The sequence below is a fragment of the Motilimonas sp. E26 genome, assembly GCF_021278025.1.
Taxonomy (GTDB): Bacteria; Pseudomonadota; Gammaproteobacteria; order Enterobacterales; family CBDFNC01; genus Motilimonas.
Map to the genome: position 1 here is coordinate 251,075 of NZ_JAIBHJ010000003.1, position 52,253 is coordinate 303,327.

Consider the following 52,253-nt stretch of genomic DNA (forward strand, 5'->3'; position numbering starts at 1 on the left):
CGGGTTGTTAGCTCAGTTGGTAGAGCAGTTGACTTTTAATCAATTGGTCGAAGGTTCAAATCCTTCACAACCCACCAAATCAAAAACCTCGCTATGGCGAGGTTTTTTCGTTTCTGCCTTCGTGGTTTTTCCCCTTGCTGCGTGTATAATGCTGTCCATTAGATCTCGTTAAAACGTGGACAGCAAATGAGCCAAATCGAACAAGCCATTATTGAATCAGATTATCCTTTTCCGCCTAAGCCGGCTGTATTATCAGAAGCAGAGCGCCAGGCTTACAAAGCGCGCATTAAGGCATTACTCATTGAAAAAAATGCAGTGCTGATTGCTCACTATTATACCGATCCTGAAATTCAAGCTTTAGCAGAAGAGACGGGTGGCTATGTTGCAGACTCGTTAGAAATGGCACGCTTTGGTCGAGATCATCAAGCAGAGACCCTGATTATTGCTGGTGTTAAGTTTATGGGTGAGACAGCTAAGATTTTAACGCCGAATAAAAAAGTGTTGATGCCAACTTTAGAAGCAACCTGCTCTTTAGATTTAGGTTGCCCGGTTGATAAGTTTTCTGAGTTTTGCGATCAGCACCCAGATCATACGGTTGTTGTTTACGCGAATACCTCCGCAGCGGTTAAAGCTCGTGCTGATTGGGTGGTTACTTCTGCTATTGCCTTGGATATTGTTGAGCACTTAGACAGTGAAGGTAAGAAGATTATTTGGGGCCCAGATCGTCATCTAGGTGCTTACATAGAAAAGCAAACCGGCGCTGAAATGTTAATGTGGCAAGGTGCGTGTATTGTTCACGATGAATTTAAAGCGAAAGCCCTAAAAGACATGAAAGCAGTATATCCAGATGCTGCTGTGTTGGTTCACCCTGAGTCACCAGCCAATATTGTTGAATTAGCCGATGCTGTCGGTTCAACGAGTCAGTTGATCAAAGCTGCGAATACGCTGCCTAACAAAAAACTAATAGTGGCAACAGACCGAGGCATTTTTTATAAAATGCAGCAAGCTTGCCCAGATAAAGAATTAATAGAAGCGCCTACTGCAGGCAGTGGCGCAACTTGTCGCACGTGTGCCCATTGTCCTTGGATGGCGATGAATGGCTTACAAGCCATTGAGAAGTCATTAATTGATGCTACTGGGCATGAAGTATTTGTTGACCCAGAGCTTGCTAAGCAGGCAATGATCCCACTTGATCGGATGTTGTCATTTGCTGCGAGTAATAAGTAGCAATGATTTAAAGAAAAAGGGGCCAAATTAAATTTGGCCCCTTTTTCTTTGTGCTTTACTTCATCTATGTTGTTGTAACCAAACACGTTTTTTATGTTGTTTGGTTAGCATAATTAATCGATGAGTTTAACTAATAGATGTGCTTAGTATATGGTTTTGCCCTGGAGCAACTTCTATGGCTGTTCCAGTGATCGCTGCTTCCAAGCACAGCATTGTTTGGTAGCCGTCATCAGGCATATCAGCCATACCTTTTGCGCCTTCAATCCAAGGCGTCCAAGCAACGATGGTATCGTGTCCACTGCTTTGTATTGCAAGCTCGCGATCATAACCGCTATCCGTTAATGTCACTTTATCTGTTGGCTCAATATAAAGAGAGTCAATTGGTCCCGCGATGGATAATTTTTCTGCGCCATTTTTCATGCATTTATTGTCCAAGCTATCGACATAGGTAGGACCTAAACCTGCCACACTGGTTTTTTCAGGCGCTGATATATTCAGGTAGCTGTGAAGGGCGGCAAGGTAGCTTAATGATTCATTACCGGTATTTTTCGTGGTGAGACTAAGTTGCACAGAGTCTCCGATAGTGGCCGTTAAAGTTAATTCAAACGAGTGTGGCCAAAGAGCTTGTGTCGCAGGCGTATCGACCAGCTTAAAATTAATCGTAACAGCAGAATCGTCTTCCGATATATCTCCTAGTTGCCATTGGCTATTACGGGCAAAGCCATGAGACGGTAAGCCACTTCCTAGCTCAGCCGCAGGCGCGCCAAACCAAGGCCAACAGATGGGAACGCCGCCGCGAATGGCCTTGTTATTATCAAAAATGGCGGTTTTACTTAACCAAATAACTGGGGCTTTACCGGTTGGCTGAAAATGGATCAAATGAGCGCCGTGTAATGTAAAGCAGGCTTGCGCTTTAGGGTGAGCGATACTGACAAATTCTATTTGGTTTTCGTCTGTCATTAGTTGGACAGATGGCGATAAAGGTTGTTTTGTCGTTAATTTTAAATGGTCTATCATAAAACCTCATATAGCATTGAAAATTATGCTTTAATTGTTAGTTGATAAAAAAGACAATGATGGATTAAGCTAATTGGGATCTATTCTACCAGCGAGAGTCGTTATGAACAGCAGCTGCGCAATGGCTTTGTTTGTTTTAAATCAAACTCTAACTCGGTTATGTGACAAGGATAGCGGCGAGAAATAAGATAATTTTGAAACTGCGCCATAATACTCAATGTTTTTTCTTTAGGTACGTAATATAAGCTCCATCTTTTAAGTTTATTATTAATTTTATTAATGGCTCAGCGTCAAAATGGGAGTGGTATGTCTGAAAGTCTACTTGAAAATCTTGCCAGTATTAAAGGAATTGACCCTCATTATACGGACGCGTGGGGTTGTGAAACACAAGCTAGCCCTGAAATAGTTGCTCGTATTTTAGCTGCGATGGGCTGTGATGTAGCCCCAGAACGGTTAGAGTCCGAGGTGAATGATGCGATAAAAGAGCATTGGCTATCGAGCCTTGACCCTGTCATTTTGGCCTATGTTGATGAGTCTCTGCAGTTTGAGCTCAAACTTCCAATGGAGTTTGTTGCTGAAACCCTCAACTATGAGATTGAAACGGAATCAGGTGCAATATTAAAGGGAGAGTTTTGCCCTGTTGATGGGCAGTTACTGGCCATTGAGCATTTTGATGATGTTGAGTTTCAAGCCTATTCTATTGCATTGCCAGTGAAGCTAGAAATGGGCTATCACGATTTACGCATTTTTGATTCTCAAGTAGAAGATGCCCTTGGTATTAGCCGAGTGATTATTGCGCCGCGAGCCTGTTTTACACCTGAAGCAATGGCTGCTGGAAAACGAATTTGGGGTGTAAGTGTTCAGCTATACGGGGTTCGCAGTAAAGCTAACTGGGGCGTTGGTGACTTTAGTGATTTAAAGCATCTACTAAAACAGATTAAACAACAGGGTGGTGATTTTGTCGGGTTAAATCCTATTCATGCCTTGTATCCCATGATGCCAAATAATGCCAGCCCGTATAGCCCATCTTCACGGCAATGGCTGAATATCATATATATTGATGTGGCAGCTGTGCCTGAGTTTATGGCCAGTGAAGCGGCACAAACGTTGTTTAACAGTCGCCTATTTCAAGACAAGCTGGCTTATGCGCGTTGTGTTGATGATGTCGATTATGCCTTGGTGCATGAATTAAAGTTGAGCACGCTTAAGCTAGCTTATCAAACCTTCAAGCACGATATCGAAAATAACAGTCAGCGAGGCCAAGCTTTTCAGCGGTTTGTTGCTGATAAAGGCGACGCGTTGATGCAGCAAGCAGTATTTGATGCACTGCATGAATCACTATTGAAACAGGATGCTAACGCTTGGGGGTGGCCTGCCTGGCCAGAAGCGTTACAGGATTATCATAGTCGCGAAGTGTTCGAGTGGCATGAGCAGCATCCAGATGAGGTTCAGTTCTGGGCTTATTTACAATGGCTAGCCGATGAGCAATTAACTCAAGCAGATGAGCTTGCTCAATCTCTAGCAATGGAGATAGGTATATACCGTGATTTAGCGGTGGGCGTTGCCTCGGGTGGCAGTGAAATATGGGCCAACAAACAAGATTATTGCACTCAAGCAACTGTGGGGGCTCCGCCTGATGTGCTAGGGCCCCGTGGGCAAAATTGGGGGCTGCCGCCACTTGATCCTGCGCGTTTAGTTGAGAATGGCTTTCATGCCTTTATCAAGTTATTACAATCTAATATGAAAGCCTGCGGTGCTTTGCGTATTGATCACGTCATGGCTTTGTTGAGGCTGTGGTGGGTACCAGCAGGCGAAGACGCTGCTAATGGGGTGTATGTATATTATCCTGTTGAGTTAATGCTGGCTATCCTAGCTCTCGAAAGTCAACGTAATCAATGTCTTGTTATAGGTGAAGATCTAGGTACTGTGCCAGATGGTATGGATGAATTGTTGAAAAATTCAGGCGTTTACTCATATCGGGTATTTTGCTTTGAAACAGCGGCTGATGGCGGTTATATCTCACCTTCTCACTACCCCGAACAAGCAATGGCTACGGTGGTGACGCATGACATGCCAACGTTAAAGGGATATTGGCACTGCGACGATTTAACCTTAGGTAAAACCTTAGGTTTATATCCATCTCAGGAGCTTGTAGATCAGCTAATATCTGATCGCCATCAGTCTAAACAAATGATGTTAAATAGCTTATTTGGCCATCAAGCTTTACCTTCACACATTTCTGAATGTGTTGACTTTGTTGGTATGGATCGTGATTTAAGCTTTGGTATCCAGCAACATTTGGCGCACGCTAAATCTTTACTGCTTAGTTTACAGTTAGAAGATTTTCTGGAAATGGATAAGCCTGTCAATGTGCCAGGAACCAGTGATGAGTATCCGAATTGGCGCCGCAAATTAAGTTGCGATCTGGATGATATTTTTAGTCAGCCGCAGATCCAACAACTCAGTAAAAATATCAGTGATGCACGCAGTAACGCAGCTGAATAACCTCTCATGGTAATGTTAATTAACATTACCAATTGATTTTTAACGATTAGAGTACGATATGACGACAACCTCGAGAACCGCTAAAAAAACAACGCGTGCAACCCGTAAAGCAAAAAATACTGAAACGACAACCCCAGCTAACGCTAAGCAGTCTGATATAGCTGAGCGCCCAGTGAAGAAAAAAGAAAGTGCCCACCCATTACTGACAACATTAGAAAGTGCATGCTTGAGCCATCCATTTGAACATTTAGGCCTATTGCCCCAGAAACAGGGGTTTTTATTACGTACTTGGTTACCCGATGCCACCTCTGTTGAGGTTTATGGTTTAGAAGATGACGCTAAGCCTATTGCGACTTTAAACAAGATTGGTAACGAAGGTATATTTGAATACGCATTTCCTAAAGCGCAAGAAAAATTTAATTATCGGTTAGTGGCTAGCTATGCCAAGGGTGATAGCCATCGCTTTATTGACCCGTACCAATTTCATGAACAAGCGTATGCTGGGTTGAGCACCATGACCCATCGACCACAAAACTTGTACCAAGTGCTCGGCGCGCAAATCATGTCGTTAGAGCTTAATGGCGAAGCAATTATTGGTACTCGTTTTGCGGTATTTGCACCAAGTGCTAGTAGTGTCAGTTTAATTGGTGATTTCAACCATTGGGATGGTCGCAAGCACCCTATGCAACGTAGCTTATGTGGTCACTGGGTGTTATTTGTGCCCGGTTTAGGCGCGGGAGAAAAGTACAAATACGAATTGAAAGACCCAATGGGGAATCGTTTGCCGCACAAAGCCGATCCTGTCGGCTTTTTTGCTGACCAATACCCTTCGCATGCTTCGGTTGTCTATGACCATTCGCAATACCAATGGCAAGACCAAGCATGGATAGCGTCGCAAAAAAATGACAAACGCTACAGTGCGATGAATATTTATGAAGTGCACTTAGGCTCTTGGCGTCGTAAGCCGGATGACAAGAAAGGTTCTCGCTTTTTAACTTACGATGAACTTTCGGTTGAACTAATTCAATACATTAAAGAAATGGGTTATACCCATATTGAAGTGATGCCGGTCTCTGAGTTTCCATTTGATGGTTCTTGGGGTTATCAGCCTGTTGGTATGTTTGCTCCAACTAGCCGCTTTGGTGATCCTGATGCATTTAAACGCTTTGTTGATTTATGTCACCAGAACGATATAGGTGTGATCATTGACTGGGTTCCTGCACATTTCCCATCTGATCCACATGGCTTAGCACGTTTTGATGGGACGCCATTGTACGAATATGAAGACCCACGCCGTGGCTGGCATCCAGATTGGAACTCCTACATCTACGATTTTGGTAATGACAATGTTCGCCAATTTTTGGTTGCTAGTGCATTATTTTGGATCGATAAGTTTCATGTTGATGGCCTACGTGTTGATGCGGTTGCCTCAATGTTATATTGGGATTATTCACGCAATGAAGGTGAATGGGTGCCCAACGTTGATGGTGGTAATCATAATTACGAGGCGATCAGCTTGTTACGCTGGACTAATGAGGAAGTATATTCACAGTTCCCTCATGCTATGACCATTGCTGAAGAGTCAACGGCTTTTGCTGGCGTATCTAAACCGACATTTGAAGGAGGCCTAGGCTTTGGCTTTAAATGGAATATGGGCTGGATGCATGACTCATTAGAATACATGTCAACGGATCCTATGTATCGTAAATATCATCATAATGAAATGACCTTCTCAATGGTCTACCACTACAATGAACACTTTATTTTGCCATTATCCCATGACGAAGTGGTTCATGGTAAGCAGTCGTTACTAGGCAAAATGCCTGGAGATGAATGGCAGGCTGCAGCTAATTTACGTGCATATGCTGGTTTTATGTTTGCGCACCCAGGTAAAAAATTAAACTTTATGGGTAATGAGTTGGCGCAATCATTTGAGTGGAACCATAACGAGCAACTTGGTTGGTGGTTACTTGAGTTTGACAAACATCAAGGTCATCAATTGCTTTGTAAAGATCTCAACCACTTTTATAAAAATGAAAGTGCAATGTATGAGGCCGATTACCAGCCGCAAGGTTTTGTCTGGCTTGACCACCAAGATGGCGACCATTCAATGTACGCCTTTATGCGTCAAAATTTAGATAAAACTCACCAAGTGATTGTTGTATCTAACTTTACTCCTATACCGCGAGAGCAATATCGAGTTGGTGTGCCCACTGCTGGCGAATACGAGTTAGTAATTAATACCGACAGTAAATATTACTGGGGCAGTAACTACGATGCTGGAATGATCTTTAATAGCAGCGAATTAGCTCACCAAGGTCAGCCTCACTCTTTGTTAATTGATGTGCCGCCACTGGCAACCATTTACTTGCGTAAAAAGGCATAATTATGAATCTAGTATCAAGTCAGTACGCGCCTCAGGCATGCAAGCCTAGAGCGCATCACTTTCTGCAATCAGAAGGGCGGATCCTGCCTTTAGGGGCTGAGCTGACAGATACGGGTTGTAATTTTTCTATCTACAGTAACAGTAGTCGCATTTGGCTGCTGTTATTTGATCAAAATAATCAAGAGATAACACGATTCAAGTTGATAGAAAAGCGCGGAAAGTTCTGGTCTACTTTTATTGAAGGAGTCAAAGCTGGGCAAAACTATGGCTACGTGGTTGAATCTGATGATCCCAATGTTCATAACAAATTATTAATTGACCCTTATGCTAAAGCTTTAAATCAAGCACTGGAATGGCGCCCAGAGATAGAGCAGCCTAACAATCATTGTTGGGTTGCTAAGTCTGTGGTAGTGGACGATAGCTTTGATTGGCAAGGTGTGAAAAAGCCAAGGCTTAAAGACAGTGATGTGATCCTTTATGAGCTTCATGTTAAAGGCTTCACTTGGCTTAACCCTAAGGTTCCTGCTGAGTTACGTGGTACTTATCTTGGATTAAGTCATCCCTGTGTGATTGCACACTTGACGTCGCTGGGAATTAAATCGGTCCAGATCATGCCGGTGGCAAGTTTTATGGCTGAGCCGCGACTGATGGAGTTAAATTTAACTAATTATTGGGGTTATAACCCCATCAATTTTTTTGCTCCGGATCCGCGTTATGCCATAAATGATGCTGTTGTCGAATTTAAAACCATGGTGCGCCAGTTTCACGCCGCTGGCATCGAGGTTATTCTTGATGTGGTGTTTAACCATACGGCGGAGGGAGGCGATGGAGGTCCAGTATTAAGTTATAAGGGGCTAGCTGAAAATAGTTATTACTATTTTGATAACATGGATAACCCTGATTTACCGAAGCGGCATGCTAATTTTACCGGTTGTGGTAATACTGTTAACCTTGATTTACCTTGGGCTCTGAAGCTGACCCTAGATGCTCTGCGTTACTGGAGCACCGAGATGCAAGTAGACGGTTTTCGCTTTGACTTAGCGGTTACATTAGCACGTGAAAGAGGCTGTTTTGAACCTTATAGCGCATTCTTTAAAGCGTTATTCCAAGATCCTATTTTGAGCCAGGTGCGGTTAATTGCTGAGCCATGGGATATTGGCCATGGTGGTTACCGATTGGGGCAGTTCCCAAGTAATTGGTATGAGTGTAACGATCGTTATCGAGACAATATTCGTGCTTTTTGGCGCGGAGATTCAGGTCAAATTGCTGAATTTGCCACTCGGATCTTGGGCTCTCGTGATATCTTCCCAAAAAACAAACGCAGTATTCATAGTAGTGTTAACTACTTATGTTATCACGACGGTTTTACCCTTGAAGATTTAGTCAGCTATGAGAATCGTCACAATCAAGCAAACGGCGAAAACAGTCGTGACGGCCATGGTCATAATCTATCAAGTAATGGCGGGGTGGAAGGACCTAGTTTTGACTCGCGGGTTAAGCAGTCCCGAGCGCAATTAAAGCGTAATTTAATTGCTACTTTGTTTTTGTCTCAAGGAACCCCCCATTTTTTAGCTGGTGATGAAATGGGACGTACTCAGCAAGGTAATAACAATGCCTATTGTCAAGATAATGAAATAAGTTGGGTTGATTGGAGTTTAGACAGTACCAAACAAGCCGAGCTTGCATTTACTCAGCAAATGATTCAATTTCGCTTACAGTCGAGTGTATTCTCGCAGCTTAGTTTAGTTGACGATGGCTTTGAGCTGCATCGAGATGCAGTTGAGGCGCGCTGGTATCATCCTGATGGCCATTTTATGCAAAAAAGCCAATGGCATAGTGCCACTGCGCAAGTGTTACAGCTTGAACTTGAATCATCAGAAGAGCATTGGCTATTAGTTTTTAATGCTTCTGAGTATGATGTGTCTGTTGAATTTCCAGCCATTAAAGAGAGCTTAGTTAATTGGCAATTGGTTATGGACACCTCAGTTAACGATGGCATGTTGATGCAATCTAACCAAGTTATGCCAAAGAACGGCACTAGCTTTGCCAATTCAATCATGCTGTTAACCGCCAAAGAGTTTATTCCAGAATAGTATGAAGTGTCATTTTACATGTCCAAGTTGCCAAATTAATATGAGACTAGGCTTTGCTGCACAAACTAGAATGTATTTCACTGGACAAATATTACGCTGCTCTTGTGGGCTTGCCTATAAAATGAATCCTACTAAAGAAGCCTTGTCTTTAATTAGTTATTTGTTAATTTGCGGTGCTTTTTACAGTATGACCTTGCTTGACTCTGACCACCAATATCAGATATCCCTTATTTTTGTATTGCTTATTTTATTTAGTGGCTTATTTTTGTTTTATTCCAGTAAGCTGCAATCTTTTCTTGAAGTCCATAATTAGGGTTTATCCAAATATTCAAAAACTGTCGCTTATTGTTTTGGTGCATCACAGAGAGTTGACTGATTAGGTCTAGCACTTTGTTTGCCGTGTTACATGAGTCCGATTTCGATGTGCAACGAACGGTAGGTACAAAAAAGCCCGCTATAAAGCGGGCTTATTCAATTCTTAAGAACTAATGCTTACTTAGAGATGTGAGCGATTAGGTCTAGCACTTTGTTTGCAGTGTTACATGAGTCCGATTTCGTTAGTCTAAATTGAGGTACAAAAAAACCCGCACTTGGCGGGTTTTATCTATTCTTAAGAACTAATGCTTACTTAGAGATGTGAGCGATTAGGTCTAGAACTTTATTTGAGTAACCGATTTCGTTATCGTACCAAGATACAACTTTAACGAATTTGTCAGTTAGCGCAACACCCGCTTTAGCATCGAATACTGAAGTTTGAACTTCACCGATGAAGTCTTGAGAAACAACTTGGTCTTCAGTGTAACCTAGAACACCTTTAAGCTCGCCTTCAGAAGCTTCTTTCATCGCTGCACAGATTTGCTCGTATGTAGCAGACTCTTTAAGGTTAACAGTTAGGTCAACTACAGAAACGTTAGCAGTTGGTACACGGAAAGCCATACCAGTTAGTTTGCCGTTTAGCTCTGGAAGAACAACGCCTACCGCTTTAGCTGCACCAGTTGAAGATGGAATGATGTTTTGAGAAGCACCACGACCACCGCGCCAGTCTTTAGCAGAAGGACCATCAACAGTTTTTTGAGTTGCTGTTGTAGCGTGAACTGTAGTCATTAGACCAGATTCGATACCGAACTTGTCGTTTAGTACTTTAGCAATAGGTGCTAGACAGTTAGTAGTACAAGAAGCGTTAGAAACGATGTCTTGACCAGCGTAAGTTGAATCGTTTACGCCCATAACGAACATTGGAGTTGCGTCTTTAGAAGGACCAGTTAGAACAACTTTCTTAGCACCAGCAGTGATGTGCTTACGTGCAGTCTCGTCTGTTAGGAAAAGACCCGTTGCTTCAGCAACTACGTCAACATTGATTGCATCCCATTTTAGGTCTTCAGGGTTACGCTCAGCTGTTACACGTACAGTTTTACCGTTAACGATTAGGTTACCGCCTTCAACTTCAACAGTACCGTTGAAACGGCCGTGAGTTGAGTCGTACTTAAGCATGTATGCCATGTAATCAACGTCGATTAGATCGTTAATACCTACAACTTCGATGTCGTTACGCTCTTGTGCAGCGCGGAATACAAAACGTCCGATACGACCGAAGCCGTTGATACCTACTTTAATAGTCATCTTTTAAGATCCTTACAGGTTTGTTTTAACTGGAAACTGTGGTGATACTACCTAAATCAAAGGCTGTTAAACTTGATTCGTATCAAACTTACGCCTTTGATGTTAAATCCTTTCATTTGCAATGCTTAAAATGGAAAAAAACCGTGTTTTTGTCGTTTTTAAGCATTGCCTTTCGTTATTTTCCTACATTAATTCATCTCAGAATGAACAACAAGTGTTAATTTTTGCTCGTAAGCTACTTGTTGATTCACGACAAGCAGGTGACAATATGTGAAATGTAGGAAAATGAAAGTAACTAACAATAAGTTAGTAATGTTACAGAATTTAGATAAAATTTAAGCCAAATGAGGCTGTTTTGCAAGTTTTTTTACTACATGAATTAAGTTTTCAGTGGAACCAAGGTGCATATTGGTAACGTATTACCTTATGAAAAATAATATGATTAGCTTAGTTGTACTATTTTTTCTTGAAGGTTGTCATAGTCGAATATACTTTCAAAGATGAACAAAAACCTACTTTACTTTTATTATTAACAGCGAGGCGTTTTTTATGTCTAAACCTGCGGCGTTCTGGCGTGATAAACTCACCCCCGAGCAATATAAAATCTGCTTCGAAAAAGGCACAGAGGCCCCTTTTAGTGGGCAGTTGTTACACAATAGAGATACCGGAACTTACCACTGCGTATGTTGTGGACAAGCATTGTTTGCGTCGGAAAATAAGTTTGACTCTGGCTGTGGTTGGCCTTCATTTGATTTAGCGTTAGATAATGCAATTCATTATCTAGAAGATCATAGTCATGGCATGACTCGTGTAGAAGTGCAATGCAGTGAATGCCACGCCCACTTAGGCCATGTGTTTGATGATGGCCCGACACTGACGCACAAGCGCTATTGTATTAATTCAGTAAGCATGAATTTTAGTTCGGCTACCGCTAAGGACAAAGCCTGAAGATACAGGCTTTGGTGATTAACCTCGGATGCTAAAATTTGAATTTAGCATCCGCCGGCATAAATTTACCTTCCGCTATTTTTTCAGCCAATAGCAGTGCATGTTGATCTAGTTTGGCTTTTTCTTGGTCATTAAAGGTGCGGTAGCGTTCAAGGGTTCGCAGGTTAACTTCTTTATTACCTAGCTCTTTCGCAACATGCATCCATATATAAGTTTCTTCATAATGCTTTTCTTTTAGGTGCAATGTGGTCAGCGAATTGAAAATGCTCCCCGGCGGCAGTTCATTCTTATAATTGCTGATAGCACGGTATAGCAATTTAAAGGTCTTATCCGAATCGCGTTCAAAATAGTAACTGGCCATAGCCAACGCGATTTCAGGCTCATCGAGAGCGGGCGAGTCTTCCACCGCCATAAAGCGTGCTTTTGCCGCTTGATCGCCACGGACGCGCCAGTGGTAATAAGCAAGGTGTGGCTCACTGGAATTAGCTGTTGCTTGTTCAAGACGCTCAATTTCCGTTTCAGCGGTGACTAAGGCATTGACTCTGCCCACTTTCTTTTCTTTGTAAACAATGGGCTCAACTAGCGCTGCTTTTTCAATGCATTTTTTATAGGTTTGAAAGTCTCTTAAAAGATGATATTGCGCTAAATCCGTTGCAATATTAGGGTCCTTAACTTCATTACGACTGCGTATCACATCGGCGCGCTCATTGCGACACCAGCCATCATCGGTGTTTAAATCGTTACACAGCTCTGGGGTGTCACTGCAAATGCTCTTTATGCTTTGTTGTTTTTCACAACCAGCTAACAGCATTAGGCATGGTAATAGGATAAATCCAATGTGTTTGATCATGTATAAAGCCAATTCACTATTTATCAATAGATGGGGATGAGTCTAGTTCAAGCTGGAGGCCTAATATAGAGACATTTAACCTTTAAATCATACCTCATAATCAATAAATATAGTTTGTTTCAATTGAAAATTGCTGAACACTTAGCATAACTAAATACAAGGGTGACTGGTTCCCTTGTTTGGTGCATCATAGCGTGGTAATCGCAATAGAATGGAAACTTACTTATGTCATTTGACAACCTGATAAAAAATATGAGCCCTGAAGTGTATGAGCGCCTTAAAACTGCAGTGGAAACAGGTAAATGGTTTGATGGTAACCCATTGACTAAAGAACAAAAAGAATACGCTCTGCAAGGCGTTTTTGCTTGGCAAGCACAGTTTAATGAGGCGCCAGAACATTTTACTGTTGCTAAAGGCGGCGAAATGCACATGAAGAGCAAGTCTGAACTTAAACAACAGTACAAAGAAAAAATCAGTATCAAACAGCAGGACTAGCCTGCTGTTAACTCACCTTTTAAGCTTAACTGCATTTGCTGACGCACTTGATCAAAGCTTAATTCTTGACTTAATAGGGCGTGAAGTTTGGCGAGCGCTGCTTCTTTGGTCATGTCAGAGCCACTGATTACGCCAGCTTGAGCCAATGCGTTCCCCGTTGCATATCCCCCCATATTCACTTTGCCCTTTAAACATTGGGTTAAGTTTATCACGATGATTTCTCGCGCTTGGGCTTGCTTAAGTTGATTAAGTAAGGCTTCATCTTGCGGTGCATTTCCAACGCCATAACTCAATAAAATCAATGCTTTTACAGGTTGTTGCAGCATGTTTCCGATCACCTCAGATGCGATCCCTGGGTACAAGGTAACGATCCCGATCGGTTGAGGTGTAATGGTGCGCACGGTTAATGGCGAATTTTGTGGCGCTAACAACGAACCAGCGACCACACGAATATTGATACCGACATCAAGTAAAGGATCAAAGTTGGGCGAGCCAAAGGCTTCAAAGCCGTCTGCATGAACTTTGGTGGTACGATTACCACGAAATAGTTTGTTGTTAAAAAACAAACTGACTTCTGGGATCGGATAATTAGCAGCAATGTAAAGTGAATTCAATAAGTTACTTTGGCCGTCAGAGCGAAGCTCTGTAAGTGGAATTTGTGATCCGGTTACTATGACTGGCTTGCTCAAATTTTCAAACATGAATGAAAGTGCAGAAGCGGTAAAAGCCATGGTGTCTGTACCATGTAAAATGACAAAGCCATCGTATTGTTGATAGTTTGCAGCGATATCATCAGCGATGCGCTGCCAGTCTGCGGGGCACATGTTGGATGAATCAATCAGTGGACTGTATTCATGGATGGTAAAATCTGGCATTTCTGCGCGAAAAAACTCCGGCATGGCGGCAATATTTTGAGCCAGCGCACCCGCAATAGGAATGTAACCCTGACTAGAGCGCTGCATGCCGATGGTTCCACCAGTGTATGCGATGTATATAGACTTTTTATCCAAAAAATACCCCTTGAGTTAATTATTAAACTAATTAGGTTGAAGTATAGAGCTTGGTATAAAAACTAAAAAGCCCAGCAGGGCTGGGCTTTATAAAATAGATGAATTGTTGATTATTTCTCTATTACAGCTTGATCTGCTCACAAGCAGGGCACAAGGCATAAATCCCTTTTGGATCATTAAAGTTTGCAAGCGGCGCGGCTTGCTCATCAACGGCGTTAAGAATTTGTCTTAGCATTGGCGAGCTCACTAAGCTCTGCTGGGCAAGTTGCGCGCTTTTGGCCATTAAATCCGCCATGAACTGCTCCCTTACACTGAGCTCTGGGCGAATCACTTTTACTTCAAATGCATCCAGCTCTGCTAAGTTTGCCGCGCGGCTCATCGCGACATCAAAGCCACCTAAGTGATCAACTAAGCCTTTCTCTAGTGCATCTTTTCCGGTCCAAACGCGGCCTTGGGCTAAGCTATCAACTTGTGCTGGTGTCATCTTACGCCCTTGGGCCACTACATTGATAAACTGCTGGTAACCATTTTCAATGCTCAGCTGAACAATTTGTTTCATGTATGATGGCAATGGCCTCGTGATATCAACGCTGCTTAGCGCATGGGTGCCAACGCCATCATTGGTGATGCCCATTTTTGCGAGTGCATTCTCTACGGTGGCAAACATGCCAAAAATGCCGATAGAGCCAGTTAAGGTAACGGGCGAAGCGACAATTTCATTGGCTGCAGATGCTATCCAATAGCCACCTGAAGCACTGGTACTACTCATCGAAACCACCACGGGCTTATTGGCCGCTTTAAGTGCAAGAACTTGTTGCCTTACTTGCTCAGAAGCAAATGCGCTGCCGCCCGGTGAATCTAAACGCAGTACCACCGCTTTAACTTGTGAGTCCATCAGTGCTTCGTTGAGTAAGTGGGATAAAGTATCGCCACCAATCACACCAACAGGTTGTTCGCCATTCATAATTTGGCCGCTGGCAAATATCGCCGCAATTTTATCTTGGCCTTGTTCCTGATAATTAAATAAAGGAGGGATCGCGCCAAGGTAACTATCTAAACTAATTTGTAAGTAATCACTTCCCGCGGCATTCTCTCCAACATTAGCCATTAAGAATTGACGAGCTTCTTGGCTGCTTTTTAGCTCATCCACTAAGCCTGATGCTTTAGCATAAGCCGCTTGATCGCCTTGCACCGCTTTTAAACGCTCTAAGTAGCTGTCTATATTGGGTGAAATGGCATCATGTGACACTTTTCTGCGCTCAGCAACTTGGCTGACATAGGCATTCCACAATTGGTTAAGCCAGTGTAAGTTAGCCTCTTTGCTTAGCGCCGACATGCTATCGCGCGTATAAGGTTCAACATACGATTTGTAAGTGCCTACTTTGAATACATGAGGCGTAATATCAAGCTTCTCAATTGCTGATTTGAAGTACAGGCGATACACGCCTAAGCCCTGCAGCGCAATCGCGCCTTGCGGGTTAAGCATTAAATTATCGGCATAGCTGGCTAAGTAATATTGGCTTTGGCTATAAAAATCACCGTAGGCATAGATTTTCTTACCACTGGTTTTAAACTTCTCGAGTGCGTCACCAATTTCAAACAACTTATTCATGCCGGTGCCTTGTAGGTTTTCAAGGCTAAGCACTAGTGCGGTAATGCGATTATCAGATTGTGCAAAGCGAATAGCGTGGATCACATCACTGAGTGCAATCTCACGAAATTCGTTGGGATCTTTACCAAATACTTCATTAGATATCTCTTGAAAAGGATCAGCAGGCCGACGCTCTTCGACTATTTGGCCACTGAGATCTAAATTAAGCGCAGCACCTTGCGGCACATTAATCGTCTCCTCGCTGTTAAATGACAACACCACAACGGCGATAACTCCGAGGAAAATTAAATTTAATACCAATAATCGCGTAAAATTAATTGTTTTGGCAATTGCCCTAAATATCCATTTGATAACACGCACAATAAGTTTTCCATTAGTGGTTTGAAGGGGTCACTTTACTAAATAACGGGTTGAGAAAAAACTCTTTGTGGTAAAGGTTTCATCTTAACCTGCCAGCTATTATGATATTGATTCCTATTTAGTAAAGAAGAGTCGCAATATGTTAGCCATGGATTTGTTACTAAAACGTCGTTCTTGTCCGCGTTTAGCCGCCCCTGCACCCGATAGCTGTGAACTTGAAACTATTTTGCAAGCGGGATTACGTGCCCCTGATCATGGTAGCCTGCAGCCGTGGCGTTTTATTGTGGCCCAAGGTGATGGCCTATTACGTTTAGGGGATATTTACTACCAAGCCATGCAAGCGCAAGGGGCAGATGAGGCGGCGCTACAAAAAGCGCAAAACATGCCACAGCGGGCGCCCGTTGTGATTAGTATTATTGCCAAGGTGACCAAAGAGCATAAAGTGCCAGAGATAGAGCAAATTATTTCCGCTGGGTGTTGCGTGCATGCTATGCAAATGGCGGCGCAAGCCATGGGCTATGGCGGCGTTTGGCGCACCGGCGATTTATGCTATAACGCAATGGTAGAGCAGGGCTTAGGCTTGGCCGAAAATGAAAGTTTAGTGGGTTTTTTATATATTGGCACGCCAGTGACCGAGCCTTCAGCGCCGAAAACGCTACTTGTCGATGATTTTGTCTCTCACTTATAGAGGGGGGAATATAGTGACATACAAAAAAGCCGGCTAAGCCGGCTTTAGTCAGTTAAATAACTTGTTTAGTTTTAGAATTCCGCTGTTTTAGGATCTTTAGGTGCGCGCGGGAAGGGACACTTGGGTTTCAGATATCAAAAGGTTCAAAGGGTATTAAAATAAGGTTTTCATTATGATAAAAGATTTCACTTCCGAGCAAGCTAGGACGTTGGCCTCCCACATCACAACAAATGTTTTTAATGTAAATGAAAACCCAAGGCGCTGACGGATCCCCTCATAATTTAAGCATCGCAGTTTGATGGATCACCCGTATGTATTCGCAGATTGCCCACTCTATATCTGCGCTACTTCTTCGGTGGTCCCGCCGCCTTAGCACCTCTTTTGCGAGCCGTGTTATTGATAAAACATGGCGGGTTTTGATGGTGTTAGCTTGAAACTGATATTGCCACTTTTGCTGCCTAGCAATCAGTCCAATACACCAAAGCACAACCTCAGCCAACAGGCTGATGAGTAGCAAAATATCCAATCGTTTCGTGCTGCGACTCCGGCAATGGCGTAAGCCAAAGCCATAAGCAGGGCTTTTTAAGTCCCGAAATGATTCTTCGATTTGCATCCGTTTGGCGTAGAGTTTAACGAGTTGTTTTGCAGTAAACATGGCATGGGGCAAGTTGGTGGCAAGCAAGAGGACTCTTCTTTGCGATGACAGCAGGTCCGAGGTGCTGAGGCTGTGTATTCGCTTTGGTGAAAAAGCTTTTATTCGATAGCCAGCCTTGCTTCACACCTACCTCACCGCGTAAACGGCCAAGCCAATACCAACCAAGAGCTTCAACTTGGCGAAACCAGGTGTTTCGGTAACCGGCATCGGTGATCAGAATGGGCGTGCAGCTGGGTGGCATCACTTGTTTTAATTCATCCAAGAAACGTTGATGGCTGCGAGGAGAGTTGTAATGCTTGAATTCAAAGGTGCGTTCATACAAAACAACACTGCGACCATTGACGGTAATGGATGCGCGTAATGTCATTATTCGCAGCTGTTCACGCACGTCAGCCCAGTCGATAAGGACAAATGGAAAGGGGTTGAGGCTGTAAGTTAGCTGCGCATGCCAACGATAAATATCGATGCGCTCGCGATGCAACTGCGCATTGCCAAGCAACCTATCAACACGCTTAATGGCATGCTTAGCGGGTGTCTTACCCGTCATGGAGCGGCCAAGTTGAGTAAGGGTGAGGCGGTCAGGACTTTGTCAGTTCCAAATGGTGTATATAATTATGGACATCAAGTCGCACGACACATTGATAATCCCAATGGTGAAGCGGAGCAAGAGAGACAAGCCGTGGATAAAGCTTTGGGTATGCTTCTTGATGATGAGGAAGTACAAGAGCAAGTTTTAACAGAGCTAACAAAGCAAGCTAAAGATTTAGATAATTACTCAGGAGATAATTGTACTAGCTCAGACTTGATCTGACAGTTACCCATTTTTAATGGTGCCGTTGTCAGCTTAGATTTGAGCTAAATTCTTTTCTGCCCAAACCTTTTTACCATCAAGTAATGTTTCTAGTGGCGTTCTGCCACAGCATATTTTGCCCTGATGTGTGCGTTCATTATTGTAATAATTCATCCACTCGTCCAGATCCTTTTGCAGTTCTTGTCTGAACTAATACACTTTAGTGTTTCATATGTGGTCACTAGCGAATTTCATCGGAAATTCGCTAGTGACGGCATTCTTTTGTTCAGATATCTAATGTATGTTTTCTGAGTATTAATATTTAAAAAACTATCGTGTTCATCAAGTATTTTGTGCTGGATAAGTTGTTATCAATTTGCTCTCTTGTCACTCATCTTCATTAACAGTAATGTCTACCAATGACATTAACAGGGTTCAGGTTACTCGTTGAAAATTATTCTAAAAGTTTTTGGTTTGGTTTCTTTGGTGTTGCTGATTATGACTATTTTTGTCGGCATTGCAGCCTATTACATCGGTGACAAAGGTGCTGTTTACAAGCGTATTGATTTTAAGAATTACGATGGCACCTACTCAACGACATTAATGGAGGGGAAATGTCGTCGTCTAGGTAATGAATTTAAGCTACTACATCAGAGGACTAGCGGCATCGATACCAATGACTTCAATACGAGTTATTGCAAGTGGGGCTTTGACAACAATTTGTCTGGTTACATATACCCCAAAAACAACCCAAGATTACGGTTATTCTGGTTAGAGCAAAACGGTCTGGCGGCTTACGATTAGCAATTTCGCTAAAAATACAGTAGAAAAATACAGGACAGGCACTTTTTTATTACCAATAAATAGAGTGCCTTAGCACCAGCTTCCTGCACCAGATGGCGAAAGTATGTACTACGCCCGGCCACTTTAGCCTTTTGTTCAAGAAGGTGAAAGACAAGTAGGAGCAGCAGTCATGCTGTGATAACCCAGTTCCAGAGGTATGTATTTAGGAAAAAATAAGACAGGAAAGGCTCTTTTTATTGAAAGGACGGCAGGCGAAGCTAGGCAGCTCAAAGGGGAAGGTGCAGAGGATGCTTACAATGGCTTAGACGGGAAGCAGCTTTACGATAAGGGAGAAAGAAAAGCTAAACAATTGCCAGATGGTACTAAAGTTGAGCTTCATCCATCAGCAGGTGAAATAGGAAACTACCTGCCTGGCACGCCAAGATTGGGTTTTCAAAGACCAAAATCTTCAAAAGATATATAAAGTAAGGTTTCCATTATGATAAAAGACTTAACTACGGAGAAAGCTAGTGCTTTGGCAGCTCACATAACAAAAAATATATTTAATGTAAATGGTAAGGTAAGAGGGGGATTGAAAGAAAACTGGATAGGCGGTGTTGCTAATTGCCATTTCAATGAGTACGACATTTTTTATTGGCTAAATGAAGCAGAGTTTTCTGCTGTTATATTGCCTCTGGCGGAATTAGTTGGAGATAAAAAGCTGATAATAGTGGAGGATTTTGAGCGTGGCTTAAATGGTAAATTTTGGTGGCTGGGATGTGAAATTGAAAATAGCTGGGAGGCTTTTAATTTCTTTACAGAAGAAACTGACATTATGTCCTTTTATATGATTGGGGAAAGCGAGCAGTGGTGTTTATGGGCGGATGATGACTCATGGATATTTTGTGCAGAGAAAGATCTATTTAAAACACTAAATATTAAAATGCTTACTTTAGAAAGTATGACGAAAAGGTACTCAAACAAGATTGAAAGTTTTTGGCACTTTTTTCATGATATTGCCACACTGCCTAGCACAATAAAGTGATAAATTTAGAGAGGAATATAAGGGGGGCTTTTTCCCTTAAAAAGATAAAAAGATAAAAAGATGGTACTGGCTGTTTTTATTGAAAGGACGGCAGACGAAGCTAGGCAGCTCAAAGGGGAAGGTGCAGAGGATGCTTACAATGGCTTAGACGGGAAGCAGCTTTACGATAAGGGAGAAAGAAAAGCTAAACAATTGCCAGATGGTACTAAAGTTGAGCTTCATCCATCAGCAGGTGAAATAGGAGACTACCTGCCTGGCACGCCGAGATTGGGTTTTCAAAGACCAAAATTTTCAAAAGATATAAAAGTAAGGTTTCCATTATGATAAAAGAGTTAACTACGGAGAAAGCTAGTGCTTTGGCTGCTCACATAACAAAAAATATATATAATATTAATGGAAAGGTAAGAGGGGGGGTAAAAGAAAATTGGTTAGGCGGTGTAGCTAATTGCCATTTCAATGAGTACGACATTTTTTATTGGCTTAATGAAGCGGAGTTTTCTGCTGTTATATTGCCTCTGACGGAATTAGTTGGAGATAAAAAGCTGATAATAGTGGAGGATTTTGAGCGTGGCTTAAATGGTAAAGTTTGGTGGCTGGGTTGTGAAATTGAAAACAGCTGGGAGGCGTTTAATTTTTTTACAGAAGAAACAGACATTATATCGTTTTATATGATCGGAGAAAGCGAACAGTGGTGTTTATGGGCTGGTGATGACTCATGGATATTTTGTGCAGAGAGTTACTTATTCAAACAGTTAAATGCTGAAATTCTTAGTCTGAAAGCAATGCTAGATAAATGTACAGAAAAAACAAGGAAAGAATATGTCGACCTTATTCATGCCATATCTAGATTACCTAAATCTGATTACTACGATTAAAATAAAAAAATACAGGATGGCCACTTATTAGTGCAGGTTTAGAAGCGGGGTTTAATTAGCTGGATTTTTATAGTGTGCTCACAAATATCATTGCTGGTGAAAGGCAGTTAATGCGAACTGGCGAGCGGGCTTTAAATAAAAATAAACGTAGCTGGGGTAAATAGAGATGGTATATATTTGGAGAAACCCGAATGTGCCGGAGGTTATGGTTGGTGAACTAACTAACAATTTTTATTTTGGGATCTTCCAAAATACGAAAGAAGTAGATGATGATGTAATGCCAATTTTCAGGTTTAATTGTAAGTTGAAAAAATTAAGAAAATTTTGTGAGTTGGCAAATAACAAGCGAGTACCTCTAGTTAATGAAAAAATATGTAATCTACTAGCAGAGTGTAGCAATAATATACAGTTTGTTAAAGCAAAGGTTCAATGCGAAGATGACAGTACTGAAGATTACTTTGTTGTAAATGTATTAAGCTTTGTTGATGCTCTAGATAAAAGTAAGTCAATCTTTGATTTTGTTCCTGGTACAAAAAAAATAATGAGATTTAAAAAAATAAAATATAATGAAGGTGATTATATAATAGCTAGAGAAATAAATTATGGCGTCCATTTGTTAGTTAATGATTCTTTAACTGAGATACTAAAGATGCATGGTTGTGAAGGTTTGTGTTTGCCAGAAGAGTGTATATAAAAATAAAGGGGTAGAAAAGCCTAGGTATGCACTGTTAATTATCAATAAATAGAGAGTCTAGCGCCTACGGTAATATAAAACCACACTATTTAATACACAAAAAGATAATTAAAACCAAAGATGGGACAGGCGCTTTTTATTGCTTATAAATAGAGTGCCTTAGCACCAGCTCCTCGCACTACATGGCGAAATCATGTGCTATGCCTAGCTACTTTAGCCTGTTATTCAAGAAGGTGAAAGACAAGTAGTTTCAGTTTGAGTCCGGCACAGGCTCTGGGAGCGGCGACCTTGGCACGCCGATTGATCATGGCATCACAACCTTTCATCGTTACAGCTACGATAACCTCGGCAATATTACCCCTACCACGGTGGATCAAGATAATTCAAGCTATGACTACGACCCGAATGATCCCTACAAATTACGCAGTCATAACGGTGAAACCTTAAATTACGACGCCAGTGGTAACATTAAAAACTACAACGGCTACCAGTTTAGTTACACCAGTTTTGACAAAGTTAAGCGCATTAGCAGCTCGAGTAACAGTAATGACTGGACCGAATACAGCTATGGCACCGACGGCGAGCGCTTTAAAAAGGTTGAAAATCGTATTTAACAAGGCAAGGTAGAGCGCTTAACCACGGAATTTATTCATGCCTTTTACGAGCGCCATAGTCGCCATGGCGGAGCAGGTGATCTGGTAGAAGAGAAGTACTTTATCGGTGATATGGTGCTCACCCAGCGCTCGAACAACACCAAAGACAGCTTCTACACCATTAAAGACCATCAAGGCTCGGTATTAATGACCTTAAATGGCAGTGGCCAAGAAGTGAATCGCTACTACTACCGCCCCTTTGGTGAGCAGCTAGACGTCAGCCTAAACCCCTTAGGCTTACAAACCCTGCGCCCAACCCAATACGGTTATACCGGCCACGAGCATGTGAAAGATCTCGACATCATCAACATGGGCGGGCGCATCTACGCCGCCGGATTAAGGCGCTTCTTGCAAGCCGATCCCGTGGTTGGCCACCCCATGTACAGCCAAAGCTATAACCCGTATCAATATGTGTATGGTAATCCAATGGTGAACGTGGATCCGAGTGGGTATAACACGCAGATTGGTGGACGCCCTGGTAGTATTACAAATATAAATGGTGATGCGGGCCAAGGAATGGATAGTGACCATACTCAGAGTGTGTCAGGCTATAGAGGCGTTGATAATACATTGGGGGTTAACCTTGAAGAGCAATGTCAGGAGCAGTGGAGAGAGCAAATACATATTGAGGAGGGCTCACCAAAGTTCAGAAAAGATTTTACAACAGCTGTAGATGACCTTTGTCAGTATACAGAGTTTCAGAAAATTATTAATGAAATGTATAATAAGCAACTAAAAGTACAGATTATTGAAGCTGATATGGGGGCAACTTATGAGGGTGTAGATAATAAAGTTTCTCGAATTTATTTATCAATGAATTATTTTTCTGAGACATTTAAGGCAGATATGGAAAAACAATTTGAAAATTTTTATGAAAACTCTGAAACCTATACAGACGAACAGTACTTTAAGAAAGAAGGGGAACTTATTACTTTATCAGAAAAATCTAAATTTAGTGTTCAGAGAGTTATCGTGCATGAGTTTTCGCATGTTGTTGATGAAGGCTCACCATTAGATAGTCGACCGAACTTTGAACAAAGGGCTGTGGATTTCACAAATGCGTTTATGTCAAAATACTACGGCGAACCCCATCGGCGGGGGTATCAAGCAAGAGCGTCTACTCCTTATGGAATGAGAAACTATGCTAATGACTAAAATTATTTTGCTATTGTACTTTATACCTTTTTTTGTACTGGCAAGCTCTTGCCCTGATGAAGTAGAGACGAAGGCAAAATATATATTGAATGCTGATGTTGTTTCTTTAGTTAAAGTTGTTGGTCGAAAGAAAGGAAATGACATAATTGAATACAAATTTAGAACACTTGAAAAAATAAGAGGCGGCGATTGGCATGGTTCTTTTGAGTTCCCTCTAAATTCCCGCGACATAACCTTTTATAAAGGAAAAGATAATACATATAGTAATCATAAAAATCCGGTGTTCTGGGATTCAAGTGTAGGCGTTATTCGTTACAGTAGCGGCTTTGGTATAGTTAAAGAATTTGAATTAGAAAAAGATTACTTGATTGTTTTCAATTCTAAGAAAGTAGAGAGTTATGCATTTGAAGAAATTGGCAATAAGAATGATGACTTATGGTATCAATTTGTAGTGGATGTTGTTAAGGGGGAACCTACATATTGTAATGTTTCAATATCAGTTGATGACTTTAATTCTTTGTATATCGATGAGGAAAGATATGTTTTTTCACCTCCTAAACCACCAGAAAAAGTGATCCTACCTGGCGATAATGGAAAGCGAGGTCCTGGTATGCTTGATATTTATGATGATGGCTATAGTGATTATCGTAAATATGCTGGTTTCTCTGTGTATAACCTGTCAGGCCATACTTCCTTTAAAGTGCGAGTACCCTATGATCATGAAGGTATTCATGATTTTTCAGAGTTAAATATTTTCCCCAAAGTTAATTAAATAAAAATACAGGATATATGGGAAAAAGACTTGATAGGAAAAAAACAGAAATACAGGACAGGCACTTTTTATTGCTAATAAATAGAGTGCCTTAGCGTCAGCTGCCTGCCCTATATGGCGAAAATAGATGCTGCAAGCTAAGTGTTAGCCTGTGGTGAGGGGGCCAGTAGGAGCAGCAGTGATGCTGCGATAATCCCATAGAAAAATGGGACAGGCACTTGGCGGAGCAGGTGATCTGGTAGAAGAGAAGTACTTTATCGGTGATATGGTGCTCACCCAGCGCTCGAACAACACCAAAGACAGCTTCTACACCATTAAAGACCATCAAGGCTCGGTATTAATGACCTTAAATGGCAGTGGCCAAGAAGTGAATCGCTACTACTACCGCCCCTTTGGTGAGCAGCTAGACGTCAGCCTAAACCCCTTAGGCTTACAAACCCTGCGCCCAACCCAATACGGTTATACCGGCCACGAGCATGTGAAAGATCTCGACATCATCAACATGGGCGGGCGCATCTACGCCGCCGGATTAAGGCGCTTCTTGCAAGCCGATCCCGTGGTTGACCACCCCATGTACAGCCAAAGCTATAACCCGTATCAATATGTGTATGGCAACCCGCTGGTGAATGTGGATCCGAGTGGGTATTCGGTGGTAGTAGGTCAATCGCTATTTCAGGGCATGTTTGCGTACCAGAACGGCGACCCTTCAGGGCAGGCAAAACGCAATGCTCATATGACGGGAGAGCTTCAAGCAGCTATTAATGCTTATCAGAAAAGTGACACGCATTTGGCGGTGATGCTTTCGGGAGCAAATCCTCTGACTGCTGCATTTATAGCTATCGCTGATAGCCTTGGCATTATTAGTTTGCCCGGTGCGCCCCTTGATGGTGAACAGCAGGAATCTAAGTTCACAACACCCATCTCAGATGCACTGGGTATTACTGCCACAGAAACACCGATAGCAGATCAACAAGGCCCGAACGATACAGCACACGATGCTGAAGTCGTGGAAATGCCAAGCGCTCTTGTCAATGATGGTGGTGGCGTTGAAGTGGGGCTGAATGTTGTATTGAGTACCTCTGAGAGGAGTAAAGGTGAAAAAGTCCGCGACTTTATTAATCATCCAGAGAACTGGGAAATGGTACGCTCAAAGAGTTGGACTTCAGTAAATGGAAGAACAGGCAAGAAAAAATATAATACTGAATCTGAGTTTTATAATAAAGAAACACGAGAGACGATGTGGAACCATACTGCATACGACGATGATGGTAATGAAGTCCATAATAATCCAGGTAGCGCAAATGAACACCAGCCTGATGGTGGAAGTGTACGTGATCATACAAAAGTCTCAGAATGGAAAAATGGAGAGAATAATGAATAAAATAATGCTCACAACAGCCGCATTTCACATATTGGAATACACAGATAATGGCCCAAATAGTATACAGTGCACAATTCAAGGGTTTAATAATTTGTTTAAGTCAGAAAGTGACTGTTGTAAAAGATTATTAGATGTAATTATTGAACTAAAAACTAGGGGGTTTATAAGGATAAAAACGTCTTCAGTTGATGAAGTGAGCCTGAGTGAGTTTGTCACTAAATGGCAAATGATATTTGATGTTTCATCACCCGTATATGTTGCGGATTCACAGTATGATTATTATTTAGAAATAACTGAAGATGGTTGGGAAGAGCTCCGTTGTGAAGAATATTCACTATATGATCCAATACTAGCTAATTGGTACAACTGGAAATTCTAAAAACACCGAATAAAAATACAGAAAAATACAGGACAGGCACTTTTTATTACTAATAAATAGAGTGCCTTAGCCTCAGCTGTCTGCCCTATATGACGAAAAAAGATGCTTCAAGCTAAGCGTTAGCCAGTGGTGAGGGGGCCAGTAGGAGCAGCAGTGATGCTGCGATAACCCCATCGCCCAAGCCTGTGGCACCCACAGCTATTGGCACTGGTGCTCAATAACAAAAAAGTAAGGTTAAAGGAATAACACTCATGCCCCCTAAAAGAATAACAGCCCTAGCGCCTTGGCTTATCGGCCTAATGGCTGGGCTGGTGCGCGCCAATGCACATGCGGAAAAGACAGGACGAAAAGACAGGACAGGCACTTTTGATTACCAATAAATAGAGTGCCTTAGCACCAGCTCCTTGCACTAGATGGCGAATGTATGTACTAGGTCCGGCCACTTTAGCCTGTTAAAAAAAACAGGACAGGCACTTTTTATTACCAATAAATAGAGTGTCTTAGCACCTGCTCCTTGCACTACATGGCAAAAGTATGCGTTACGCCCGGCCACCTTAGCCTGTTATTCAAGAAGGTGAAAGGCAAGTAGGAGCAGCAGTCATGCTGCGATAAAACCTATCGCCCCATGACAGGGGGCCTACGGGCGTGAAGCAGTCTGAAAATAGCAAGTAAGTAGAGAGTTTACAGGAGTAAAACCATTGAAAACCAAAGAAATGAAAGGCCTTGGGCCTTGGCTTGTGGGCCTTATGGCTTGGTTGCTGTGCGCCAGCGCCCATGCCGCATGGATAGATACAAAAGGAACGGTGAAGCATATTATCACCTATGCCCACACCAATACCGTATTGGTCGAGCTGTCCCATGCTGGCGCGGATGTGACAGCTTGTAGCAATAAATTCACCTTTGCCATCAGCAACGCCATACAAGCCGAAGCGCGCAGCAGAATGTATGCCTTGTTATTAGCAGCGCAAGCTTCAGGGCGCGAAGTGGTGGTGTCGTACAACAACACCGGTGGCTGTGAGCAATAAGGGGGAAAAATACAGGACAGGTACTTTTTATTGCTAATAAATAGAGTGCCTTAGCGTCAGCTGCCTGCCCTATATGGCGAAAATAGATGCTGCAAGCTAAGTGTTAGCCTGTGGTGAGGGGGCCAGTAGGAGCAGCAGGCAAGGCCTGACCCCTTTGTTTCTGGCTTAAAAGGTCTTGCTACTTCATCCGTGTATACCAAATCTGGAACTGGTAGCTTAAAATCACTTTAATTTTTATGATAAATAATTAATTTAGAAGGATTGTTAAATTGTCAGAAAAAGTAAAGTTTAACATTGCGTTGGTAGTGATTATTTTTATATTTTTTAAGGTTTTTTATTCATTCTGGACTGCTGCTGACTTCTTGGTTGAACTCGAACGGTTTAACGTAGAAACGCCATATAAATTAAGTTTAAGTGAGGACTGGAAGGGCGAGTTAGAGGATGGAAAGCTTGGTGATTTTTACGCGTGTCTATTGAACTATAGAGGGCCTAGCGCTAAAAGGAGGAACTCTGGGGAGAGTAGAATTTATTATATGTATTTACCGTCAGGCTTTCGTTTGACTCTGTATACGTATGGGGGAGAGGTTAACCTATTTTTCTTGTACAAATTTAACTCTGATGGGAGTAAAGAAGAACAATCGGGAGGTGTTACTGTTAATTGCCCTCTGTCATTGCTCACTAAGGATGTAAATTAAAATGTTGTATTTTGTTTTGATGGTTTCTTTTTTATCTGGAGTGTTTTCCTTTGTAAATTACTTTGCTGGGGATCTTTCATACAGCACTCCTGAATTCTTGTCGCTATTTTCATCTTTCTTAGGTGTATTTGGCGCGGTCGCGGTTTTATTTAATAAAAAAATTGGTCGTTGGGGGATGGCCGTTTTTTGGCTAGTGCAAATGGTCTATATTTTGGGTTTTGATTACAGTTACATATTTTTTTCAAGCCACCCATTCTTCTTTAGCATCTCCCCTAACTTAACATCAGGTGAAACAAGTACGACAGTTGTTGTTAACCTTTTAGCTGTCGTATTTTTTTATTTGAGTTTGAAGTTAAAAATTAGTGAAAAATAAAAGAAATACAGGACCGGCACTTTTATTGCTAATAAATAGAGTGCGTTAGCGTCAGCTAGCTTGTGCCAAGAAAAAAACAGGACAGGCACTTTTTTATTACCAATAAATAGAGTGTGTTAGGGAAATACAGGACAGGCACTTTATTGCTTTATTTCTGGCTTAAAAGGTCTTGCTACTTCATCCGTGTATACCAAATCTGGAACTGGTAGCTTAAAATCACTTTAATTTTTATGATAAACAATTGTTTTATAAGGGGGGGGAGTGTCAGAAAAAGTAAAGTTTAATATTGCATTGGTGGTGATTATATTTATATTTGTTAAGGTTTTTTATTCATTCTGGACTGCTGATGACTTCTTGGTTGAACTCGAACGGTTTAACGTAGAAACGCCATATAAATTAAGTCTAAGTGAGGACTGGAAGGGCGAGTTAGAGGATGGAAAGCTTGGTGATTTTTACGCCTGTCTATTGAACTATAGGGGAGTTAGTTCGATAAGGAGGAAGCCTGGAGACAGTAGATTTTTTTATGTGTATTTACCATCAGGTTTCCGTTTAAATTTGAATACATCAGGGGGTGAGGTTAATTCATTTAAAATGCTTAAACTGAACCCTGATGGCAGTAAAGAAGAGCAATCAGGGCATGTTGCTGTTAATTGCCCGCTGTCATTGCTTACTAAGGACGTAAATTAAAATGTTGTATTTTTTTTGATTGTTTCTTTTTTATCTGGAGCATTTTCCTTTATTAACTACTTTTCTGGTGGTGCCTTATCCAGCTACAACTGGAGTACAATTAAATTTTGAACAACGTGAGAAGACTAAGCTTGGGAAAGTAACGCTCACCTGTATATAGTGGATTAATGTAATGAAAGCTATTTTGAAAAGTATACATTCACCGGATGTTGATTTTGATAAGTTTTGGCCTGATGAAGCTGATGATTTTGGCTTTCTATTGCAGGCAATGATAGGGCCTGAAGAGGACGATAGTTTTCAATCCTTCGATATGCAAATTTGTACCCCTAAATGGCTCATATCCAACTATAGCAGTGAGGGGCTAGTCTTTGGGCGTCATATGATTATTGTCTTTGATTATGATGTTGATTTAATTATTTCAAAGATTGAGGAATATTGTGGTAAGTGTGTGGGTAGAGAGTGGGCCGAGTTAGAGGAAAAAATTGGGCGAATAGGAAAATCTGAGTTTGAAGACTACATCAGCTACCAAGGACAGGGTAGTTAAATAGAGAAACGAGGAGAAAGACGGGACATGCACTTTATTATCGCTAATTAATAGAGTGCTTTAGCGTCTGCTAACTTGTGCGATGAGGCTAAACTATGTGCTTTAGCTCTTTTTCGCACAGAGCCTGCTTGTCCTGAATAGGTTTTAAAAACAATCGATAGGGTTAACAGATTGAATACATGAGAAAAACTGATGGCTTGGTATGCATCTAATTGCGATGAAGATTGGGAACACAGCTTTGGTGTTAAAATATATACCCTTGATAATCCAGGATGGTCCATTGAAGTAGATATTGCTGAAACAAAACTATCGAGTAAGCGTTTTGATGAAACTGCAATTGATAGGAGTGAGTCTGATTGGATTTACTGCATTGTTCCCGATGGCGTTTTCAAAGGGGCTGGTGGAGTGAGTAATTTGGAGGAGTTAATTCAGGTTTTTTTAAATTGGGCCGAAATTTCTTAGATAAGGTTCTATTTATAATAAAGTCAATATGTTAAACCCTGTTGTGCCAAGCGACCCAAGTTGGCATCGTTATCAGCTGTTTCTACCCCAACAAAAAAAGCCGGCTAAGCCGGCTTTAGTCAGTTAAATAACTTGTTTAGTTTTAGAATTCAGCTGTTTTAGGTGCGCGCGGGAAGGGGATCACGTCACGTACGTTACCCATACCAGTTACGTAAGCCACTAAACGCTCAAAGCCTAAACCAAAGCCTGCGTGAGGCACAGTGCCGTAACGACGTAGGTCACGGTAGAAACCGTAATCTTCTTTGTCTAAGCCCATTTCTTCCATACGCGCATCCAATACAGCAAGGTTTTCTTCACGTTGACTACCGCCAATGATTTCACCTATGCCTGGCGCTAGGACGTCCATGGCGGCAACGGTTTTACCGTCTGCATTTAGCTTCATGTAGAAGGCTTTAATGTCTTTCGGGTAGTTTTGCATGATCACTGGGCCGCCAACATGCTCTTCGGCTAAGTAGCGTTCGTGTTCAGATTGTAAGTCCACGCCCCATTCCACTGGGTAATCAAATTTCTTACCGCAGTTTTTCAAAATTTCGATGGCATCGGTGTAGTCCATGCGTACAAATTCAGAGTTAACCATTTGCTCTAAACGATTAACCGCATCTTTATCAACGCGCTCAGCAAAGAACTTCATGTCGTCAGCGCGCTCTGTTAGCACCGCTTTAAACACGTATTTTAGTAAGTCTTCAGATAGTTGCGCGGCATCAGCCAGATCGGCAAATGCAATTTCCGGCTCGATCATCCAAAACTCAGCTAGGTGACGGCTAGTGTTTGAGTTTTCAGCGCGGAACGTTGGGCCAAAGGTGTAAATTTTGCTTAAGGCACACGCATAAGTTTCGCCGTTTAGCTGACCAGAAACAGTTAAAAAGGTTTCTTTACCAAAGAAGTCTTCTTTGTAGTCAATGTTACCTTCGTCGTCTTTAGGCAGGTTCATCATGTCGAGTGTTGACACGCGAAACATTTCGCCAGCGCCTTCGGTATCGCTGCCGGTGATGATAGGCGTGCTTACCCAGTAGTAACCTTGCTCGTGGAAAAAGCGATGAATTGCTTGTGATAAGCAGTTACGGACACGGGCAACGGCGCCAATCATGTTGGTACGTGGGCGCAGGTGTGCGTGCTCGCGTAAAAATTCAATGCTATGGCGTTTTGCTGCCATTGGGTAAGTGTCCGGATCTTCAACCCAGCCAACCACCACTACTTTGGTCGCTTGAATTTCAAACTGTTGGCCTTTACCTTGGCTTTCAACCACTTCACCTGTTACCTCAACCGAACAGCCGGTGGTTAGGCGTTGCACTTCTTCTTCGTAATTGGCTAAATTGGCAGGAACAACGGCTTGGATGGGATCAAAACAAGAACCATCGTAAACGGCTAAAAATGAAATTCCGGCTTTTGAATCACGACGTGTGCGGATCCAACCTTTAACAGTTACCTGACTTCCAATCGGAAACTGACCTTTAAATACTTCAACTACGGACGCTTGCGTCATTTTAATTAGCACTCCAGCTTAACCTGATAGTGAGCCCTTAGCGCAGCCAAGGTGTCGTCACTATTAATCACAAAATAAGAAAAAGGTTAATCTTACCTTTGCTTAAGCAGGAAACAAGTAAAAATTCGTTTTTGTGCCTTGTGATGAGGACTGTGTGGGAGGGATAACGATAAATCGTGCTAATTTGAGTTACATTTGGATTTATTGGTTGGGCTATTGTTAGCTTTAGTTAAGGAGAAGCGATGCCGGATAAGTTACCTGAGCGGCGCAGTAAAGGGCTGCAATTAACGACGCTGCTGGGATGGAGCGCATTATTAGCTTGGGTGCTGTTTTTAATTGCCTTGGTGCTATTTCATTACGCTAGGCCCGAATTAGAAACCGGGTTAATCCGGTATTTTCAGCTGCCTTTTCGCAGCGATTGGGTGATTGAGCTAAAAACCCTTTTTCTCTATTTTCTGTGGGCGTGTTGTGGGCTGACTGTGCTGAATGTCATCGTTAACCTATTACTGAAGCGCCGTCGCACCGATTATGTTTGGTTTAATAGTTTGCTGTTACTGGTTATTTGTGTCGTCAGCTTACTGTTTCTTTATTTGTAAACTGACGACGGTAGACCAAGTTAACCGCTAACTTGATCTATGGCGCTGGCAATGGCGTTCGTGAGTTGGCTAAGCTGCGCGGGCGAAATCACAAATGGTGGCATGATGTAAATTAGTTTGCCAAATGGACGGATCCATACGTCTAATTCGACAAAAATCGCCTGTAATGTTGCCACATCATAAGCTTGATGGGTTTCAACCACACCAATCGCGCCCAGTACTCTGACATCCTTAACCGCGTGAGTGTTGAGCAAAGGCATTAGCTCGCGTTGCAATTGTTGCTCAATCCGTTCAACGTTTCCTTGCCAATCATTTTCAACTAATAATTGTAAGCTGGCGTGTGCGACGGCGCAGGCCAATGGATTAGCCATAAAAGTGGGGCCATGCATAAACACGCCAGCTTTGCCGCTGCACACGGTATCTGCCACTTTATTGGTTGTTAGCGTGGCGGCTAAACTCATGTAGCCGCCCGTTAAGGCCTTGCCGACACATAAAATATCTGGCTCGATGTTGGCATGCTCACAAGCAAATAATTTTCCGGTGCGGCCAAAGCCAGTGGCAATTTCATCGGCAATTAATAACAAACCGTATTGATCGGCTAATTGGCGTAGCGTGGTTAAATAGTGAGGATGATAGATACGCATGCCGCCCGCGCCTTGCACTATCGGCTCAATAATAATTGCGGCCATTTCTTGGTGATGCTTTGCTAATAGGGCCTTGATCTCGTCCATTTCAGCTTCGTCCCAGGGCTCGCCAAATCGGGTCTGAGGCGCGGGGGCAAAATAATGCTCTGGCAGAAAATCTTGATACAGCTCGTGCATTGAATTTTTGGGGTCGGTAACGCCCATCGCGCCAAAGGTGTCACCATGGTAACCATTGCGCACGGTTAAAAACTTTGCGCGCGGTTGATCTAGGCTGTGCCAATACTGCAATGCCATTTTTAACGCCACTTCAACGGCAACACTGCCTGAGTCACTGATAAATACTTTTTGCAGTGATGGTGGGGTGAGCTCGACTAAGGCTTGGCATAGATCAACGGCGGGCTGGTGGGTAATGCCACCAAACATCACGTGCGCCATTTTGTTGAGTTGATTTTGCGCCGCTTGATTAAGCTCGGGCACATTGTAGCCATGAATGCAGGCCCACCAAGATGACATGCCATCGATTAATTGCTGGCCTGATTCCAACTCTAAACGTACGCCATGGGCGCGGACCACGGGGTAACAAGGCAGTGGGTTGATACTTGATGTATAAGGGTGCCAAATATGTTGTAAATCAAACTCGGTATTAATGCTCATAAAGTAACCATTAGTTAACTTGGTGGTGCTGAAAAAGTTGACAGTCTAGCGTTCATCCATACACTAGCCAAATTATTTTAAAGAAACATAACATTGATAGCGGGGCATGAGCATGTCAGTAGAAGTAAGACACAATTGGACAATACAGGAAGTAAACGCACTTTTTGCATTGCCATTTATGGATCTCGTATTTAAAGCGCAAACGGTTCACCGTGCTCACTTTGATCCCAACCAAGTACAAGTTAGTACCTTATTATCAATTAAAACCGGCGCTTGCCCAGAAGATTGTAAATATTGTCCACAAAGTGCCCGCTATGATACCGGCCTAGAAAAAGAGCGCTTACTTGAAGTTGAGAAAGTAATAGAAGAAGCAAAAAAAGCCAAAGCGGCAGGCTCTACTCGTTTTTGTATGGGCGCGGCATGGAAAAACCCGAAAGAGCGCGATTTACCATACATTGAAGAAATGGTGAAAGGTGTTAAAGCATTAGGACTTGAATCATGTATGACGCTGGGTATGTTAGATCAAAGCCAAGCTAAGCGCTTAGCGGATGCGGGCCTAGATTATTACAATCATAACTTAGACACTTCACCTGAGTATTACGACAAAATTATCACCACGCGCACCTATCAAGACCGCCTTGATACCCTAGATCATGTGCGTAATTCTGGCATGAAAGTGTGTAGTGGCGGTATTGTTGGCCTAGGCGAGTCGGCGAATGACAGATCGGGATTATTAGCGCAACTGGCTAACATGCCGAAACACCCAGAAAGTGTGCCTATTAACAAGTTGGTTAAAGTAAAAGGTACGCCACTAGAAAATGTCGACGATTTGGATGAGTTTGAATTTATCCGCACTATCGCAGTGGCGCGTATTATGATGCCGCAATCCCATGTCCGGTTATCGGCGGGACGTGAAAAAATGAACGAGCAAACCCAAGCCTTGTGTTTTATGGCGGGCGCGAACTCTATTTTCTATGGCTGTAAGCTATTAACCACGCCTAACCCTGAAGAAAACAGTGATATGCAGCTGTTTAAAAAATTAGGTATTAACCGCGAAGAATATCACGTGGATCCAACCGTGTCGGAAGCGGAACTACCCCTAGGGCCGATCACCGAAGACACGGATTTATTCTACGACGCGACCGCCCGAGTACGTTAATGGCGTTTGATTTTATCAAGCCCGCCTTGGCTCAGCGTCAAGCTGAGCATTTATATCGTCAATTAACGCCCGTTGCTGGCGCGCAAGGGCGCTATCTTGAGGTTGGCGGGCAACGCTATCTTAATTTTTCCAGTAACGATTATTTATCATTGGCAGCCGAGCCTACGCTCATCAATGCGTGGCAAAGCGGCTTAGCGCAATACGGCTGCGGCAGTGGCGCGAGCGCCTTGGTAACGGGTTATAGCCAAGCCCATGCTGATTTAGAAGCCAAGCTTAAAAGCTGGCTTGGGGTTGAGGCGGTGGCCTTGTTTAACTCAGGTTATAGCGCTAACCAAGCTATTTTAAAGCTACTGCTAAGCAAAGATGATTTATTACTGCAAGACAAGCTAAACCATGCCTCGTTAATGGAAGCGGGTAGCTTTTTGCCTTGCCCTATGATGCGGTTTCGCCACAATGATATGGCACATTTAACCTCGCTGTTGACTAAGTCGGGGCAAAACAAACTCATTGTGTCGGAAGGCGTATTCAGTATGGATGGCGATAGTGCGCCTATTACTGAATTGCTGCAATTACGCAATCAGAGTCAAGCTTGGTTAATGTTGGATGATGCCCACGGCATTGGCGTTTGTGGCCCAGATGGCACGGGCTCTGCGGCGGCGGCAGGGTTAAAAAACAGCGAGCTTGATATTTATATGGCCACCTTTGGCAAAGCGCTAGGGGTTGGCGGCGCGATGATCGCTGGCTCACAGTCTTTGATCGATTACATAGTCAATTTTTCTAAGGCCTATATTTACACCACAGCCATGCCGCCAGCGCAGGCGGTGGCAATTAGTAAAGCCGTTGATTTAGTACAAACTCAGTCTTGGCGTCAACAACAGCTGCAAGACAATATTCAATACTTTAAGCAGTTGGCTGGGCAATATCAGTTGCCATTAATGGCGTCGAATAGCGCGATTCAACCCGTTGTTATTGGCGACAGTCAACGGGCGCTTGAAGTAGCCAATGCGCTACGCCAACAAGGCTTTTATTGCAGTGCGATGCGTCCGCCCACGGTTGCTAAAGGCACCGCGAGGTTGCGCATAACCTTAACTACGGGCCATCAACAGCAAGATATTGCAGACTTATTAGCGAGCTTAAATTCGATTTTGGTGGTGCAGTATGGCTAAACACCATAAGCAGTTATTGGCGAACGCATTTTCAAAAGCGGCGCATTCTTATGATGATGTCGCCGAGTTACAGCGCAATACAGGGCATCAATTATTGGCGCAACTTGCGCCTGTTGTAACACCAAAAAGCTCGCAGTGCGGCGCTGCACCAATCTGGCTCGATCTCGGCTCAGGCACGGGTTATTTTACTCAGTTGCTCAGCGAATCGAGTGCGCAAGTTTATGGGGTGGATATTGCTTTTGGCATGCTCAAGCATGCCAAAGCGCATCGCAACCCAAATATCCATTGGCTCAATGGTGATGCCGAAGCCCTGCCAATAGCTAGTAACTCGGTTGATTTAGTATTTTCGACCCTTGCTTTGCAGTGGTGCGATGACTTAAGCCGCGCGATGAAAGAAATACACCGAGTATTAAAGCCCGGCGGCCGCCTAGGGTTTACTACTTTAGTGTCTGGCTCGTTAAATGAGTTAAAACAAGCTTGGCGAGCAGTGGATGAGCAGCAACATGTTAATGGTTTTTTGCCTCTTAATGCGATTGAAGCAAGCACCCAAGCTGCGCCGTTTTCGCAAGTCGACTTACAAGTGCGTCCTGAAGTGTTGCTCTATGACACGCCGCTAAGGTTACTTAAAGATCTTAAAGGCATCGGTGCTAATTATGTGCAAGCTCAGCGGGCAAGCTCGGGTTTAGGCGGCAAACAAAAATTATTAAAAATGAGCCAAGGCTACGAGGTATTTCGTACTCAAGATGGGTTATATCCTGCCACCTATTATGTTTGCTATGCTGAACTAATTAAGTAAGCAAATTTTTAACCCGTTTCTTACACTTAGCATGATCTTTGTTACGGAGAATTAGTTAGATGAGCCAAGCATTTTTTGTTACCGGTACTGACACTGAAGTTGGAAAAACCTTTATCACGTGCGCCTTGATGCAAAGCTTGCGAGACATGAAGAAAACGGTTATTGGTTACAAACCCATTGCAGCAGGGGCAGAGCTTAGCCATCACGGCTTACTTAACGAAGACGCGTTATTACTGCAACAACACGGGTCATTTGATTTGCCCTATGAAGCTATTAATCCGATTGTATTTGCGCCGCCGATTGCCCCGCATATTGCCGCGCAACAAGCAGGGCAAGTCATCAGCATGGCAAGGGTTGATGCTGGCTTTCAACAGTTAAAAACTCAAGGAGCAGATATTGTGCTGGTGGAAGGTGCGGGCGGTTGGCGTTTACCCCTTGGTGATGGTCAATATTTATCCGACTGGGTCGCGGATAAGCAATTGCCTGTTATCTTAGTGGTTGGGATGAAGTTAGGTTGCCTTAATCACGCCATATTAACGGCAGAAAGCATCATCGCTTGCGGGCTAAAAATTGCCGGTTGGGTCGCCAACAGTCCGTCGTCAGAGCAGGCTTACTTAACTGCAAATATTGATTATTTGCGCCAGCATATTGATGCACCCTATTTTGGGCATATGCCCTTTATGCCGCAAGCGGATGCCTTAGAAGCTGCGCAATGCCTCGATGTGGCGGCAATGTTGTAGGGGGATGATAGAGGCCATATTTGTTTTGTTGGTTTTTTGTTAATTGAGTATTTGCTTTGTAAAATAAATAGCGTAAAAAAACGTAAAGAGTACTTGATATTTTAACTATTAGACATATTATGTCGTTGTTTTCATCCCATCAATGATAGAGCCATTAGGCAGAGGACAGACATGAAACGAATTGCGCTTTTAATACTCACCAACTTAGCGGTCATGCTAGTACTGGGTATTGTGTTACAAATTATTTTTGCTGTGACAGGTATTAACAGTCGCGGTATTGGCGGAATACTCACGTTTGCTTTGGTATTTGGTTTTGGCGGCGCGTTTATTTCTTTAGCGATGTCAAAGATGATTGCCAAGCGCTCTGTCGGCGCAGAAGTGATCACTGAGCCGCGTAATGCTGATGAGCATTGGCTGATGGAACGCGTGGCAGAGCAAGCTAAAAAAGTCGGTATCACCATGCCTGAAGTTGCGGTTTACCAAAGCCCTGACATGAACGCATTTGCTACTGGTATGACGAAGAACTCATCGCTGGTTGCTGTTAGTACTGGTTTAATGCAAAACATGACTCGCGACGAAGTTGAAGCGGTGCTAGCACACGAAATTAGCCACATTGCTAATGGTGACATGGTGACCTTAACCTTAGTGCAAGGTGTGATGAATACCTTTGTTCACTTCTTTGTGTCTATCGTCTCTAACATTATTCAAAATGTGTTGGGTGGCGACGAAGAAGGTGAAGGTGGTTTAGGTTTTATTGCTTCTTTTGCCATCAGCATGGTGCTTTATGCGGTATTTGGCGCAGCGGCCTCTGTTGTTGTTGCTTGGTTTAGCCGTAAACGTGAATTTGCTGCCGATGCTGGCGCAGCAACTCTTGTTGATAAGCAAAAAATGATCAACGCGCTAGAGCGTCTACGCGGTGGCAATCAGCACGAGATGCAAGGCCAATTCGCTGCTTTTGGTATCAATGGTGGCTTTAGCTCACTATTTTCTACTCATCCACCATTAGAAGATCGTATTCAGGCCCTAAAAAACCAGTAATACTCACTCCTTTATTAGGGCTGCCTCGGCAGCCCTTTTTTGTTGCAAATGAGCAAAAAGGAGTCGCTAAAGTATGACTTATCTGTTCATTGTCTAGACAGTCTGGCAAAATATATAAAAAAAAAATAATCCAGCAAGGGATCGCTGTTTACATGACCAAAGCCATGATTTTTTCCACTCGCTTATTGTCGCTCACTTTCTTGATTGGGCTCATCAGTGCGTGTGCACCTCAAAACGAATTACTGCGAGTGGGGGCTGCCCCTTGGCCTGGTTTTGAGCCCATCTTCTTAGCTCGTGAAATGGAATATTTAGACACGAGTCTGGTTTCTTTATATGAATTAACCAGTGCCAGTCACGTCGCCCATAGCTTTGAAGCCGGAAAATTAGATGTTGCCTTTTTATCATTAGATGAAGTGCTCACTTTGATCACCCGTGGCAGCAAACTTAAGGTGATAGCTATTGTTGATGAGTCTGTCGGCGGGGATGCGATTATTGGCTTGCCCGGTGTGACGCAAATTAAGCACCTTAAAGGCAAACGCATTGGCTATGAAAATAACGCTGCTGGCTCATTATTACTCGCGGAAGCGTTAAGTCACGCTAATCTAGTTGCTCATGATGTTGAACTGATAGAAGTAAAGCTTGATGAACAGCGTCAAGTTTTTCACCGTAATCAAGTTGATGCGCTAATTACCAGCGAGCCAATTAAGCAAAAGCTACTGGCATTGGGCGGTGTCTCTATTTTTGATAGCGCGCGATTACCGGGACGCATTGTTAACTTAGTGGTGGCTTCAGATAAGGCGATTGAACAACAACAGCCAGCCTTAATTGAACTGTTAAAAAGTTACTATAAGGCAAGAAAGTTTCAAAAAGGTCGACCTCAGAAAGCAATACAGTTAATGGCCATGCGGTTGCAGTTATACACCAGTGAAATGCAAAGTAGCTTACAAGGCGTAAAATTTATCGAGCCTGTTGAGTCTATTTTGCGCTTATCGGGTCAAGCTAAATCTGCGCTAAATACCCAAGCGCAAGATCTTGGTGAGTTAATGGTTTACCGCGGTATGTTAGAGCAAGTACCTGACTTGAGTCAGTTAGTTAATAGTCAGGTATTAGAGCAGGTGATTTATGAATAGTCCGCGTTTATGGTCATTGGCGTCGGTTATTCCCACGCTACTGTTACTGGTTTTTTTAGTGTTGCAAACGGCCTTTATCTTTTTGGACTATCAAACGAAAAGTGAGCGTTTATTATTACAAAGTCGTGAGGAAGTATTAGGTAAGGTAAACAAGTTACAGCAAAGTCTATCAGATGCCTTGATGCGTCATGACAATGCGGTGGCGGAGCGAGAGCTTACCTTGGCGGCGCTAAACGACAATGTATCGCAACTACTTGTGTTAGATGAAAATGCAGAAGTGCTGTTGTCTAACCAAATGAGCTTAAAGTTCATGTTCGCCAGTGCGGTGTTACCTGAGTTTGAGTGGGCCGATTTTTATCAAGCTCGTGATAAAAATCGCTTGCTTTATCAATATGTTGAAGCCGAAAAAAACATATATGTTTATGCCCCTCTGCAATTAGCACGTAAAGATCATAGCTTAAAGCGCAACAATACTGGCGCCATCTTTGTTTCTTATTCCCTCGTAAAGCCTTATCAAACGCTATTGGCGAATACAATACAAGACTCGATGAAGAATACTTTGGTTGTGGCAATTGCGCTACTAACCTTAACCATACTGCTGGTTAAAATGATCATTGCACCATTGAACCGCTTGGTTCAAGCCGCACAGCAGCTTAACAATGATAATGATGATGCCTTTCCGCAACTAAAAGAAGGGCAAGGTGAAATTGGTTTGTTACAGCGTGCGTTTATGGCGATGGCTGACAAAATGAAATTAAACTTTGAGCAATTAAGCGCGAGTGAACAGCGTTGGCATTATGCGTTAAGTGGTGCTCGAGATGGTGTGTGGGATTGGAGTATTGAGTCTAATCAAGTGTTTTTTTCGGCTCGTTGGAAGGAAATGCTTGGCTATATTGAAGATGAAATTGGTGATGATATTGAAGAGCTGGAGCAGCGGATCCACCCTGATGACTTAATGGATATGTTTGCTTGTTTGAGGTTACATTTAGCAGGTAAAACCCCATTTTATGAGCATATTCACCGAGTTCAATGTAAAGATGGCGATTTCTGTTGGGTGCTCGACCGAGGCAAGGTAATTGAATGGGCCGAAGACGGTAAACCATCTCGCTTGATTTGTACTCATACGGATATAACTGAATACCGCAAAGCGCAAGATTTAGTGGCGTTTCAAGCCTACCATGATGAGGTTACGCAACTCCCCAATCGACGTAAATTACTTGAACATCTAGCGATTGAAATTAGCCGAACGAAGCAAAGTCAACAATGGGGCTGTTTGCTCTTTATTGATCTTGATAAGTTTAAACAGGTAAATGATGTTCACGGTCATGTTGCAGCAGATACCTTGTTAAGAATGGTGGCCAAGCGTTTATTGCAGATGATGGAAGGTGGCAACATTGTTGCTCGGCTTCTGGGGGATGAGTTTGCTATTGTTTTGCCACAACTGGGTGATGAGCCTGATCGCGTGGCTGAACAAGCCTTAGGTTTCGCTCAGGCGGTACGCAAACGCATTGCTTCTCCTTTCGTGTTGCAAGGGCAGCGTATTAATTTATCTTGCACGATTGGCATCACCTTGTTTCCTGATGGTGAGCAATCGGCAACCGATATTTTGCGCCAAGCGGATATAGCCATGTTTCATGGCAAGGAAGATGGCCGAGATATGATCCACTTCTTCTCTGAAGAAATGGAAAATAGAGTACAGCGTAATCACAATTTGCAGCAAATGTTGCGTTTGGCGCTCGAACAAGATGAGATCAAATTGTTCCTACAGCCTAAAGTCGATCGCAAAGGTAATGTGGTGGGGTGTGAAGCGTTATTGCGTTGGTATCAACCACAGCGCGGTTGGATCACTCCGAGTGAGTTTGTGCCTGCTGCTGAAGATTCAGGGCTCATTATTGAATTAGGTAATTGGGTGCTAACACAATCATGCTTAATGTTAAAACATTGGCAACAATCAGGGCTGCCAGAGCAGTTCAAAACCTTGTCAGTCAATGTTAGCCCTAAACAATTCTTACAAGTCGATTTTATTGAGCAGATTAGCCGGATTGTCAAAGAGAGTGAAATTAATCCTAATTTATTGGAACTGGAGATTACTGAAACGATTTTGGTTTCACAGCTGGATGATGCGGTAGAAAAAATTAAAGCGCTACGTGCTCTTGGCATTCGCTTTGCGATTGATGACTTTGGCACTGGCTATTCTTCAATGTCTTATTTAAGTACGTTACCCATTACTGCATTGAAAATAGACCGTTCGTTTGTTGAGCATTTAGAAACTCAGGTGAGCCAGCAAGCCATTGTTGCCGCTATTATTGCGATGGCTGAAAATTTAGGTTTAGAGGTGATAGCAGAAGGTGTTGAAAATGTAGCACAGCTTAACTTTTTGAAAGCTAAGGGGTGTGCATTATTTCAAGGCTACTTGTTTGGCAGGGCGCTATCAGCTGAAGAGTTTAGTCAAAACTTATTGCCCAAAGCTGCGCCTCAGTTTTCCACCGTTGACGCATGAACGAAGAGGGATTGCCAATAGCATAAGTTAATTGGTGGTAAACAGAATTAACTTAGCGTGCCTAGTATTGAAAACACGGTGGTGCTCTGAAACATGCATCTTCAAGTTGATTGGGTATATGCTCTAGTTGACTGGATAAAAGCTAACCTCGCCGTGACCTAAAGTATCGCCCTAACAGGGCTAAAATCCGTGTTGGTTTATGTTTTTGTTTCCAAACACCTGCCGCGTATTTGTTAGCTTCAAGCATGGTTGGGTAGGCATGTACAGTACCAAGGATTTTATTCAGGCCTAGGCCATGTTTCATCGCCAGCACAAACTCGCCAATGGTCTCTCCTGCATGCTGACCGACAATCGTTACGCCTAAAATAGTGTCTTTATTCGGGATGGTTAACACTCTTACTACCCCTGTTTTTGCACTGTCAGCGATAGCTCGGTCTAGCTCATCTACGGCAAACTCTGTTAGTTCATAAGGAATATTTTCTGCTTTAGCACGTGTTTCATTAATGCCCACTTGGGCGATGGGTGGATCACAGTAGGTAACACTTGGTATCACACGATAATCCGCTTTGAATTTCTTAAAGTGGCCAAATAAAGCATTGACACTGGCATACCAAGCTTGATGGGCGGCAAAATGCGTAAACTGCATGGGACCGGCGACATCACCAACAGCAAAAATGTTGGGGTACTGCGTGCGTAGATAGGGATCAAGTGTAATGGTGCCGTTTGTTTCAAGGTTGATACCTAAGGGCTCTAATCCTAATCCTTCGGTATTGGCTTTACGTCCCACTGCAATTAATACCTTATCAAAGCTAAAGCGTTGCTCCTCTTGTGATGTTTGATAGTGCGCCCATTGGCCGTCAGTATCGCGACTGAAATGATTGAGACTGGTATTTAATAAACATTGGATCCCTTCTAGCTGAAATTGCTCGAGCAGTATGCTGGATACGCTAGGATCTTCTCTGGGCAGCAATTGTTTTGCGATATCTATCAGGGTTACTCTTGAGCCGAGGCGGGCGAACGCTTGAGCTAATTCACAGCCAATAGGTCCGGCGCCGACCACCAAGAGACGCGGCGGTAATTGCTCAAGTTGCCAAAGACTATCAGAGGTTAAGTACTCAATCTGATCAAGCCCCTTAATCGGAGGCACAAAAGGTTTAGCGCCAGTGGCGATAATAATATTTTCCGTTAGCAGTGTTTGCCCATTTAGCTCGACAGCATAAGGCGTTTTGATGGTTGCTTTGCCTTGCAGACAATTTACGCCTAGCTTGCTATAACGCTCAATGGAGTCGTGTGGCTCGACTTGTTTGATCACATCATGAACTCGGTCCATCACGGCTTTAAAATCGACCTTACTTGTAATAGGTTCAAAACCAAGGCTTGCTGCTTTATTTAACTCGGCGGCAAAGTGTGCGCTGCGCAGCAAAGCCTTAGATGGCACACAGCCGGTATTTAAACAATCGCCACCCATTTTATGTTTCTCAATAATCGCAACTTTCGCGTTTACGGTGGCTGCAATATAACTACTGACTAAGCCGCCAGCACCAGCACCTATCACCACTAAGTTGTAGTCAAATTTCTTCGGTTTCGGGTAGGGCTTATAACGATTATATTGCTGATATCGATTGATGCTCCACCTGATTAAATGGGGCAGTATGGCTAATAACGCAAAAGCAAACCAAAGTGAGGGAGAGGCAATATCTTGGAGCGAGCTAATCTTGCTGAGCTCGGTGCCGGCATTCACATAAACCAAGGTACCAGGGATCATCCCCAATTGGCTAACCCAGTAAAAAGTACGGGTTTTAATTGAGGTTAGCCCCATTAATAGGTTAATTAAAAAAAACGGTACCACAGGCAACAGTCGCAAGCTCAATAGGTACTGAGCTCCTTGCTTTTCTACCCCTTGATTAAATTGAGTTAACTTATGCCCCCACTTTGCTTGCAGCCGCTCCCTAAGCAAGTAACGCGCGACTAAAAAGGCCAAGGTTGCACCTATTGAGCTGGCAAATGAAACAATAATAAAACCTTCAACTAAGCCAAATAGTGCCCCTGCGAGTAAGGTGAGTACTGCTGCGCCTGGTAATGAGCCTGCGGTAATCAGCACATAAGCGGCAAAAAATCCCAAGGCGTAGAGTAGGTGTTGCTGCTCTACCGCTTGTTGTAGTGCAAGGTGTTGCTGCTGGATATAATCTAACGTGAGGTATTGATTAAGCCCTAAAGCAAAAAATAGTGCAGCTAAAACTAATATTGCGACAAGCAGTAACCACTTATTTATCTTCATCATTTTGCTCCGGAGGGCGAATGTGGCAAAAACCTTGTGCAGGAACATCAAGCGCAGCATTAAACTTGGCAGACATATTTTGAAACGCAATAAGGCCTGTCAGATCGACGATGGCTTTTTCATCAAACCATGTTTTCAATAGTTCTACTTGTTGATTCGTCACGCTTTTACTGTTGTCTGACATGGATTCTGTATAATCGAGTACCGCACGCTCTTGATTGTTGAATATAGCGTGGTTTCGCCAATCCTTGAGCGCCATCACTTTGTCCTCTGAGCCTGCGCGTTTGGCTAAGGTCATACTATTGATATCAATACAAAACTGACAGTGATTAATTTGCGATACTCGCACAGTTATCAGTGAGCGTAACACCGCATCGATAGGTGAGCGTTTACGGTTAATCACACCATATAATGAGGCGACAGTGGCAAATAGCAGGGGGACTTTGCCCCATAATAGGCCTGGAGTGAGGACTTGACCGTAATTCTTTTTTTGTAACCAAAAAAAGGGTTTGATCCAAAAGGGGTAACTTTTTATTGGATCCGGTGACACGCGCATGGCTAACCTCCATTAATAAACGTAGCTTAATCGCTGCCAACCTTTTCGGCAGGTTTAAGAGTGAGTATAAGTTGAGACCGTCATTTCTTGGGAATAATTTCACTAACATTCAGTATTGCTTAAAGTTTCACCACTTATAAGATAGAAGTAGTCAAGAATATTGAAATGAGAAGGTTAATATTAGAATTGGGTGTTAAGTTAATTAAGCTTTTTCAGTGTTTGTAATACACTCTTATTTCATCTGATTGGTTTTCTAAAAATGTTTAGATAGGGTAAATATGGTTTTGATATTGCGCTTTGCTATTTTCATGATGGCACTGTTAATTAGTGCTACTGTTTCGGCTAAAGTTGATCTGACAATAGAAGGCGTAGAAGGAGAGTTGGCAGCCAATGTTGAAGCCTATTTGTTATCAGTAGCAGAGCCAAAAGGGAAAAATTTAGGGGCCTATCGAAGCAGTTTAGAAACAGAAGCGAGCAATGCACTAAGGGCGTTAGGTTATTATCACTCAGATATAAAGTTAGATGTGAGCTTAAAAGATGGGCAGGTGGGTAAGCTGAAAGTGACAGCATCTATTACTGCAGGTGAGCCTGTGATAGTCAAAGCCCTTGATCTCAAGCTAATGGGCGAAGCCCGCCATGATGAAGAATTTTTAACTTTTGCAAAAAAACTCCCGTTGCAGGTTGATAAGCCACTTAATCATGGCGTTTATGCGTCGGCCAAGTCCAGTATCACAAGTATGGCACTGCAACGGGGCTATTTTAATGGCAAGTTTGTTAAGTCTAGCGTTGAAGTTGAAGCCAAGGAAAATAGAGCAACGATTGTGCTTTGGTTCGATTCTGGGGTGCGTTATCGCTATGGCCCGCTGGTGTTGACTCAACCATCGCCTGCTGAGGAGTTGGTGCGTAGTATGGCGAGTTTTACTCAGGGGGATTACTACCTAACTACCCAAGTTGCTCAATATAGCCTACAAATCAGCGATAGTGGTTATTTTAAAAATGTGTTAGTGCGCCCAAATATTGAGAAAGCCATTGGCAATCAAGTGCCTATCGAAGTAACTGTGGGCTTAAAACCGACTAATAGTTTTGAAGTTGGTGCGGGTGTAACAACAGACAATGGACCAAGAGTTAAATTCGGCTGGTCGCGCCCTTGGGTGAATGATTGGGGGCATAGTTTGGGTGCCGATTTAGAGTTGAGTAAGCAATCGCAAATCGTCTCAACCTATTACAAAATTCCTATAGATGACCCCAATTGGAGTTATTTAAATATACAAACGGGCTACCAGCGTCTTGACGAGAATGATACTGAAAGTACTAAGTTCACCCTTGGCGTACAACGATTTTGGAAAACGCCAAGTAAATGGGATCGTACCGCATTTATTAAGTACGATATCGAAGACAGTACTCAAGGTAATCAAACACTAAAAACCAAGCTAATTATTCCAGGACTCTCTTATAGTCGTACTCGAGTTCGTGGTGGGCTCAATGCTGTATGGGGAGATAAACAGCTTATTTCAACGGAAGTTTCTAGTAAGTATTGGGCCTCCGATGCAGATATTTTTAAGGTGTACGGACAAACAAAATGGCTACGCACCCTTACTGAAAAACACCGTGTGCTAGCGCGTTTAGAGCTAGGTGCTATCGCTGTTGATTCCATTAAAAGCGTGCCTTCATCAATGCGATTTTTCGCTGGTGGGGACCAATCCATCCGTGGTTATGACTATAAGTCGATCGCGCCAAGAGACGATGATAATAAGCTTATCGGAGGCAAGTACTTGACGGTGGCGAGCTTAGAATATAGTTATCCGGTAAAGCCCAATTGGCGCATTGCCACCTTTATTGATGGCGGCACTTCTACTAATGACTTTTCAGAAGACCTGCAATATGGCACCGGGGCAGGTGTCGCTTGGGCATCGCCGATTGGACCAATTAAACTGTTTCTCGGTGTACCACTAAATAGTGAGGAAACCGCGGTGAGATTACATTTCTTGATGGGGCCAGAACTATGAGGATTTGGTTACGTCGAGGCTTACTTTGTATTTTATTACTGTTTAGTTTATTGATTGCCTTACTTTTATCCCATCACGGTAATGTGTTATTGATTAATCTAGCTAAACACTTTGTACCGCAGTTAGAGCTTGAATTAGATGAGGGAGCATTATTATTTTCCCCAAAATTATCTGGTATTGCCTGGCAAGATGAACAAGTCGATTTAATGATAGACCAATTGAGCTATCGATTTGATTGGGGCTGTTTAGCCAAAGCGATTTGTGTTGATGGGCTGACAGTAAAGGGTGTTGATGCGAACTTTCACCCACTGCAAACGGCAGAGCCTGCGCCAACTAGCAGCGGAGGGCTACCCGATTCAGTTGCTATTCCGATAGGATTGCGTATTGAAGGCGTTGATATCTCGGATGTTTCCTATCAACAACCTGGGTTAGCGGTGAATTTAAGCCAGCTTTTATTTTCTGCTCAGGTCAACCAACGCGGTGCGACGCTATCGCCAATAGTCAATGGCTTAACGGTTAGGCTAACGCCAACTGAGAATGCTGCTCAGGCCGAGCCTACCGTCTCTAGCACACCTACTAATAAAGAGGCGTTGGTGCTACCGACCTTGAAAGCGCCACTACCTATTCACATTCCGCAATTGAGTTTATCGCAATTCACTTTGGAACAAGGCGAAACACCATTCCATTTGACGCGTTTTTATACCTCAGTTAGCTGGGTAGAGCATGAGCTCACTGTTGAAGATCTTGAGTTAGTGTTACCTGAGCTAAGTGCAAAATTACAGGCACAAGTTAGCTTGCGTAATGATTGGCCATTAACAGCGGATCTCTCCGCCAAATTATTAGCCGACCCCGTTTTAGATGGGCAGTTAGTGGGGCAGAAACTTCGTCTTAGCGCTGCAGGAGACACCAAGAAGCTGAGCACAGATCTTACTTTAACTGGGCCCGTTAAGTTGAACCTTAAAGGATGGTCAGCCCCCTTAAGTGCGCGTATTGATCATCAACAAGCGCTAACTTGGCAGAAGTTGCAATGGCCATTAACGGGAGCGCCGCAGTTTACCCTTAAGCAAGGCGAAGTTAATTCGAAAGGGAACCTAGATAATTTTAACGTTAATCTTGCCACGTTAGTTTTCGGTGAAGGCTTGCCGGATGTTGATCTTAGCGGTCAAGTTCAAGGTAATTTAGAAAAAATAAATGTTAAACAGCTGCTGGCAAAAACCTTATCTGGAGAGGTGAGCTTAGTGGGTAAGCTTGATCTGGCTGATCAGTTAGCTTGGCAAGGAGACCTAGATTTAAGCAATATAGATAGTACCAGCTATTTTCCTGACTACCCTGCACAATTAAATGGTCAGCTAAGCCACAGTTTTGTCCTGCAAGGTTCACATTGGCAGTTAGGAGTGGAGAAGTTAGACCTGCACGGTAAGTTTATGGAGCAGCCGCTAAAAGTCGCAGGTAAAGTGTCGGGCAATGATCGCCTAGAATGGAAAATAGATAACCTCGTGGTTATCAATGGTAAAAATCAGGTCACTGCAACGGGTCATATTAAAGATAAAGTCGACTTACTATTAAATATAAATGTACCGGATATTTCTAGCTCCCTGCCGGACATTGCTGGTAATTTACAGGGGGATGTTAAGGTCGCGGGAGAATTAACTGCGCCTAAGGTTAATATTGATCTCACCGGCAACAAGATTGTACTGGGCGAACTTTCCTTGGCTAGCTTAAGCCTAAAAGCCGATGTGTTGGCCAGTAAGCAGCCTTCTGGTCACGCAGATCTTGAAATCAAGCAATTAAAGCAGCCTGGTATCGACGTTGATATGCTGCGATTAACTGCGTCAGGGTCTGATCTATCGCATCAGGTTACCCTTAAGGTCGATGGCCAGCCTGTAGCGACGGAATTAGCGCTGTCTGGCCGCTGGCAAAATCAAGGCTGGCAGGGGCAATTACAGCAAGCGTGGTTTAGTACCATTGAAGGGCGCTGGCAGCTAGATCAACCCAGCCAAATCAGTTACCGCAATAAACAAGTGGTGTTAGCTAAGCAATGTTGGTCATCTGCGCCCAGTTTATTTTGTCTTCAGCCAACGAAAGCGGGCGAAAGTGGTGAAACAGGGCTGGTGGTTGAGCATTATGATCTCGGCCGCTTACAGCAGTTTTTACCTGAGTTAATGAAGTTGCAAGGCGTGATACAAACGAACGTGACAGCCAAGTGGACCAAGGGCGCTAAGCCAACCGCACGTTTCGATGTTAATAGTCGCGATATCAATGTGACTTTTCTTGATGATAATAGTCAGGAGCATGCCATTCCCGTAACGACCTTAACGTTGACAGGTGAGCTAGATAAAACACTAGCTAAGTTCGTGCTTAATCTAGATACCGATAAGCTAGGTAATGCAGATATTGACTTAACCTTACAGCCATATACGGCAGAAAAGTTGTTACAAGGTAAGTTCTTTTATCAGGGCTTAAATTTAAAAGCGCTACATTACCTCGCACCTAATTTAGATGAGTTAGCGGGGGATGTCTCCCTTGATATAAATGTGAATGGTCCGCTCAAAGCGCCGATTGTAAAAGGGAGCGCTCAGTTAAAAGATGCGGCACTAGGTGGTGGCAGTGTTCCTATGTACCTTTCTGACCTGAATACAGAAATCAAGCTAAATGGTACTAAAGGTACGGTTGCAGGTGGTTTTAACACCGGCGATGGATCTGGACAGATCGATGGCGCATTTGATTGGCAGAAAGGACTGAACGCTTGGATTACACTTAAGGGGGATAGGATTGAAGTAGACTACCAATCACAAGTTCAGTTATTTATTTCACCGGATTTGAAATTTATTTTAGATGATAAAAAAATGGATTTAACCGGCAATATATTGGTCCCAAAAGGGATGATTGCGGTGAAAACCTTGCCTCCTAGCGCAGTATCGATTTCGGATGATGTAGTGGTGGTGGATTCCGGTACAGCAATTGATGAAGCCGCTAATCTACCACTAAAGATGAAATTAGGAGTGCAGTTAGGTGATGATGTGAAAATTGACGCATTTGGCCTAAAGTCGAATCTAAAGGGACAGCTCGCTGTAACAAAAAAAGTTGATGGGCCTATTCTGACTAACGGTAATATTCGTTTGGTGAATGGCTCATATCGTGCTTTTGGTCAAAATTTGCTTATTAGGAAAGGAGTACTCTTGTTCTCTGGACCTCCGGACCAACCTTACCTATCAGTGAATGCGATTCGTGATCCAGCCCTCATTACCGATAACGTAACCGCTGGGATCAAGCTAGAAGGGCCTGTATCGGCGCCTGAGATCACTATTTATTCTACCCCTGCGATGGACCAACAAAATGCATTATCCTATTTGTTACGCGGCAAGGGAATCGACTCTCGAGCAGGTGATGACTCGATGATGACGTCTATGTTGATAAATTTAGGCGTGGGCCAAAGTGCTGACACTGTCAGTCAAATTGGCGAAGCCCTAGGGGTCAAAGATTTAGCGCTCGACTCCAGTGGTAGTGGTGATAATTCACAATTGAATATTACCGGTTATATCTTACCGGGTGTACAAATTCGTTACGGTATTGGTCTATTTTCATCGATGACCGAAATCGCCTTACGTTATGAAGTCATGCCTAGACTCTATTTAGAAGCGGTGAGTGGTTTATACAGTGCATTTGACGTGTATTACCAGTTTGATTGGGATTGATTAGATATACCAGAATAATGCTCACCCCCCTTTGAGGGGGGGGAGATCTTGATGGTTAGCACTACTCTCCTAGGGCTAAGCCTTCGCGGCGTGGGTCTACCCCGGATTCAATGCCTTGGTCGGTAATGACAAAGCCATGTAAGCCACTATTAAGGTCTTTCTCTGTGGTGTTATAGCCAAGTTTGATGAGTTCAGTTTTGAGCTGCTTGCTTGATGTTCCTTGCTCTAATTCAAAGGTACCTGATTGGTTGACTAAGTGGGGTAGCTCGATAGCTTGTTGCAATGGCATGCCCCAAGTAAGGTGGGCGATCAAGGCTTGACTGACATAATTGATGATGCGGCTGCCGCCCGGCGAGCCAAGTGCTAGATAGGGTTTATTATGCTTGAACACTAAGGTGGGCGACATAGACGAACGCGGCCGTTTATTGGCTTGCACTCGATTGGCGATTGGCTTGCCATTCGCCTCGGCTTGGAAAGAAAAATCGGTTAGTTGATTGTTTAGTAAAAAACCGCCTACCATTATTCTCGCGCCGAAGGCATTCTCGATGCTGGATGTCATGGAAACAATATTACCAGCTTGGTCATGGATCACTAAGTGGGTTGTTGAAGGTAAAGATTGACTGGTTTGTATTCCCCAATTTTGTGCTTGTTTGGCTAATAATTCTGGTTGACCAGCGTTTACCTGAGGTAATGCGACTTTTGACTGTTTAATTAGCTGCGCGCGCTTTTCTAAATAGTCGGGGCTAAGTAATGCTTCACTGTTATTTTCTACAAAGTCTGGGTCGGCCATGTATTTGGCGCGATCAGCAAAGGCAAGGCGGCTGGCATCTCCAATAATACGCCATGCCGATGCGCTATTGGCAGTATATTGCGCAATGTTAGCACGCTCACTAAGGGCTAAAATTTGACCAACGGTTAGGCCACCTGATGACGGTAATCCCATGCCGCATACTTGGTAATCCTGTTGGTATTGCACGCACGTATTTGGCCGCGTTTTTATTTGGTATTGAGTTAAATCCGTTAAACTGAGTAACCCTGGGTTAGTGGGGTGGTTTTGCACTGCTTTGACGATTTGGTTGGCTAATATCCCTTGATAAAAGCCATTGCGGCCTTGCTCTGCGATGATTTTTAAGCTCTTCGCGTAGCTGGGGTTTTTGAGGATGTATCCCGCAGTAATGGGTTGGTCAGCGGCATCAAAAAAGTAAGAGCGGGTACTTGGATGTTGTTTTAGACGCGCTTGATCCATTGCGACTAATTGAGCCAATCTAGGCGATACTTGGAATCCTTGTTGGGCGAGTTGGATGGCTGGTGCAAATAACTTAGGCCAGGGTAATTTACCGTATTGCTGATGGGTTTGCCACATCAGGTCAATGACTCCCGGCACCCCAACAGATCGACCTCCAACCACTGCATCGAAAAAGCCCATCGGCTTTTGGTTGGCGTCAATAAAAAGCTCACTTGTAGCTTTGCTTGGCGCTGTTTCTCTGCCATCAAAGCTAAGTAACTGCTTACTTTTTTGATCGTAATACAATAAAAAAGCGCCGCCACCAATACCTGATGATTGTGGCTCAACTAAGCCGAGAACCAGCTGTGCGGCGATCATCGCATCAATGGCGCTGCCACCTTGTTTAAGTATGGCAAAAGCTGCTTCACTGGCATGAGGGTTTGCAGTGACTACCATGTGCTTTTTAGCTATTACCAAAGATTGAAATTGATTACCGGTGGCCGCTTCAGGTGCGATTTGATCGCTGACTTGTGAAGTCGCAAAAGCCGACATGGGCAATAGCAGGGAAAGCAGGAGGATAAAGCTTGCTGGTTTCATCTTCGTTTTTCCTAAACGTAAATTGGGTACAGCTAGCTGAATTTATACAGGTAATTCAGCATTGGCGAGTGTTGCTAGGGTCTGTTGATCTTTCGTGATTGTTTTTGCAGCGAATTGTTGGGTATTTATACAAGGCAGCGCTTTTGTGGTG

At 43.1% G+C, this 52,253-nt stretch carries 46 protein-coding genes, 1 tRNA gene and 2 pseudogenes; 37 read left to right on the top strand and 12 right to left on the bottom strand.

The window, feature by feature from the left end; all coding sequences use genetic code 11:
- The first annotated feature begins 1 nt into the window (after nt 1).
- A tRNA-Lys gene (locus K1M91_RS04065) sits at nt 2-77 on the top strand.
- 109 nt (nt 78-186) lie between these two features.
- Nucleotides 187-1,227 carry a quinolinate synthase NadA gene (gene nadA / locus K1M91_RS04070; protein ID WP_232800271.1) on the top strand — a complete coding sequence of 347 codons (1,041 nt, stop codon included), beginning with the start codon at nt 187-189 and terminating at the stop codon, nt 1,225-1,227.
- 126 nt (nt 1,228-1,353) lie between these two features.
- Here the strand turns inward: nadA and K1M91_RS04075 are convergent, their stop codons facing one another.
- Complete coding sequence (locus K1M91_RS04075) at nt 1,354-2,244, bottom strand: D-hexose-6-phosphate mutarotase (RefSeq protein ID WP_232800272.1); 891 nt, start codon at nt 2,242-2,244, stop codon at nt 1,354-1,356.
- Between the two features lie 306 nt (nt 2,245-2,550).
- Here K1M91_RS04075 and malQ point away from each other — a divergent pair, with 306 nt between their 5' ends.
- The 3 genes from malQ to glgX are packed head-to-tail and all read left to right on the top strand — an operon-like array spanning nt 2,551 to nt 9,228.
- Nucleotides 2,551-4,749 (top strand): 4-alpha-glucanotransferase, encoded by a 2,199-nt coding sequence (malQ, locus tag K1M91_RS04080; protein WP_232800273.1) that lies wholly within the window; start codon nt 2,551-2,553, stop codon nt 4,747-4,749.
- Between the two features lie 58 nt (nt 4,750-4,807).
- Nucleotides 4,808-7,135 carry a 1,4-alpha-glucan branching protein GlgB gene (gene glgB, locus K1M91_RS04085; protein WP_232800274.1) on the top strand — a complete coding sequence of 776 codons (2,328 nt, stop codon included), beginning with the start codon at nt 4,808-4,810 and terminating at the stop codon, nt 7,133-7,135.
- Nucleotides 7,136-7,137: 2 nt separating this feature from the next.
- Nucleotides 7,138-9,228 (top strand): glycogen debranching protein GlgX, encoded by a 2,091-nt coding sequence (gene glgX / locus K1M91_RS04090; RefSeq protein ID WP_232800275.1) that lies wholly within the window; start codon nt 7,138-7,140, stop codon nt 9,226-9,228.
- A 624-nt stretch (nt 9,229-9,852) separates the two neighbouring features.
- Here the strand turns inward: glgX and gap are convergent.
- The gene (gene gap, locus K1M91_RS04095; RefSeq protein ID WP_232800276.1) at nt 9,853-10,848 is read right to left on the bottom strand and encodes a type I glyceraldehyde-3-phosphate dehydrogenase; all 996 of its coding nucleotides are present in this window, start codon (nt 10,846-10,848) and stop codon (nt 9,853-9,855) included.
- A gap of 549 nt (nt 10,849-11,397) precedes the next feature.
- On the opposite strand from gap, the gene msrB reads away from it, so the two are divergent.
- A complete protein-coding gene (gene msrB, locus K1M91_RS04100; RefSeq protein WP_232800277.1) occupies nt 11,398-11,796 on the top strand; it encodes a peptide-methionine (R)-S-oxide reductase MsrB in 399 nt (132 codons plus the stop codon).
- A gap of 31 nt (nt 11,797-11,827) precedes the next feature.
- Here msrB and K1M91_RS04105 read toward each other — a convergent pair whose 3' ends face one another.
- Nucleotides 11,828-12,646 (bottom strand): DUF2989 domain-containing protein, encoded by an 819-nt coding sequence (locus tag K1M91_RS04105; RefSeq protein WP_232800278.1) that lies wholly within the window; start codon nt 12,644-12,646, stop codon nt 11,828-11,830.
- A 225-nt stretch (nt 12,647-12,871) separates the two neighbouring features.
- Here K1M91_RS04105 and K1M91_RS04110 point away from each other — a divergent pair, with 225 nt between their 5' ends.
- Nucleotides 12,872-13,141, top strand: coding sequence for a DUF1315 family protein (locus tag K1M91_RS04110; RefSeq protein WP_232800279.1), 270 nt, complete (start codon nt 12,872-12,874; stop codon nt 13,139-13,141).
- Here K1M91_RS04110 and ansA read toward each other — a convergent pair.
- Entirely contained in the window at nt 13,138-14,151 is a 1,014-nt protein-coding gene (gene ansA / locus K1M91_RS04115) for an asparaginase (RefSeq protein ID WP_232800280.1), read from the bottom strand. The genes K1M91_RS04110 and ansA overlap by 4 nt on opposite strands.
- A gap of 121 nt (nt 14,152-14,272) precedes the next feature.
- Nucleotides 14,273-16,123 carry a signal peptide peptidase SppA gene (sppA, locus tag K1M91_RS04120; protein WP_232800281.1) on the bottom strand — a complete coding sequence of 617 codons (1,851 nt, stop codon included), beginning with the start codon at nt 16,121-16,123 and terminating at the stop codon, nt 14,273-14,275.
- A gap of 139 nt (nt 16,124-16,262) precedes the next feature.
- Here sppA and K1M91_RS04125 point away from each other — a divergent pair, with 139 nt between their 5' ends.
- The gene (locus K1M91_RS04125; RefSeq protein WP_232800282.1) at nt 16,263-16,811 is read left to right on the top strand and encodes an NAD(P)H nitroreductase; all 549 of its coding nucleotides are present in this window, start codon (nt 16,263-16,265) and stop codon (nt 16,809-16,811) included.
- Nucleotides 16,812-17,175: 364 nt separating this feature from the next.
- On the opposite strand, the pseudogene K1M91_RS04130 reads toward K1M91_RS04125, so the two are convergent.
- A pseudogene (locus K1M91_RS04130) lies at nt 17,176-18,046 on the bottom strand (IS4 family transposase); the annotation flags it as partial.
- On the opposite strand from K1M91_RS04130, the gene K1M91_RS04135 reads away from it, so the two are divergent.
- A complete protein-coding gene (locus K1M91_RS04135) occupies nt 18,026-18,277 on the top strand; it encodes a hypothetical protein (RefSeq protein ID WP_232800283.1) in 252 nt (83 codons plus the stop codon). The pseudogene K1M91_RS04130 and the gene K1M91_RS04135 sit on opposite strands and share 21 nt — an antisense overlap.
- Nucleotides 18,278-18,310: 33 nt before the next feature.
- Here K1M91_RS04135 and K1M91_RS04140 read toward each other — a convergent pair.
- Nucleotides 18,311-18,478, bottom strand: a pseudogene (locus K1M91_RS04140) (IS481 family transposase); the annotation flags it as partial.
- A gap of 225 nt (nt 18,479-18,703) precedes the next feature.
- Between K1M91_RS04140 and K1M91_RS04145 the strand changes: the two are divergent.
- The 18 genes from K1M91_RS04145 (at nt 18,704) to K1M91_RS04225 (ending at nt 29,779) form a co-directional block, all read left to right on the top strand.
- Nucleotides 18,704-19,060 (top strand): hypothetical protein, encoded by a 357-nt coding sequence (locus K1M91_RS04145; RefSeq protein WP_232800284.1) that lies wholly within the window; start codon nt 18,704-18,706, stop codon nt 19,058-19,060.
- A 196-nt stretch (nt 19,061-19,256) separates the two neighbouring features.
- On the top strand, nt 19,257-19,523 hold the full coding sequence (locus K1M91_RS04150; protein WP_232800285.1) for a hypothetical protein: 267 nt from the start codon (nt 19,257-19,259) through the stop codon (nt 19,521-19,523).
- 15 nt (nt 19,524-19,538) lie between these two features.
- Complete coding sequence (locus K1M91_RS04155) at nt 19,539-20,084, top strand: hypothetical protein (RefSeq protein ID WP_232800286.1); 546 nt, start codon at nt 19,539-19,541, stop codon at nt 20,082-20,084.
- Between the two features lie 60 nt (nt 20,085-20,144).
- Entirely contained in the window at nt 20,145-20,408 is a 264-nt protein-coding gene (locus K1M91_RS04160; RefSeq protein ID WP_232800287.1) for a hypothetical protein, read from the top strand.
- On the top strand, nt 20,405-20,959 hold the full coding sequence (locus tag K1M91_RS04165) for a hypothetical protein (protein WP_232800288.1): 555 nt from the start codon (nt 20,405-20,407) through the stop codon (nt 20,957-20,959). The genes K1M91_RS04160 and K1M91_RS04165 overlap by 4 nt, the downstream gene beginning before the upstream one ends.
- A gap of 205 nt (nt 20,960-21,164) precedes the next feature.
- Nucleotides 21,165-21,653 (top strand): DUF1629 domain-containing protein, encoded by a 489-nt coding sequence (locus K1M91_RS04170; protein WP_232800289.1) that lies wholly within the window; start codon nt 21,165-21,167, stop codon nt 21,651-21,653.
- Between the two features lie 368 nt (nt 21,654-22,021).
- A complete protein-coding gene (locus K1M91_RS04175) occupies nt 22,022-22,267 on the top strand; it encodes a hypothetical protein (protein WP_232800290.1) in 246 nt (81 codons plus the stop codon).
- Nucleotides 22,268-22,453: 186 nt separating this feature from the next.
- Nucleotides 22,454-23,461: an RHS repeat-associated core domain-containing protein gene (locus tag K1M91_RS04180; RefSeq protein WP_232800291.1), complete on the top strand. Its 1,008-nt coding sequence runs from the start codon at nt 22,454-22,456 to the stop codon at nt 23,459-23,461.
- Nucleotides 23,454-24,233, top strand: coding sequence for a hypothetical protein (locus K1M91_RS04185; protein ID WP_232800292.1), 780 nt, complete (start codon nt 23,454-23,456; stop codon nt 24,231-24,233). Before K1M91_RS04180 ends, K1M91_RS04185 begins: the two co-directional genes overlap by 8 nt.
- 205 nt (nt 24,234-24,438) lie before the next feature.
- A complete protein-coding gene (locus K1M91_RS04190; protein WP_232800293.1) occupies nt 24,439-25,614 on the top strand; it encodes an RHS repeat-associated core domain-containing protein in 1,176 nt (391 codons plus the stop codon).
- Nucleotides 25,607-25,993: a hypothetical protein gene (locus K1M91_RS04195; protein WP_232800294.1), complete on the top strand. Its 387-nt coding sequence runs from the start codon at nt 25,607-25,609 to the stop codon at nt 25,991-25,993. Before K1M91_RS04190 ends, K1M91_RS04195 begins: the two co-directional genes overlap by 8 nt.
- Before the next feature lie 251 nt (nt 25,994-26,244).
- Nucleotides 26,245-26,373, top strand: coding sequence for a hypothetical protein (locus K1M91_RS21350; RefSeq protein ID WP_282561087.1), 129 nt, complete (start codon nt 26,245-26,247; stop codon nt 26,371-26,373).
- Between the two features lie 318 nt (nt 26,374-26,691).
- On the top strand, nt 26,692-27,018 hold the full coding sequence (locus tag K1M91_RS04200; protein ID WP_232800295.1) for a hypothetical protein: 327 nt from the start codon (nt 26,692-26,694) through the stop codon (nt 27,016-27,018).
- Nucleotides 27,019-27,287: 269 nt separating this feature from the next.
- Nucleotides 27,288-27,713 carry a hypothetical protein gene (locus tag K1M91_RS04205; protein ID WP_232800296.1) on the top strand — a complete coding sequence of 142 codons (426 nt, stop codon included), beginning with the start codon at nt 27,288-27,290 and terminating at the stop codon, nt 27,711-27,713.
- Between the two features lies 1 nt (nt 27,714).
- Nucleotides 27,715-28,086 carry a hypothetical protein gene (locus K1M91_RS04210; protein WP_232800297.1) on the top strand — a complete coding sequence of 124 codons (372 nt, stop codon included), beginning with the start codon at nt 27,715-27,717 and terminating at the stop codon, nt 28,084-28,086.
- 261 nt (nt 28,087-28,347) lie between these two features.
- Nucleotides 28,348-28,773 carry a hypothetical protein gene (locus K1M91_RS04215; RefSeq protein WP_232800298.1) on the top strand — a complete coding sequence of 142 codons (426 nt, stop codon included), beginning with the start codon at nt 28,348-28,350 and terminating at the stop codon, nt 28,771-28,773.
- A gap of 172 nt (nt 28,774-28,945) precedes the next feature.
- Nucleotides 28,946-29,317 (top strand): immunity 8 family protein, encoded by a 372-nt coding sequence (locus tag K1M91_RS04220; RefSeq protein WP_232800299.1) that lies wholly within the window; start codon nt 28,946-28,948, stop codon nt 29,315-29,317.
- A 192-nt stretch (nt 29,318-29,509) separates the two neighbouring features.
- Nucleotides 29,510-29,779 carry an immunity 53 family protein gene (locus K1M91_RS04225; protein ID WP_232800300.1) on the top strand — a complete coding sequence of 90 codons (270 nt, stop codon included), beginning with the start codon at nt 29,510-29,512 and terminating at the stop codon, nt 29,777-29,779.
- Between the two features lie 142 nt (nt 29,780-29,921).
- Here the strand turns inward: K1M91_RS04225 and asnS are convergent, their stop codons facing one another.
- Complete coding sequence (gene asnS, locus K1M91_RS04230) at nt 29,922-31,322, bottom strand: asparagine--tRNA ligase (RefSeq protein WP_232800301.1); 1,401 nt, start codon at nt 31,320-31,322, stop codon at nt 29,922-29,924.
- Nucleotides 31,323-31,564: 242 nt separating this feature from the next.
- On the opposite strand from asnS, the gene K1M91_RS04235 reads away from it, so the two are divergent.
- On the top strand, nt 31,565-31,918 hold the full coding sequence (locus tag K1M91_RS04235; RefSeq protein WP_232800302.1) for a hypothetical protein: 354 nt from the start codon (nt 31,565-31,567) through the stop codon (nt 31,916-31,918).
- Between the two features lie 20 nt (nt 31,919-31,938).
- Here K1M91_RS04235 and bioA read toward each other — a convergent pair whose 3' ends face one another.
- On the bottom strand, nt 31,939-33,216 hold the full coding sequence (bioA, locus tag K1M91_RS04240) for an adenosylmethionine--8-amino-7-oxononanoate transaminase (protein ID WP_232800303.1): 1,278 nt from the start codon (nt 33,214-33,216) through the stop codon (nt 31,939-31,941).
- A 106-nt stretch (nt 33,217-33,322) separates the two neighbouring features.
- Between bioA and bioB the strand changes: the two genes are divergently transcribed.
- The 7 genes from bioB to K1M91_RS04275 all read left to right on the top strand — a co-directional run bounded on the left by bioB (nt 33,323) and on the right by K1M91_RS04275 (nt 41,745).
- Nucleotides 33,323-34,375, top strand: a complete 1,053-nt coding sequence (bioB, locus tag K1M91_RS04245) for a biotin synthase BioB (RefSeq protein WP_232800304.1) — start codon at nt 33,323-33,325, stop codon at nt 34,373-34,375.
- Entirely contained in the window at nt 34,375-35,541 is a 1,167-nt protein-coding gene (bioF, locus tag K1M91_RS04250; protein WP_232800305.1) for an 8-amino-7-oxononanoate synthase, read from the top strand. Before bioB ends, bioF begins: the two co-directional genes overlap by 1 nt.
- Nucleotides 35,534-36,337 carry a malonyl-ACP O-methyltransferase BioC gene (bioC, locus tag K1M91_RS04255; protein ID WP_232800306.1) on the top strand — a complete coding sequence of 268 codons (804 nt, stop codon included), beginning with the start codon at nt 35,534-35,536 and terminating at the stop codon, nt 36,335-36,337. Before bioF ends, bioC begins: the two co-directional genes overlap by 8 nt.
- A gap of 59 nt (nt 36,338-36,396) precedes the next feature.
- On the top strand, nt 36,397-37,077 hold the full coding sequence (bioD, locus tag K1M91_RS04260) for a dethiobiotin synthase (RefSeq protein WP_232800307.1): 681 nt from the start codon (nt 36,397-36,399) through the stop codon (nt 37,075-37,077).
- 171 nt (nt 37,078-37,248) lie between these two features.
- On the top strand, nt 37,249-38,115 hold the full coding sequence (htpX, locus tag K1M91_RS04265) for a protease HtpX (RefSeq protein ID WP_232800308.1): 867 nt from the start codon (nt 37,249-37,251) through the stop codon (nt 38,113-38,115).
- Between the two features lie 152 nt (nt 38,116-38,267).
- Nucleotides 38,268-39,245, top strand: coding sequence for an ABC transporter substrate-binding protein (locus K1M91_RS04270; RefSeq protein ID WP_232800309.1), 978 nt, complete (start codon nt 38,268-38,270; stop codon nt 39,243-39,245).
- Nucleotides 39,238-41,745: an EAL domain-containing protein gene (locus tag K1M91_RS04275; protein WP_232800310.1), complete on the top strand. Its 2,508-nt coding sequence runs from the start codon at nt 39,238-39,240 to the stop codon at nt 41,743-41,745. The genes K1M91_RS04270 and K1M91_RS04275 overlap by 8 nt, the downstream gene beginning before the upstream one ends.
- A gap of 142 nt (nt 41,746-41,887) precedes the next feature.
- Here K1M91_RS04275 and K1M91_RS04280 read toward each other — a convergent pair whose 3' ends face one another.
- Together K1M91_RS04280 and K1M91_RS04285 are read right to left on the bottom strand one after the other, a co-directional pair.
- Nucleotides 41,888-44,023: a bifunctional TVP38/TMEM64 family protein/FAD-dependent oxidoreductase gene (locus K1M91_RS04280; RefSeq protein ID WP_232800326.1), complete on the bottom strand. Its 2,136-nt coding sequence runs from the start codon at nt 44,021-44,023 to the stop codon at nt 41,888-41,890.
- Nucleotides 44,010-44,579, bottom strand: coding sequence for a carboxymuconolactone decarboxylase family protein (locus K1M91_RS04285; RefSeq protein WP_232800311.1), 570 nt, complete (start codon nt 44,577-44,579; stop codon nt 44,010-44,012). Before K1M91_RS04285 ends, K1M91_RS04280 begins: the two co-directional genes overlap by 14 nt.
- 278 nt (nt 44,580-44,857) lie before the next feature.
- On the opposite strand from K1M91_RS04285, the gene K1M91_RS04290 reads away from it, so the two are divergent.
- Together K1M91_RS04290 and K1M91_RS04295 are read left to right on the top strand one after the other, a co-directional pair.
- Nucleotides 44,858-46,585, top strand: a complete 1,728-nt coding sequence (locus tag K1M91_RS04290; protein ID WP_232800312.1) for an autotransporter assembly complex family protein — start codon at nt 44,858-44,860, stop codon at nt 46,583-46,585.
- Nucleotides 46,582-50,280 (top strand): translocation/assembly module TamB domain-containing protein, encoded by a 3,699-nt coding sequence (locus K1M91_RS04295; protein WP_232800313.1) that lies wholly within the window; start codon nt 46,582-46,584, stop codon nt 50,278-50,280. The genes K1M91_RS04290 and K1M91_RS04295 overlap by 4 nt, the downstream gene beginning before the upstream one ends.
- Before the next feature lie 61 nt (nt 50,281-50,341).
- On the opposite strand, the gene ggt is transcribed toward K1M91_RS04295, so the two are convergent.
- Complete coding sequence (ggt, locus tag K1M91_RS04300) at nt 50,342-52,102, bottom strand: gamma-glutamyltransferase (protein WP_232800314.1); 1,761 nt, start codon at nt 52,100-52,102, stop codon at nt 50,342-50,344.
- Between the last annotated feature and the right edge of the window lie 151 nt (nt 52,103-52,253).

What these genes read in the sequence shown, in the direction of transcription:
- nadA (WP_232800271.1), top strand. Translation starts at nt 187, where the DNA reads ATGAGCCAAATCGAACAAGCCATTATTGAATCAGATTATCCTTTTCCG.
- K1M91_RS04075 (WP_232800272.1), bottom strand. Translation starts at nt 2,244, where the DNA reads ATGATAGACCATTTAAAATTAACGACAAAACAACCTTTATCGCCATCT.
- malQ (WP_232800273.1), top strand. Translation starts at nt 2,551, where the DNA reads ATGTCTGAAAGTCTACTTGAAAATCTTGCCAGTATTAAAGGAATTGAC.
- glgB (WP_232800274.1), top strand. Translation starts at nt 4,808, where the DNA reads ATGACGACAACCTCGAGAACCGCTAAAAAAACAACGCGTGCAACCCGT.
- glgX (WP_232800275.1), top strand. Translation starts at nt 7,138, where the DNA reads ATGAATCTAGTATCAAGTCAGTACGCGCCTCAGGCATGCAAGCCTAGA.
- gap (WP_232800276.1), bottom strand. Translation starts at nt 10,848, where the DNA reads ATGACTATTAAAGTAGGTATCAACGGCTTCGGTCGTATCGGACGTTTT.
- msrB (WP_232800277.1), top strand. Translation starts at nt 11,398, where the DNA reads ATGTCTAAACCTGCGGCGTTCTGGCGTGATAAACTCACCCCCGAGCAA.
- K1M91_RS04105 (WP_232800278.1), bottom strand. Translation starts at nt 12,646, where the DNA reads ATGATCAAACACATTGGATTTATCCTATTACCATGCCTAATGCTGTTA.
- K1M91_RS04110 (WP_232800279.1), top strand. Translation starts at nt 12,872, where the DNA reads ATGTCATTTGACAACCTGATAAAAAATATGAGCCCTGAAGTGTATGAG.
- K1M91_RS04125 (WP_232800282.1), top strand. Translation starts at nt 16,263, where the DNA reads ATGTTAGCCATGGATTTGTTACTAAAACGTCGTTCTTGTCCGCGTTTA.
- K1M91_RS04150 (WP_232800285.1), top strand. Translation starts at nt 19,257, where the DNA reads ATGTATTTAGGAAAAAATAAGACAGGAAAGGCTCTTTTTATTGAAAGG.
- K1M91_RS04155 (WP_232800286.1), top strand. Translation starts at nt 19,539, where the DNA reads ATGATAAAAGACTTAACTACGGAGAAAGCTAGTGCTTTGGCAGCTCAC.
- K1M91_RS04160 (WP_232800287.1), top strand. Translation starts at nt 20,145, where the DNA reads ATGGTACTGGCTGTTTTTATTGAAAGGACGGCAGACGAAGCTAGGCAG.
- K1M91_RS04165 (WP_232800288.1), top strand. Translation starts at nt 20,405, where the DNA reads ATGATAAAAGAGTTAACTACGGAGAAAGCTAGTGCTTTGGCTGCTCAC.
- K1M91_RS04170 (WP_232800289.1), top strand. Translation starts at nt 21,165, where the DNA reads ATGGTTGGTGAACTAACTAACAATTTTTATTTTGGGATCTTCCAAAAT.
- K1M91_RS04180 (WP_232800291.1), top strand. Translation starts at nt 22,454, where the DNA reads ATGACCTTAAATGGCAGTGGCCAAGAAGTGAATCGCTACTACTACCGC.
- K1M91_RS04185 (WP_232800292.1), top strand. Translation starts at nt 23,454, where the DNA reads ATGACTAAAATTATTTTGCTATTGTACTTTATACCTTTTTTTGTACTG.
- K1M91_RS04190 (WP_232800293.1), top strand. Translation starts at nt 24,439, where the DNA reads ATGGGACAGGCACTTGGCGGAGCAGGTGATCTGGTAGAAGAGAAGTAC.
- K1M91_RS04195 (WP_232800294.1), top strand. Translation starts at nt 25,607, where the DNA reads ATGAATAAAATAATGCTCACAACAGCCGCATTTCACATATTGGAATAC.
- K1M91_RS21350 (WP_282561087.1), top strand. Translation starts at nt 26,245, where the DNA reads ATGCCCCCTAAAAGAATAACAGCCCTAGCGCCTTGGCTTATCGGCCTA.
- K1M91_RS04210 (WP_232800297.1), top strand. Translation starts at nt 27,715, where the DNA reads ATGTTGTATTTTGTTTTGATGGTTTCTTTTTTATCTGGAGTGTTTTCC.
- K1M91_RS04220 (WP_232800299.1), top strand. Translation starts at nt 28,946, where the DNA reads ATGAAAGCTATTTTGAAAAGTATACATTCACCGGATGTTGATTTTGAT.
- K1M91_RS04225 (WP_232800300.1), top strand. Translation starts at nt 29,510, where the DNA reads ATGGCTTGGTATGCATCTAATTGCGATGAAGATTGGGAACACAGCTTT.
- asnS (WP_232800301.1), bottom strand. Translation starts at nt 31,322, where the DNA reads ATGACGCAAGCGTCCGTAGTTGAAGTATTTAAAGGTCAGTTTCCGATT.
- K1M91_RS04235 (WP_232800302.1), top strand. Translation starts at nt 31,565, where the DNA reads ATGCCGGATAAGTTACCTGAGCGGCGCAGTAAAGGGCTGCAATTAACG.
- bioA (WP_232800303.1), bottom strand. Translation starts at nt 33,216, where the DNA reads ATGAGCATTAATACCGAGTTTGATTTACAACATATTTGGCACCCTTAT.
- bioB (WP_232800304.1), top strand. Translation starts at nt 33,323, where the DNA reads ATGAGCATGTCAGTAGAAGTAAGACACAATTGGACAATACAGGAAGTA.
- bioF (WP_232800305.1), top strand. Translation starts at nt 34,375, where the DNA reads ATGGCGTTTGATTTTATCAAGCCCGCCTTGGCTCAGCGTCAAGCTGAG.
- bioC (WP_232800306.1), top strand. Translation starts at nt 35,534, where the DNA reads ATGGCTAAACACCATAAGCAGTTATTGGCGAACGCATTTTCAAAAGCG.
- bioD (WP_232800307.1), top strand. Translation starts at nt 36,397, where the DNA reads ATGAGCCAAGCATTTTTTGTTACCGGTACTGACACTGAAGTTGGAAAA.
- htpX (WP_232800308.1), top strand. Translation starts at nt 37,249, where the DNA reads ATGAAACGAATTGCGCTTTTAATACTCACCAACTTAGCGGTCATGCTA.
- K1M91_RS04270 (WP_232800309.1), top strand. Translation starts at nt 38,268, where the DNA reads ATGACCAAAGCCATGATTTTTTCCACTCGCTTATTGTCGCTCACTTTC.
- K1M91_RS04275 (WP_232800310.1), top strand. Translation starts at nt 39,238, where the DNA reads ATGAATAGTCCGCGTTTATGGTCATTGGCGTCGGTTATTCCCACGCTA.
- K1M91_RS04280 (WP_232800326.1), bottom strand. Translation starts at nt 44,023, where the DNA reads ATGAAGATAAATAAGTGGTTACTGCTTGTCGCAATATTAGTTTTAGCT.
- K1M91_RS04285 (WP_232800311.1), bottom strand. Translation starts at nt 44,579, where the DNA reads ATGCGCGTGTCACCGGATCCAATAAAAAGTTACCCCTTTTGGATCAAA.
- K1M91_RS04290 (WP_232800312.1), top strand. Translation starts at nt 44,858, where the DNA reads ATGGTTTTGATATTGCGCTTTGCTATTTTCATGATGGCACTGTTAATT.
- K1M91_RS04295 (WP_232800313.1), top strand. Translation starts at nt 46,582, where the DNA reads ATGAGGATTTGGTTACGTCGAGGCTTACTTTGTATTTTATTACTGTTT.
- ggt (WP_232800314.1), bottom strand. Translation starts at nt 52,102, where the DNA reads ATGAAACCAGCAAGCTTTATCCTCCTGCTTTCCCTGCTATTGCCCATG.